The organism is Mesorhizobium sp. (assembly GCF_004962245.1).
Lineage (GTDB): Bacteria > Pseudomonadota > Alphaproteobacteria > Rhizobiales > Rhizobiaceae > Mesorhizobium.
In genome coordinates this window covers 259,298-315,983 of the sequence record NZ_SUHQ01000002.1, presented here as the reverse complement: position 1 = coordinate 315,983, position 56,686 = coordinate 259,298, and the positions used below count along the sequence as shown (strand labels likewise).

Here is a 56,686-nt window from a genome sequence, read left to right as displayed (position 1 = left end):
GCGGGCCGATCGCCGACCGCTTGCTGATCTCCTCGGCCGACGGCGGCAACTCGATCAACGACGCAGTGCGCATCGCCTATTACGTCGCCAATCTTGGGTTGGCGCTGGCTGGCGAACGTCCGCTCGACGCTCCCAAGGACGGTGCACAGTTCCACTTCTCGCTGCCCGGCAGTCAGCAGGGTTTCCGGCCGGTCGAAGGACACGGCTTTGCCAGGGACGTTCGCGTTGGCAATGTCGAATTCGAAGGCGGCCGTGCCCTCACGGTAAACTATGAGGCCCTGGGTCCCGGCCAGACAGCCGCCGTCACGACGCCGACCTTCTCGCCGCGCGAAGTGCTGTGCATGCGCACCTACGATTTGATGGCCACGCCACTTCTCTATCCAGGGCAGGTGCTCAAGGCGCGCGTCGTCGCCGATCGCCGGAACAAGGGCGCGGTCTCGATCAGGCTGCGCATTCGCGCTTATGGCGCCGACGATCGTCTTCAGGATTTCGACGGCGATGCGATCATCTTGAAGCCGGGCGAAGACCGCATCGTTTCATGGCGCCTGCCCGATCTCGACGGCCAACCGATTGCCGAAATCGGCATCGCCTTCACTTGCGAGGGCAGGCGTGCGGATGGAAGCGTGCTGCTCGATTATCTGCGCTGGGACGGGGCGCCGGAGCTGGTATTGCATCGCCCCGCCGGCGACGGCGACTTCTGGCGCATGGCCTGGGTCAATGGCGTGAGCTTTTTTTCCAAACGCTTTCCACCGAGCTTCCGCATTTCGCAAAGCCGCGACGAAGGCATCGTCATCCACGGCACGCGGCAGTGGACCGACTACAAGGTTACGAGTGACATCGTCATTCACCTTGGCAGTTACGGCGGCGTGTGCGCGCGCGTTCAGGGCCTGAGGCGCTACTACGCCGTGCGCGCCACGCGCGCGGGCAAGCTGCAGATCGTCCGGACCCGGGACGCCGACACAACCGTTCTGGCGGAGGAGGCGTTCGATCTTGTCTTTGAAAAGGCGATCCCGGTGACGCTGACCGTCAGGGGCAGCCGGATAAGCGCCCTTTTTGGTGGGGTGGCGCTTGAAGCGGAAGATACCAGCGCAGAGGCATTCACGAATGGCGGCATCGGATTGCTGATCGCCGAAGGCGCCATGTCCACCGATGAAGTGCGGGTGAGCGGGACCTGAACGTCTCGCGGGCACAATCACAGGAAAGACCTCGATGGCTTCAGTCGAAATCGCCAACGTCCTCAAATCCTACGCCGGGCACAAAGTGCTGCACGGCGTCTCGGTCAAGATTCCGGATGGCCAGTTTGTCGTGCTGGTCGGGCCGTCGGGCTGCGGCAAGTCCACGCTACTGCGCATGATTGCCGGACTGGAGGATATTTCGGGCGGAACGATCAGCATCGGCGACAGGGTCGTCAACGACTTGCCGCCAAAGAAACGCGATATTTCCATGGTGTTCCAGAACTACGCGCTTTACCCGCATATGACGGTCGCCGAGAACATGGCGTTCTCAATGACTCTTGCAAAGGCGCCCAAGGCCGAAAAAGCCGCGCGCGTCGCCAAGGCCGCGGAGATCCTCGGTTTGACGCCGCTTCTCGATCGCTATCCACGACAGCTGTCGGGTGGCCAGCGCCAGCGCGTCGCCATGGGGCGTTCGATCGTGCGCAATCCGCAGGTCTTCCTGTTTGACGAACCTTTGTCGAACCTCGACGCCAAGTTGCGCGTGGCGATGCGGGCCGAGATCAAGGCGCTGCATCAGCGTCTGCGCACCACCACCGTCTATGTCACGCACGACCAGATCGAAGCTATGACAATGGCCGATCAGATCGTCGTCCTGAATGAGGGGCGGGTGGAGCAGATCGGCAATCCACTCGAGCTTTACGACCATCCGGCCAATATGTTCGTCGCCACCTTTATCGGTTCGCCATCGATGAACATCATCCATGGCGTGGTCGTACGCAACAATGGTGTGCCTGTTGTGCGAACGAGCGATGGAACGCTTTTGCCGGTCGGCTCAGGGTTCGGCGCACCGGAGGGAAAGAAGATACACTATGGCTTCCGGCCCGAACATCTGGGTATCTGTGCCGGGGGAAGGGGGATTGCAGCATCGGTGGGGGTGGTCGAACCGATGGGATCGGAAACCCAGGTCCATCTTACGATCGGCGGTGAGCCGGCGGTCGCTGTGTTTCGCGACAGAATTGGCGCCCGTCCCGGGGAGACGCTTTATGTCGAGCCGGACGTTGCCAAGTTAAACCTGTTTGACGCCGAGACCGGCCAGGTTTTGCAGACATCTAGCGACTGTTCGGAATATAGAACGTCTGCCTGAAATAGGAACGAAACGCCTCCATGGCAGAGGTGAACTGGGCATTGCGCCGCCAGGCCAGGCCCACGTCCATTGCCGGGATCGGGTCGCTGGGAACCAGCGTTTCGATGCGCTTGCCTTCAAGTGACCATGGCCGCAGCACCATGTCCGAGAGAATTGCGACGCCTTGTCCGTTGGCAACCATCGAGCGCACCGCTTCGACGGACGATGTGCGCAGCGTGACGGACGGCTGATAGGGCGTCTTGCTCCAGTATTTGAGCGAGGTGTGCGCCGCCTCGTCGACGGTCAGCATGATGTAGGGTTCTTGCGAAATCTCCTTCAGGCCGACGGATTCCCTCTGCAGGAGATGATGTTTGGAAGCGACCCAAAGCCGGCGCCGTGAGCCCATCAGCGTCTCGGTCGAGAGGTCCGGATTGAGCACGTTCGAGGTGAGCAGGACGGCGATGTCATACCGGTTGGACAGAAGACCCTCCTCGATCGCCTCGCGGTTGAGCTCGAAAAGCTGGATGTCGAGCTTCGGAAAATTGCGCTTCAGCTTCTCCAGGTGGTTGGGCAGGAAATAGCCGATCACCGTGTAGGTCGCGGCGACGGTGAGGCTGCCCTCGAGGTTGTTGGCCGGCACGTTCAGGCTGGTCGCTTCCTGCACCTTGTTGAGGATGTCGTAGGCGTGGAAGAGGAACTGGCGTCCCGCCGCGGTGAGTTCCATACCCTGGGGAGAGCGGACGAACAGGTCGGCACCGATCACGCGCTCCAGCTCCTTGATCGCCGTCGTGATCGCCGACTGCGAAATGGCGAGGTCGACCGCCGCTTGCGAAATCTGGCCCTGCTCGGCGGTGGAGACGAAGTAGCGGATTTGACGCAGGCTGATCGACACCCGGTGAAGCCTTCTGTTTCTCTGAGGTTGCCCGCTCTTATTTTCTGAAAATACGATACACGCAACTTGTTTGTGCAGCCGCTGCTTTTTTTGATCGCACAGCATGCCCCCGCTTCTGGCGGTATTCGGCGCTTTCCCTTTCAGCGGCATCCAAAATAGGTATCTGAAAATCAGAATGTCAAATTCTGAGAATAGAATTTTTCAATGCCGCGCTCCCGCGTTAACGTTCAGAAAACAAGAAGACGGGAACCGCGCTGTCGATCAGCGCATGGAATGCAAAGGGAGCAACGTGCCGGTCACGATTGTCGACATCAATTGCGATATGGGTGAGGCGTTCGGCCAATGGCGGCTGAGCGAGACCGACGACGCCAGGCTGATGGAGCTGATCAGCTCTGCCAACATCGCCGCCGGTTTCCATGCCGGCGATCCCAATCTGATGGATGCCACGGTACGGCTTGCGACTCAGCACGGCGTCGGCATCGGTGTGCATCCGGGCTACCGGGACCTGCAAGGCTTCGGCCGCCGCAAGATCAACGGCAACGACGACGAGATCATCAACGACATCGTCTACCAGATCGGCGCGCTGCGCGAATTCGCACGCCGCCACGGCGCCAACCTGCAGCACGTCAAGCCGCACGGCGCGCTCTACATGGAACTCGCCGCCAACGAGGCGCTGTCGCGATCCTTCGTCAAGCTGATGCGCACCGTGGCGCCCAACGCCTTCGTCTTCTGCATGGGGATGTCGGAGACCTACCGGATCGCCACCGAGGCCGGCCAGCCGGTGATCAGGGAGTTCTACGCCGACCGGGATTATGACCGCTCCGGTTCGATCGTGTTCACGCGCCATGTCGGCAAGCTCGATCCGGCCGCAATCGCGGACAAGGTCGTGCGCGCCTGTCTCGAAGGCAAGGTCCGCACTGTCGACGGCGCCGATATCGACATCGACTTCGAGTCGATCTGCTTCCATTCCGATACGCCGGGCTGCCTGGAAATCGCCGGCGCCATGCGCTCCGCCCTGGTCGCGAACGGGATCCGGATCGCGCCGGTGTCGGAAGTGCCCACACAACAGGCCCAAGCCGCGAGGGGATCAAAATGAGCAAAGCCGAAATCAAGTCGCCGCTGCCAGGCATGTTCTACCGCAGGCCGTCGCCCGAGAGCGCGCCGTTCAAGAACGATGGCGACGCCGTATCCGCGGCCGACGTGATCGGCATCGTCGAGGTGATGAAGTCGTTTCATGAGGTGACGGCCGGCGTCGACGGCAAGGCGATCCGCTTTCTTGTCGACGACGCCGACGCGGTGATGGCCGGCCAGGCGCTTGCCGAGGTCGAGGCATGACCATCCATTCCGTCCTGGTAGCCAATCGGGGCGAGATCGCGGTGCGGATCATCCGCGCGGCGAAAGCCCTGGGGCTGCGGACCGTGCAGGTGCACAGCCAGGCCGATGCCGGCTCGCTGGCGGTGAAGCTCGCCGACGAGGCGATCGACATCGGGCCGGCCGCGGCGAAGAAATCCTATCTCAACATCGAGGCGGTGCTCGCGGCGGCAAAGGCGGCGAAGGTCGATGCCATCCATCCCGGTTACGGCTTCCTGTCGGAGAATGCCGACTTCGCCGAAGCGGTGGTTGCGGCGGGAATGAAGTTTGTCGGGCCCGATGCTGCGGCGATCCGGCTGCTCGGCGACAAGGTCGCGGCGCGCCAGGTCGCGGCCAGGGCCGGTGTGCCGACGGTGCCGGGCAGCGACGGGCGCGTGTCCGACCTTACCGAGGCGGCGGCGATCGTCTCGCGCATCGGCTTTCCCGTGATGATCAAGGCGGCGGCCGGCGGCGGCGGCAGGGGCATCCGCATCGCCCACAGCCTCGAGGAATTCGAGCGTCATTTCCCGCAGGCTTCGGCGGAGGCCGCGGCGGCTTTCGGCGATGGCGGCCTCTACATCGAGAAGGTGATCGAGAAGGCGCGTCATATCGAGGTGCAGATCCTCGGCGACGGCACGAATTTCGTTCATTGCTACGAGCGCGAATGCTCGCTGCAACGGCGCCGGCAGAAGGTCTGGGAGGAAGCGCCAGCGGCCGGATTGCCGGCCGATGTGCGCAAGCGCCTGTGCGACAGCGCCGTCGCCCTGGCACGCTCGGTCGGCTACAGCGGTGCGGGAACGGTCGAGTATCTCTACGACGACGCCAGCCGCGATTTCTATTTCATCGAGGTCAACACCCGCATCCAGGTCGAGCATCCGGTCACGGAGATGATCACCGGGCTCGATCTCGTGCAGGAGATGCTGCGTATCGCCGGCGGCCAGCCTCTGTCGGTCAGCCAGGACGATATCGTCATTGCCGGCCACGCCATCGAGTGCCGGATCAACGCCGAGGATCCGCACAGGGGTTTCATGCCCGGTCCGGGCCCGGTGGAGACGCTTGCCGTGCCGGAAGGCGAGGGCATCCGTTTCGACACCATGCTGTTTGCCGGCTACGCGGTGCCGCCCTTCTACGATTCGCTGCTGGGAAAGCTGATCGTGCATGGCGCCGATCGTGACGCCTGCCTGGCGAAGCTGCGCACAGCACTTGCCGGCCTCGGCATATCAGGCATTCCGACGACCGTGCCGCTGCATCAGGCGCTTGCCGCCGATGCCGACGTGGCGGCCGGGCGCTTCCACACGCGTTTTCTCGAACACTGGCTGGAAACGAAATTCGCCGCCCCGCCAAGCGGCACGAGAGAGGTGGCCTGATGCAAAACCGCTATTCATTCGGAGGCGACGAGCATCTCTTCGTCGAGTGCGACGAGAGCATGTCGCTGGAGGCGTTTTTCAAGAGCCTGTCGATGACCAACGCCGTGCGCGATAGCCAGATCAAGGGCGTCACCGAGATCTGCCCGGCAAACGCCTCGTTCCAGATCAAGTTCAATCCCGACATCATCCGGCCCGACGACATGCTGCGCGAAGTGCAGGCGATTGAAAGCGCGGCCAGCAAAACCGATCCGGTGATTGCGACGAGGATCATCGAAATCCCGGTGTTCTACCAGGACCCCTGGACGCACGAGACGCTGATGCGGTTTCGCGAGCGGCACCAGGATCCGAAGGCCACGGACCTCGAATACGCCGCCCGGATCAACAACTATTCGACGGTCGACGACTTCATCGCCGCCCATGCCGGGTCGCCTTGGTTCGTGTCGATGGTCGGCTTCGTCGCCGGGCTGCCTTTCATGTACCAGATGGTCGACCGGCCGCGGCAGATCCAGGTGCCGAAATACCTCCGGCCGCGCACCGACACGCCCAAGCTCACCGTCGGCTATGGCGGTTGCTTTTCCTGCATCTATTCGGTGCGCGGCGCCGGCGGCTATCAGATGTTCGGCATCACGCCGATGCCGATCTTCGATCCGGAACAGAAGACCAGCTACCTCCGCGACTTCATGGTGTTCTTCCGTCCCGGCGACATCGTCAAGTTCAAGCCGATCGGACGCGAAGAATACGACCATACGGTCGAGGACGTCGCCGCCGGCCGGTTCGCGCCGGCAATCAGCGACGTCACTTTCGACCTGCGCGAATTCCAGAAGGACATCGACGGCTACAACGCCAGGCTGGAGGGCATGATCAATGGCCGTTAAGGTACTCAATCCGGGGCTTTCGACCACGGTTCAGGATCTTGGCCGTCCGGGCTATTTTCATCTCGGCATCCCGATCGGCGGTGCCATGGACCGGCTGGCGCTGCGCGCCGCCAATCTGCTCGTCGGCAATGACGAGGGAGCGGCCGGCCTCGAGGCGGTGTTCATCGGACCGCATCTCGAATTCACCCGCGACGCGCTGATCGCGGTGACCGGCGCGGACATGCCGATCAAGCTCGACGGCGAGGAACAGCCGTCCTGGACGGCGCTGAAGGTCAGGGCAGGACAAGTGCTTAGCTTCGGTTTCCTGCAGACCGGCGCCCGCATCTACATCGCGATCGCCGGCGGCATCGATGTGCCGATCGCGCTTGGCAGCCGCTCGACCTATCCGATCGGCGCGCTGGGCGGCTTCAAGGGCCGCGCCATCGCCAAGGACGACGAGCTGCCCGTCGGCAGCGCTGCTGCCGGGACGGAAGGGCGCAGCATTCCGAAAGCGCTGCGCCGGCGGCCGGGAATGCCTGCCGAACTGCGCGTCTTGCCAGGCCTCTATTGGCACCGCGTTACCGAGGAATCGCACCGGAACTTCTTCGACGACCAGTGGAAGGTGGCGCCGGAGGCCGACCGCATGGGCTACCGCTTCCGCGGCGGCCGGCCGTTGCAATTCGTCGAGCGCGACCAGCCCTTCGGGGCCGGGTCGGATCCGTCGAACATCGTCGACAGTTGCTACCCCTACGGCTCGATCCAGGTGCCGGGCGGCACCGAGCCGATCATCCTGCACCGCGACGCGGTCTCGGGCGGCGGCTACTTCATGGTCGGCACGGTCGTTTCGGCCGACATGGACCTGATCGGCCAGTTGCAGCCGAACACGCCGACATCTTTCGTCAAGGTCGACATGGATGGCGCGCTGAAGGCCCGCGCCGACCGGGCAGCATTGCTCGACAGGATCAGGAGCGTTTTCGACTGAGGCTTGGGCAATTGGCATTTGGGTAAGTGCGGCCGAACCGTCCGGAAGACGGCGGCCGATAACAAGAAAGGGGAATGGCATGAGAAATCTCAGGAAAATGATGCTTGCAACGGCGGCAACCCTAGTTGCCGGCGCCACCTACGCCGCCGACTGGTATCCCTACGACGCCGCCAAGATCGAGCCGGCCTTTGCCGCCGATGGCAAATCGGTTGATGTCACCTACGAGCCGCTCGACAAGGCGACGAAGCCCTGGAACATCTGCGTCTCGTTTCCGCACATGAAGGACGCCTATTGGCTCGGCGTCGACTATGGCGTTGCGGAGGAGGCCAAGCGGCTCGGCGTCAAGATGAACCTGTCCGAGGCCGGCGGCTACACCGAGCTCGACAAGCAGATTTCGCAGATCGAGGATTGCGTCGCCAGCGGCGCCAATGCGGTCATCATCGGCGCGATTTCCGCCGACGGCCTCAACAATCTCGTCTCGGAAGTCCGCAAGAAGGACATTCCGGTGATCGACGTCATCAACGGCATCTCGTCGCCGGATATTTCGGCGAAGTCGCTGGTGTCGTTCTACACGATGGGTTCGGAAGCCGGCGCCTATCTCGCCAAGAAGCACCCGGCTGGCAGCGAAGAGGTGGTGGTGGGCTGGTTCCCCGGGCCGGCGGGCGCCGGCTGGGTGAGCGCGGCGAACGAAGGCTTCCTCGACGCCGTCAAGGGGTCCGCGGTCAAGGTGCTGGAGCCCAAGTTCGGCGACACCGGCAAGGAAGTGCAGCTCAAGCTCGTCGAGGACGCGCTGCAGGCCAATCCGAACATCCGCTACATCGCCGGCACGGCGGTGACGGCGGAGGCGGCGCAGGGCATCATTCGCGAGCGCGGCCTGCAAGGCCAGGTCGATCTGCTCTCGTTCTACATGACGCCCGGCGTCTATGAGGGCATCAAGCGCGGCTTCATCCTCGCCTCGCCGGCCGACTCGATGGTCATCCAGGGCCGCATCGCCGTGGACCAGGCCGTGCGCATCCTGGAAGGCAAGGACTACGTCAAGCATGTCGGCCCGAAGATCTTTGTCGTGGATCCGTCCAACATCAACGACGTTTCGCCGACGAATATCCTGCCGCCGGATGGCTACAAGCCGGTCTTCAACGTGAACTGATCGCGACGTCTCGGTCCGGTTCCGCCAGGCAAGGCGGGACCGGACCGACTGGACCCAGGCAAAATGGACGACACAAACCCACCGCTCGTGGAGATGACCCAGATCTCGAAGGAGTTTCCCGGCGTCAAGGCGCTCGACGGCGTCGATTTCATGCTTCAGCGCGGCGAGGTTCACGTGCTGTTCGGCGAGAACGGCGCCGGAAAGTCGACGCTGATCTCGGTCCTCTCCGGCCTCTACCGGCCGACATCCGGGTCTTTGCGCATCGATGGCGAAGAGGTCGACCTGCGCTCCGTGCACGACGCCGCCAAACATGGCATCGGCACGGTGTTCCAGGAATTCTCGCTGATCCCGACATTGCGCGTTTTCGAGAACGTCTATCTCGGCCGCGAGCTGAAGCGCGGGCCTTTGACCGACCGGCGCGCCATGGTCGAGGGGGCGCGCACGCTGTTTCGGGATCTGGGCTTCGAGATCGACATCCGCCGGCGCGTTTCCACTTTGTCGCGCGCCGAGCAGCAGATGGTGGAGATCGCCAAGGTGTTCCTGGCCAAGGCGCAGGTTCTGATCCTCGACGAGCCGACCGCCTCGCTCACCGAAAAGGAAACGCGCAAGCTTTTCGCCTTCATCGCCAAGGCGAAGGCCGACGGCGTCGGCATCATCTACATTTCGCATCGCATCCAGGAATTTCGCGAGATCGCCGACAATATCAGCGTGCTTCGCGACGGCCGGCTGATCGGCACGGTGTCGGCGCGCGACACGTCGGAGAAGGCGCTCGTCGAGCTGATGACCGGCCGCGCGATCGACCAGATCTACCCCGAGATCGGCCGCCAGAGCGATGGCCGGACGCTGATGACGCTGCGCCAGATGCATGGCGCCGGCTTCCACGGCGTCGATATCGACGTGCGCGCCGGCGAGGTCCTGGGCATTGCCGGACTGGTCGGGAGCGGCAAGTCGCGGATCTGGCGCAGCGTGCTTGGACTGCAGCCGATCCGGTCAGGCACGGTCACGCTGAACGGGCGCGACGTGACCCATGCGGCGACAAGGCATATGCTGCGTGGCGGCGTCTATTATCTGCCGCCGGACCGCAAGAGCGAGGGGCTGCAACTGGCGGCGACGGCGCGCGAAAACATCAAGCTCAGCCTGCTCGGCCGTGCCGGCATGGCGGGCCGCTTCGGCTTCGTTGCGCCGCGCCGCATCAAGGCTTTGGCCGACAAGATCGGCGAACGTGTCGGCATTGCCTCAGGCCACATGGGCCGGATCGTCTCGAAGCTTTCGGGCGGCAACCAGCAAAAGGTGCTGTTCGGCAAGGGATTTGGCGAGGAGCGGGATATCTACATCTTCGACGAGCCGACGGTCGGTGTCGACATGGGCACGCGCGCCGCGCTCTACCGGCTGATCAAGGAGATCGCGGAGGCCGGCAAGGCGGTGGTGGTGATCTCCTCTGACCTGCCGGAGGTGATGAACCTTGCGCACCGGCTGCTGGTTTTCTCGAAGGGCAGGGTGTCGGCCGAACTCACCGGCGCCGAGATCGCGGAGGAGAATGTCCTGAAACATTTCTTTGCGGAGACGGGGATCCAATCATGACCATCCAGAGCAGCCAAACCAGGGACACAGAGGCGCCGCGCGGCCCCGCCATCCTGCTGGCAGCCATAAGATCGGTGTTCCTGCGCGTCGGGGTACTGCCGTTCTTCCTCGTCGTTTCGTTGATCGTCTTCTCGCTGATCTCGAACCAGTTCCTGTCGATCCAGAATCTCACCAATGTCGCCAGGCAGTCGGTCTATCTGGTCCTCGTCTCGCTGGGCCAGATGCTGGTTCTCATCACCGGAGGCTTCGACCTTTCGGTCGGCACGGCAATCGCCATGACCTCGGTCGTGTCGGCGCTGGCGATGGTGGCGCTGGCGCCGCTCATGCCTGATATGATCTGGCTGGTCATCCTGCTTGGCGCCGGTGCCGGTCTGGGCGCCGCGCTGCTGATCGGCTGCCTGAACGGGCTCGGCATCGCCCAGTTCGATGTCTCACCGTTCATCATGACGCTTGGCGTGCAGTCGGTCGGCGCAGGGATCGCGCTGTTCCTGACCGGCGGCGTTCCGGTGGCCGGGCTGCCCTATGATTTCGGCAATTTCTTCGGCTTCGGGCGGGTGCTGGGCGTCCCCGTTCCGGTAATGATCGCCTTGCTGGCGATCGTTGCCATCTGGCTGGTGATGAACCGGACGAAACTCGGCTCTCACATCTACGCGGTTGGCGGCAATGTAAGGGCAGCCAACCTTTCGGGCGTCAACACAAAGCGGGTGCTGTTCCTGGCCTATGTGCTGTGCGCGCTGCTGGCCTCTCTCGCGGGCCTTCTGCTCACGGCGCGCGTCGAGTCCGGTGAAAGCAATCTCGGCGGCACGATCGCGCTGGAATCGATCGCAGCCTGCGTCATTGGCGGCGTTTCCTTGCGAGGCGGGCTCGGCCGTGTGGAGAATGTCGTTCTCGGCGCCTTCTTCATCGTGCTCCTGAAGAACGGCATGAACATCGCCCAGATCGGCTCGTACATGCAGATGGTCTTGCTTGGCTCGCTGCTGGTGCTCGCCGTCATCCTCGATCAGTTCCGCTATCGCATGCTGGTTGGCGAGAGCTGACCAGTCCAACCCGACAATCGAAAGGAAAGACCATGTTTTCCTCGACCTATCCCGTGCTTGCAGACCAGGCCTTCTCCGACCGGACCACCGCACTCAGGAATGTCGTCCTGGCCATTGCCGGGTCACTGGCGCTGTGGCTGTCGGCCAAGCTGCAGGTGCCATTCTATCCGGTGCCGATGACCATGCAGACCTTCGTCGTTCTGGTCATCGGAACGGCCTTCGGGTGGCGCCTGGGTGCAGCGACGGTGGCGCTTTACCTCGCCGAAGGCGCGCTCGGGCTTCCGGTCTTCGCGGGAACGCCGGAAAAAGGCATCGGCCTCGCCTATATGGCCGGCCCGACCGGAGGCTACCTCCTCGGCTATCTGCCCGCCGCGGCCCTTTGCGGTTTCCTTGCCAAGCGTGGCTGGGATCGCAGGATCGCCACCATGGCGCTTTCCATGCTTTTGGGGACCGTCGTCATCTATGCCTTCGGACTTTCCTGGCTCGGCACGGTCGTCGGATGGGACAAGCCGATCCTTGCCTGGGGCCTCACGCCGTTCATCCTCGGCGACCTGCGCAAGCTGGCGCTTGCCGCCGCGGTGCTGCCGCTGGCGTGGAAGTTTGTCGGCCATCTAGATCGCTGAAATCGACCTGCTGCAGGAAGGACTTCTCGCGTGCCCGGCCAAGATGGAGAGCGGCTCTACGTGGCGACGTCGCTGGCCGACGCGCTTGCCGCCCTTGCCGAGCGCGGGCGGACAGCAAGTGTGCTTGCTGGGGCGACCTGGACCATGCGGGCTCCGCTCCGACACGAGCCGCAAGATCTGTCCTATGTGGCGATTTCCAAGATCGACGAGTTGCGCCGCGTCGAAGTTCTCAATCACGAGATCAGCATCGGGGCCTGCGTCACCCACGCCGAGTTGGCGAACGCGCTAGCGTTCTTGCCCGAATGCAGCGCGCTGGTGCAGGCTGCCGGCAATTCCGCAAATCCGGCAATCCGAAACGTCGCCACGATTGGGGGAAACCTCTGCGCTTCGGCTTTCGCGGCGGCGGATCTCGTGCCTGCCCTGATTTGCCTCGACGCCGAACTGGAAATCGCGAGACCGGACGGGTCCGAACGGCTCACGGTCGAGCGCTTTCTGGAGATCAGGTCAGACATCGAGCCCGGCCGTCTCGTCCGCCGCGTGATTGTTCCACGCACGAAGCGACGCTCGGCGCATATAAGGCTGCCTCTGCGCAAGGCGGGCGATTATCCGGTGGCGTCAGTCAGTCTGGCCGCGACGCTGGGTCCGACCGGCATCGTCGAAAGCGCAAGGCTGGCGGTCGGCTCGGTCGAACCTGTCGCGCGCCGCTGGCCGCTGCTCGAAGCAGGCCTTGTCGGCCGTGCTCTCGACCCGCGCCATGCCGCCGAACAGGCCGAGCGCCTGTGCGGCGATTTTTCGGGCCGCGACGGCATCGAGGCGCCTGGCTGGTACCGGGTGAAAGTTCTGCCGAGCCTGGTGCGCCGCGCCGTGCTCGCCCTGCAAGAGCAGTCCTGAAATCGGGAAGGGATCAAGCCGATGTCCTTGCGTCTCAACGTCAATGGTGAAGATCGGTTTTCGGCCGCCGAGCCGCTGACGCCGCTTGTCGATGTGCTGAGGGATGAATTCCACCTGACCGGGGCAAAGATTGTCTGCCGCGAGGGCTTCTGCGGTGCCTGCACCGTGTTGCTGGACGGGCGTTCGGTGATGTCCTGCCTCGTGCCCGTGGGGTTGGCGGCGGATAGCGAGGTGCGCACGGTCGAGTCGCTGGCGACGGACGGCGTTCTGTCGCCATTGCAGCTGGCGATGGAACAGCACGACGCGGTGCAATGCGGAATGTGCTTTCCGGGAATGCTGATGAGCCTGACCAGCTTTCTCGAGCGCATGCCGAATCCAAGCCGCGACGACATAAAGGCAGCGCTTGCCGGAAACATCTGCCGCTGCACCGGATATGAGCGCATCGTCGACGCGGCCTTGTCCGTGGTCCGGGCCGCGTGAGTCGAGGGAGCAAGAAGCCGTGTCTGAGCCATCCACCGCGACCATGGACTTCCCGAGGCGCGATGCCCGCGACAAGCTGCAGGGCCGCACGCGCTACATTGTCGACCAGGGACGTCCCGGCATGCTTCACGCCGTGCAGCTGCGCGCCGAGGTGCCGTCGGCGCGGATCTTGCGCATCGACACGTCGGTGGCGCGCAAGATGCCTGGCGTGCGCGCCATCGTGACGGCCGAGGATTCGCCCGCCCGCCACGGCATAGGCATTGCCGACCACCCCTTGTTCGCGACCGGCTGTATCCGCTACGACGGCGAGCCGATCGCGGCTGTCGCAGCCGAGACCCTCGCGCAGGCCAAAGCGGCCGCCGCGGCGATCGTCGTCGAACTGGAGCCCTTGCCGGCGGTAATCACGATGGCCGACGCGCTGGCGCCGGATGCGCCGCTGGTCCATCCCGACTGGCGGGATTACGAGGTGCTGCTCGAAGGCGGCGCGCATGCCGGCAATGTAGCATGGGAAGCAACGGTGGTGCGCGGCGACACCGACGCGGTGTTTGCACGCGACGATGTCGAGATCGTCGACAGCCGCTTCCGGATAGGCCGGCAAAACCATTTGTCCTTCGAGCCGCGCGCGGTCGTCGCGTCCTACGAAGACGGACGGTTCCATATCGAGACGTCGACCCAGGTCCCCTGGACCGTCCGCAACGTCACCGCGCGCCTTGTCGGCGTGCCGGCGTCGCACGTTCGCGTCACCGTGCCGGCGGTTGGCGGCGGATTCGGACTTAAATTCGATTGCTCGCTCGAGCCCTTTGCCGCGCTTCTGGCGCGCGCGGCGGGCAGACCAGTCAAGCTCGTCAATTCGCGCGAGGAGGAGATGCTTACCTGCCTCTCGCGCGAGAATGCCGAGATTCGCATCCGCTCGGCCGTCACCAGAGAAGGCGAGATCGTCGGGCGCGAGGCCGTGGTGCTGATGGATTGCGGTGCCTATGGCGGCGAGCAGATATTCCTGACAACCATGACCGCGCACACGTTGGGCGGCAACTACCGGCTCGGCTCGGTGAAAATCTCGACCCGCGCCATCTACACCAACACCGCGCCGAACGGTGCGTTCCGGGCCTGCAACGGCGTCTACAACACGTTCGCGCTGGAGCGACATACGGACGAGATCTGCGCCGCCATCGGCATGGACCCCCTGGAGTTTCGCCGGCGCAATGTGCTGGGCGACAAGGACCTTGGCGCGACCGGGCAGGTGTTCGAAGGCGATGTTCTGAGGCCGATGCTCGATCGCATGGCCGAATTGCGCGAGGCCAAGACGTCGAAAAAACATTTGGCGGGGGAGAGGCTATATGGGCGGGCCACGACGGTCGGCACCTGGTTCATCTTCGTCGGTCCGTCGGCGGCAACCGTCAACCTCAACCCGGACGGCAGCGCGACGCTGGTGACCTCGGGCGTCGAGATCGGTTCTGGCTCGATGATGCAGTCGCTGCCGCAGATCGTCGCCAGCACGCTGGGCCTGCGGCCGCAGGATGTCGTCGTGCGCACCGCCGACACGGATGCCGGCGGTTTCGATGTGGGTGTCGGCGGCGGCAGGACGACCGTTTCGCTGGGCGCTGCCAGCCTTGCCGCCGCCGTCGAGGTCCGCAAGAAGCTGCTGCACGTCGCCTCGGACATGCTGGAGGCTTCCGCCGAGGATCTCGTTCTCGAAAACGGGCGCGTCGAGATCCTTGGCGTCAAGGGATCCGGAACGACGATCGAGAAGGTTGCCGAGCGCGCGCAGCGGGTGACAGGTCCGATCTCGGGAAGCGGCGCCTTCACCGGGCCTGGCGTGGCGGCGATGCCGGGCTGCGCGGCCGGCCACTTCATCGATGCCATCGATATCCCGGTCTTTGCGGTGCATGACTGCGAAGTGGCCGTCGACCCAGAGACCGGACATGTCGAGGTGCTGAGTTACACGGTCGTCCAGGATGTCGGACGGGCGCTTAATCCCCGCGCCATCTACGGACAGATACAGGGCGGCGTCGTGCAGGGCCTGGGCTACGCCTTGCACGAGGAGATCTCCATCGGCGCCAATGGCCGCATATGCCAGGCCGGCCTGGAGACCTACCGGGTGCCGCTCGCGCAGGATGTCGTGCCGGTCGAGATCAGCCTGTACGAAGGGGCGCCTTCGATCGGGCCGCTGGGCACGAAGGGGGCCGGCGAGGTTCCCATCCTCAACGTCGCCGCGGCAATCGCCTGCGCCGTTTCCAACGCCACTGGTCGACGCGTCCAGGAGATACCGTTGACGCCGCCGCGTGTCCTGGAATTGCTCCTCGGCAACAACCAGCCTCTGGATTTCCCTCACATCGCCGATGCATGGCGCGACAACGCAATTGCGGCAGGAGTTTGAACGCGCTCTTCAGCCAGCCCGATTACCTGGAACTGGCCCCCGTCCTGGCTGGGTGACGCTGGCGGGCATATGCCACGCAGGCGTCTACCGTGCTGACACAGAGCGCATCGCGGTGGTTAGGCAGATTGTTGTCGCCCGCATAGGCGACCTCGGCAACACGGCCATCGACCATGCGAATTTGCGTGTTGCAATAGCCGCCAGGATTGACATTGAGGGATCCTCCAACCGTCGGGATCGCACCCACGGCCAGGGTTGGAATCACGACGTTGAGATTGCCGCGTTGAACGGTCCGCTGATAGGTCCAGATCTGGGCTGATCCGCCCGCATCAGCGGTGGCTGTCGGAAAGCCGGCGCACATTCGAACGTCGGCCTCGCTGAGACCGACCATCTCCTTGCGGGCTGCCGCCGTTGTTGCGTCTTCCTTCGAGATGTCCGACGTGTCGTCAGGGGCGACGCAGGAGGAGGACAGGATCGAACTGCCGGCCAAGAGGACAAGAAGGACAAGCTTTCGCATGCTGGAAAACATCATACCGGCTGTTGTGATTTGCGCTGGCCCCGAGAACCCTAGTTAGGCAAGCAGACAACCGAGTCAACCTGCACAACTTCACGATGTCGTGCCGCTGAGCGCATCGGTGACTGAGACCGGAGACGAGCGTCGGCATGTCGTCTCGCGTGCGGTTCAGGCTGCTCCGATGCCGACGGACTTGAAGCGTTGCCGGTATCTTTGCGGCGTCACGCCGACTGTGCGCTTGAACAGCCGACGGAAGGAGTTCGGATCATCGTAGCCGACAGCCTGCGCGATATCGTCGATTGCCTGATTTGAGGTTTCCAGCATCTGCTTGGCCTCCTCCACGCGAAGCGTTTGCACGTAGCCGATCGGGGTGTACCCGGTCGCCGACTGGAATCGCCTTTTGAAGGTGCGGTCGGCAAGGCCAGAGCGCCTCGTCATCTCCGCAACCGGATTGGCGATGGCATAGTTTTGCGAAATCCAGCCCTGGCAATCGGCGATCGACGCGTCCTCATGCTGCTTCGGGCGAACCATCGCGGCAAAGGGAAGCTGGCCTTCGCTGCGGTCGCCAAACAGAAAGATCTTGGCGATCCGCCGTGCCTCGGCATCGCCGCAGAAACGGGCAATCAGATAAAGCGACAAATCGGTCCATGACGCGGAGCCCCCGCTTGTCACCACATCGTGCCCGGCGCCAGAGGGCACGATGACACGTTGAGGCTGGAGCCGGACGCCCGGATAGCACTCCCGGAAATGCCGGGTCGCGCTCCAGTGCGAGGTGGCTTCGCGGTGTTCGAGCAGCCCGGCTTCGGCCAACATCAGCGACCCGGTGCAGACCGAGCAGATGATCGCGCCCCGTGCGTGCTGGTCCAGCATCCAGTGTATGGCCTCATCCCATCTGCCACTCAGATCGGGTTCCGGTTCCAGATTGAGGTCGCCGATGATCACGACATCCGAGCGCAGGGTCTCGCCGAAGCTGTGCTCCGAAAAAATCGTGGCACCCAGGGTGGTGCGCACCGGCCCGACGCGGCTGCCGACGATCCGCGGCATCATATGGCGGCTTTGGGTCCGTTCGCCCGTCAGCGTCTCCCATGCTGTCCCGACGCATGTGAAGACCTCGTGCAGCCCGTAGGTCACGGCCGCCGAAACCTCGGGCACGACCACGAGGCTTACCGACAGCTTTCGCGCATCATGGGACAGCGGCATATGCGGTTACTGGCACATATGACCCGTTTCTGTCGAGTCTGCGTCTAACGCCGCTCCGATACGAGATGGCATGGGTTCACCTGGCAAGCGCCGATCTCCACCACCGCGCTCGCCGGAAACGGAGAACCGATGTTTGAGACAACACGCAGAAAGGTGCTCGGCGCGTCGATGATCGGCGCGGGCAGCATCCTGAACACATTCGGCTGCCGCGCGACCGCGGCCGGCCTCGCGCAGAAAGGAAATATCATGCTGGACAGAATCCAGAACTTGCCGCAGGGCATGGTCGAGGCAGCGCAGTTTCCGCTGATCGAGGCGATCCACGGGCGCCGCTCGCGCCGCTTCGCCCGCGGCGCCTCGATCCCGGACGGCCCGCTCAGCTACACATCGAAGCAGGCCCCGGCGCCGCTCGGCGAACTGGAACAGATGCTCTTGCTCACCACCGTCGCCGGCAACACCGGTTGGTCGAACCTGATCCCGCACAACCGGTTCTACAGCCCGAACATTCCGAACTATGCGGGCGCAGCCGGCGGCCGGAGCTTCCCGTCGTCGGCCGGGTTTCACACCTCGGAGATTTTCTTCACCGATGACAGCGGGGTCTACTTCCTCCCGACCCGCGACATGGGGGCCGTCGCCGCGCCGGACGGCGAGACGGATATGAACGCCTATCTCGATGCGCACCGCTCGCGCATCGTCAAGCTCGCCGATGGCCGCCTCAACATCCCGCGCGTGCCGCAGCATATGGAGATGCACAACGAATGGTGCGCAAACGTGCCCGGCAGCACGCTGATCATTCCGGTGGCCGACCTCGCCCAGCACATGCTGCTCGTGCTGTGCTATCTCGTGCAAAACGGCGCCTGCATCTATGACGATGTCAACGGTCGTCCGGTGCCGGGGATCGACCGGTTCAAGGCGCTGGTGGATACCGAAAACCCGTTTCCGCTGAGCTATGTCGAGCAGCTTGGCCTGACCGAGGTGACAGTCGAGACGTCGACGGCCTGCTATGCCGGCGCGCTGATGCTGCAGGCTCTCGGTCTTGGCGGGTGGATGTACGACGGGATCAACCCGTTCAGCGTGCTGGGTGCGAGCGACGATCCAGAGGTGCCCGGACTGGGGTTCCGCTTCGACATGCTGCAAGGTCGCCCGCTGCCGCATGTGACCGGACTCGAGGGTATATTCGAGGGGCATTGCCCGCCGCATTTCAAAACCATGCGCGCCGCCGTGGAGAGCGTCGTAGCCCGAAAATTCGGACCGGGCGGCCCGTTCAACGCGGGCACCGGCGGGCCGTACAAGAAGACCGAAACCATCCGGTCCAGCGCTGCCCCGATCGGTGAAGAATTCGTGGATTGTGTCACGACAATGGCGCAGTACATATTCGACACGTTCGGGCGTTTCCCGGCGACCGTGCCCGCGATCTTCAGCCTGATGTATCTGCAGGCGCATCAGTTGGACACCGGGTTCTACGATACGCACTTCGGGCCCGGCGCCTATCTGCGCAGCCATGCCGCACATCAGCAGAACTGGGGCTGATCGGCTGGCCGAGAGAAATTGCTAGGCCTGTTGCTTGCGCCAGGCCTGGTATTCTTCCTCCACCTCCTTCGTCAGCGGATAGTACTTCCTGAGGTCGCCGCCCTGGGACAGGCGGTAGCGGGCGAATTCCTCCCACTCGACATGCTCGCTCGCACTCTCGATGGGCGTGGACATCATCCCCGAGCGGGCCGAGCGCTGCCTCGCGGAGGACGATGCGGGCTTTTTCAGCTAGTGGTCAAGACCTGACGCTTGGTACCGAAACGGAATACCCGCTGCCGACCCCGTTCTTGACCTTCACCCGCATGGCGAAGAGCGTCCGTTAGTGCCACAGACCGCCTATGACTATCAGTTCGCCCGATGAGCGGAGATGATCCACGCGCGCGAGTCCAAAAACACGCCGTCCGCAGCCGAGTGTGCGTCCAGCAAAGCGCGCAACCGCTGCAGCGCTCCATGAGCAGCTGCCGCATCGACGCCGGCAAGTGCTTCCTTCGCAAATCCAAGGCCAATCACAGCGTCATACGCCGCATCGACGTCTGAACCATAGAAGACCGGTTCATGCACCTCGGCAAAGCCGACTGAAGCAAAGCCAGCCTTGGTCAGTATGCCCGTAGCGACCGCAGGATCGCTGAGTGAGAACGCGGCGGCGCCGCGCGCTGACGCGACGGTTTCCGGAGCTAGCGCCCGCGGAATAGCGGTGGCCCATTCGTTGCGCTCCTGGCTCTGCCACACCATCAACACGAGACGAGCCCCAGGCCGCATCGCCCGGCCAATGTTGGCGAAGGCAGCGGCCGGATCGGCAAAGAACATCACCCCAAATCGACTGATACACAGGTCGAAATGGGCAGCCGGAAACGGCTGGACCTGGGCGTCACCCTGCTCAAACTCGACGTTCCGCAATCCCTCCTCTGCGCTACGCCGGCGAGCAATCTCGAGCATCTCTGCTGACACATCGACGCCGACCACGCTTCCTTCCACCGCGACGCGGGCAGCTTCACGAGTGGTTTGCCCTGCACCACAGCCGATATCGAGCACGCGGTCCCGTATTCCAGCATTGATGGCAGCACGAAAGTGATCATTGTGCCGCCGTAACTCTGCGTCGTAGAAGTCAGCGCAATCCAACGCCATCGCCTACACTTATCTTGACCAATGGAAAGTCAACATAATTCAGGGCCAATGGCACGGCAATCTGGCCCTTGCGACGGTCGAAACAGCAGTCGCTCAGCGTCGCTGCTTGAACTTCCTCTTTCCACACCGAGCGGGCTGAACGCTATCTTGCACAGCATTTTCGGTTGATCATGATCCCGCAGGATTCGGGGCCTTGTTTATTTCGCCGAAATACTGGAGCAATCGATGATCGACGGGCGGACTGATTCGGAGCTCATTCATGCGCGGAGTGCAGGCAGCTTTGGCTGCAACGATGCTGATCGCTTCAATCACTCCCGGCCTCGCCGATAACAGTTCCCCCTTCATCTACTTCGCGACCGAAGATCCTTTCGCTGCCGGTCAACCGACGAAGAACGATATCTATGTTTTTAGCGGCGTCTTCGCGACTGGGTCCTTCGGAGACACGATCAACGTCTTCGGGACCGACTATACGGACAGCTACATGATCGGAGCCGCATACGGCCGCGACTTCGCCGATGTTGGCGCCGGTTTCGTCCTCGGTGGCGTGACCGGGGCCGCCATAAGGTTTGGCGAGGAGGACGACACGTCCGGAGAACTTTGGGCCGGCATGCGGCTTCGGCATCAGGGTCTTGTCATCGGTGATCTGGCGATTGCGCCCGCACTGACGGCTGGATTTAGTGCCGTTACAGGCCCTACCGAGATCGAGCGCAATCGCGAAATCCGTTACGACGGCGATGCATCATTCCTCGGTTTCATTGGTGCGGAGCTTTCGTTCAGAGTCAGGCAAGCCCCCAATGTCGAGCTTGTCTACCAACTCCACCATAGATCCGGCGCCGACGGCACATTTGGAGATATGAAAGAGGGTTCCAACGCGAACGTTCTTGGAATCCGGTATCGCTTCTGAAGGCACGCCGCCGTCGGATTACCTATCCGGCCCTGACGATGCGAAATCCTTCGAGTTCCGCAACGATCGGCTGACCCTTCCATCGCTCTATGTCGTGCAGGACGATCAGTTGCCCGAGATCGCCGCCGATCTCGGTGTTGATGCGGTCGATGGTCTTCAGCTGCTCCCAAACGCTGCCGACGGCATTGTTCAGCGGCGCGTAGACACCGTCGTGTCTATGCCCGGTGATCTGGCGCTTCGAATAGACACAGTCGCCGGAGATCACCAGCCTGCCCCGCGCGGACTGGACGATGACGAACTGCTGTCCGATGGTGTGGCCGCTTCCCAGCCGCACATGGATGCCCGGCAGCACATCGTCCTTGTCGCCATCGACCAGCGAGACACGGTGTTCGATCGATGCATCGAGGGCGGCGCGCAGCGTATCCGGATCGATGATGGCGGTGAGATAACCGAAGCGCGGCGGCAACGCGATCGCTTCATACCAGGAGAGCAACTCGCTCTTCTGGATGTGGAGATTTGCGTTCGGAAATTCGGCGATCGATCCCATGTGATCGAAATGCGCATGGGTCACAAAAATGTCCGTGATCGCGTCAGGTCCAATGCCAAGCTCGGCCAGCATGCGAACCGGCGAGATCCAGTTGGGAATGTCAAATTTCAGCGAGAAGGCCGTGTTCGATTCCTGGATGAATCCGGTGTCGACCAGCACGTTGCGGTCGCCACGCTTCAGCAGCACGAAGGAAAAGGGCAAATCGACCTTGCCGTCGTCATACATGCCGGCGACGAGATCCACCCAGGGCTGCTGCTTCGAGCGGGCGAATTCGATGACGTAAACCTCCCAATGCGTGTCTTCGCTTGTCATCGCTTCCTCCTTCAGCGTTCCGCCAGCGAGCGGCCCAGGCTCGCCATGCCCACCGCAATGATCAGGATGGCGCCCTGCAGCACATATTGCGAGAAGGTCGGGGCGCCGAAAATGTTGAGGCCATTGAAACCGAAGGCGATGATGAGGGCGCCGACCAGCGTGCCGAGCACATGGAATTCGCCGTCACGCAGCGTTGCCGAGCCAAGGAAGACCGCCGCGAATGCGGTGAGCAGGTAGGAGTCGGCGGCACTTGCCGTGCCGCTGCCGAGCCGCGAGGCAAGCAGTATCCCGGTGAGCGCGGCGCACATTCCCGAAATGACGAAGCCGAGGATTTTTATACGGTCGACATTCACCCCGGCAAGGCGGGCGGCCACGGCATTGCCGCCCACGGCCTGAATCTCTTGGCCGAGCGGCGTTCGCTCGACCAGGAGCCAAAGTCCGCCGAGCACGACAATCATGGCGATGATGTTGTTGGGGATGCCGAACAGCCAGCGTCCAAGGGAAAGCTGGAGAAATGCCTCCGGCACGCCCGCCACGATGGGGACGCCGGCGGAATAGGCGAAGGCCAGGCCCGTAAGGATCGTTCCGACGCCCAGCGTCGCGATAACGGAATTGACCTTGACCTTGGTGACGATGAAACCGTTGACGAGGCCGATCACCGCGCCCAATGCGATGACGATGACCACCGCAAGCGGGATTGGCAGCTTGTCGTGGACCACAAGGCCGGTGATCAGAATGCCGTGCAGGCTGGCGGCGAAGCCTATGGACAGATCGAGTTCGCCAACGACCACGGCAAGTGTCAGCCCGCCGGCAATGATCATGGCCAGCGAAGCCTGGTTCAGCACATTGGTGAAATTACCCAAGGTCGGAAAGGCTGCAGGCGACAGAATCGAAAATGTGACGACCATCGCCAGCAGTCCGATGATCGTGCCATAGCGGGCAAAGATACCGAGCGCCGCCTTGGCTCCGGGCGACAGACGCCGGGCGCTTATCGCAACATCGCTCATGCGGGATGATCCTCCATCAAGGCTTCCGGTTCGACATAACTTGCTTCGACGATCGCCTTTCGCGACACCGCCTGACCGGTCAGCTCGCGAACAATGCGGCCTTCCGCCATCACCAGAACGCGGTCGCACAGGTCAGGCAGCTCGTCCGGCTCCGACGAAATCACCAGAACCGCCATTCCGGATTCGGCTTGCTGGCGGATCAGCCGGTGGATCTCGGCGCGCGCTCCGATATCGACGCCGCGCGTCGGCTCGTCGAGGATCAGCACCTTCGGTGTGCGCTGGAGCCACCGGCCGATCGCAACCTTCTGCTGATTGCCGCCGCTGAGACGGCCAACGGGCGTGCTTGCACTTCGCGCCTTTATCGACAGGGAGCGGATCGTCTCGCCGGCCATCGACGTGCGGGCGCTGCGGTTCATCAGCGGCAGGTATCGGCCAAAAGCAATCTTGTCGAGATTGGCGATGCCTAGATTGAAGGCGATGCTCTTGGAGAGAAAAAGCGCTTCCGCCCGGCGCTCCTCCGGGACCAGCCCAAGCCCGGCCCGGACAGCCGCCGCGGGGGAGGCGGGCGCATAGGGCCGGCCCATCAGCGTCATCTCGCCGCTGTCCGGCCGATCCGCCCCGAAGAGCAGCCGGGCGAGTTCGGTTCGTCCGGCGCCGACAAGGCCGCCGATGCCCAAGACTTCGCCGGCGTGGAGCTGAAGGCTGACGCCGCGGACGTTCGGCGCCCGCGCCAGGGTTTTGGCTTCCATCACGACATCGCCGCGCTGCCGTGTCGCGCCTGTCCTTTGAGTATCCCGAATGGCGCCGCCGACGATTGCCTCGACCAGCGCGGGGCGGTTGAGCGCGTCTCCGGCAAGCTCGGCCACGGAGCGGCCGTCGCGAAAGACCGACACGCGCGTGCACAGGCTCAGGATCTCGTCCAGCCGGTGCGAGATGTAGAGCACCGCCACCCCTGATGCGGAAAGATCGCGCACGATCGCAAACAGCCGTTCCGCTTCGCTGGCGGCAAGCGATGCCGTCGGCTCATCCATGACAATCAGCCGCGCCTTGCGCACCAGGGCGCGGCAAATGTTGATCAGCCATATCTCGGCCGTCGAAAGGCCCTTCACGCCGGCGTTGAGCGGGGCCGATATGCCGACGCGCCTGGCGATCGGTGTAACGTCGCGCGCGATCGCACGCCAATCGGTCAGCCCGAAGCGGGTCTTCTTCGGGACGCCCAACATGATGTTCTGCAGCACGGTCATGCCCGGCACAAACGCAAGCTCCTGATGAATGAAGCTCATGCCGAGTTCGGTCGCCCGCTGCGGCGTGCCAATCTCCTGGCTGTGGCCGTCGAGCTCGAGACGACCGGCATCGGGGTGGTTCAGTCCGGCCAGGATACGGATGAAGGTCGACTTGCCCGCGCCGTTGGCGCCGACAAGACCATGGATTTCACCTGGCGCAATGTCGAGCGATACGCCCTTCAGCGCCTGCGTGCCGCCGAAGGCCTTTGCGACATCGCGCGCCACCAGGAACGGGGTTGCCATTTCATCAGCGTTGCCTGGCTGTGGCGCACCCCTTGTCAACGTCGCCTCCAAACCAAGTCCTACTTTATGGCTTCCGGATGGTCCTTGAGAAAGGCATCGGCAGTCTCCCTGGTCACCAGCACCGCCGGAACCTCGGCTGCCTTGGCTTGCCAGGCGCCGCCCGCATCCTTGATGTCCTTCAACATCTTGACCATGTTGTAGCCTTCAGTGAAGCTGTCCTGCCAGGCCGTCGCGGTCATGAAGCCGTTCTTGATGTTCTCCAGCGCCTGGGCATTGCCATTGATGCCGTAAACCAGAACGTCGTCGCGTCCCTGGGCGCGCAGCGAGCCGATGGCGCCAATCGCCGGGTCGTCCCAACATCCCCAGATGGCCAGGTTTTCCTTGCCGGCCGGATGCGAGGCCAGCCAGGCATTGGCGTATTGGGCGCCGTCCTCGAAGTAGCCGGGGATGCGCACCTCGTTCTTGGTGACGGTGATGTCAGGGTGTTTGGCGACGATCTCGTCCATCACGACTTCGCGGTTGCGGCAGACTTCGCCGGTCCGGTAGGTGAGGGCCAGTATCGAACCCTTGCCACCCATTTTCTCGACCATGAGATCGACGACCGGTATCGCCATCGGGCCGCCTGAGCCGTTCGTGGCGGCAACGGTCGAGCCAAGCCCGCCGCCCCAGGTCACCACAGGTATTCCAGCGTCGCCCGCGGCGGCCAGACCGGCGCCGATCGACGAATAGGGAAAGACCATGTCGATGATCGCATGCGCCTTGAGCTGCGCGAAATTCTGGATCGCCGCGTTCGCCTGGTCGGCACTGCCGGCGGCATCCACAACGTTGGTCTTCCAGCCAAGCTCATCGGCGGCCTTGGTGGCGCCCTGGATGTAGCGGACATTGTTGGCTTCGGTGGCGCTGATCGACACGATGCCAAGAAGCGGCTTGTCCTGCGCGGCAGCGCCGGCCGTCACGAGCGAGAGCGCTCCGGCGGCGATGATGCAAGCTAGATTTCTCATGGTTCTCCTCCCTTCACCTGATTTTGCCGTCAGAGCCTCTTGACAGCAAACCGTTTCGCTAACGTCACGCAAAATGCGACCCAATGCAAGCAGGAATCCGCTGGACACAGCCATAAATCTGAACCAGACTTCAGCGAAACGATTAGCTATCAGGGCAAAATGGCCACCATCAAAGACGTTGCCAGAAAGGCAGGGGTGTCGACCGCGACGGTCTCGGCCGTCATGAACGATACTGCCTTCGTCAGCCCCGAGCTGAGGGCTCGCGTCGTCACCGCCATTCGCGAGCTGCGCTATGAACCGTCGCTGGCCGCCCGCAACCTGCGTCGCAACCGCAGCCAGTTGATCGCCCTTGCGGTGGCCGATCTCTCGAACCCGTTCTACGCGCGCATCGTCTGGTCGGCGGAGGCGGCCGTCGCGGCGTGGGGCTATTCGCTCGTTCTCTTCAACAGCGATGAAAAGCCTGACACGGAACGGCGCATCCTGTCGCGAATTCGCACTCTTGGTTGCGACGGAATGGTTCTGGTTCCGGTGGGCGCGGCAAATCAATATCAGCCACACGAGTTCGATGGCATCGCGACCGTTCTTCTGGGGCGATCGATCGAAGGCAACAGCGCCGATACGGTGACCATCGACAATCGGGAGGCCGGCAGACAGGCCGCCGACTACCTGCTCGACCTCGGACATCGCCGCATAGGCTCGATCACCGGCCCGATGCAATTGTCGACCAGCAAAGGCAGGCTTGACGGCATGATCGATGCGATGGCCGCGCGTGGACTCGCGCCGCAGCCCGGTCATATCAGGTCCGGCGAATTTCGCGAAGAAGCCGCCTATTCGGTCGCTCGCGACATGATGGGTTCGCCCGACCGCCCGACGGCGATCTATGTCGCGAACGGCGTCATGGCGATCGGCGTGATGCGCGCCGTTGCCGATCTTGGCCTGCGCTGTCCGCAGGACATTTCAATCGCCTCGACGGACACGGTCGCAGGCGCCGGCGGCTTGAAGCCTCGACTGACGAGGACGGAGCACCCCATCGCCGACATGACCAACGAAGCGCTGCGCCTGCTCGTCGATCGCATCGAGGAAAGGGTATCGGAGCCCGTGCGCAGCATCGTTTTCCAACCGGCTCTGATCGTCGGGGAAAGCTGCATGCCGCTGCGCGAGAATGCCGGTTGACGGTCTCCCACCGCAGGCCGTGCGATGGCCCTAAAGCGCGTCGCATTGAGCGGATTCATGCGACGCGTTTTAAGTTCTTGTTTTTATGCAAGTCGTTATCGCAAACCGCTGCGCGCTTTTTGCGCGACATGCATTAAACGCTTTCGAGATAGGTCTCGAGTTCGAAGTCGCTGACATTGAGCGCGAACGTATTCAGCTCCTGGCGTTTGCAGGCGATGAAGGAGTCGCGCAGGATGGCCGGAAATATCTCCGCCACATGCGCCCCGCTCTCGAAACTGGCGATCGCGGAGGCCCAGTCCGGCGGCAGCTTGGCCGGCTGAAGTCCTTGCCCGTCTCTGCCCGCTGGATCGCCAGGCGACAATTGCCCTTCGATGCCGATGAGCGCGGCGCCCAGGATGGCCGCAAGCACGAGGTACGGGTTGGCGTCGGCGCCGGCGACGCGATGCTCGATCCGGCGCGCGCTCGTCGGGCCGCCTGGGATGCGGATCGCGACCATGCGGTTCTCATAGCCCCAGGCAACCGCTGTCGGCGCATAGGATCTGGGACGCAGCCTGCGGTAGGAATTGAAGTGCGGCGCGAACACCAGCGTGCTTTCGGCCATGGCGGCGAGCAGTCCGCCGACGGCATGGCGCATGATGTCCGAACCCTGGTCGCTGCCATCGTCGAAGACGTTGCGGCCTTCGGCGTCGGTCAGGCTGAAATGGACGTGAAAGCCGTTGCCGGCACGGTCGCCATAGGGCTTCGCCATGAAGCAGGCGGCAAAGCCGTGCTTGCGGGCGATGCCCTTGACGGTGCGCTTGAACAGGACGGCGTCGTCGGCGGCACGCAAGGCGTCCGCGACATGGTTCAGATTGATCTCGAACTGGCCGACGCCGTTCTCGGCGATCGCGGTGTCGACGGGAATACCTTGCATGCGGCAGGCGTCGTAGACATCGTGGATGAAGGCTTCGAAGTCGTCGATCTCGTCGATCGACAGGGCTGCATCGGAATCGAGACGACGCCCTGTTACCGGCGAGACAGGCCCGATCGGCCGCTGCGATTGCGGGTCGACCAGATAGAACTCCAGTTCCGTAGCCGTGACAGGGGTAAGGCCCAGAGCCTTGTAGCGATCGAGGATACGAGCCAGCGCCCGCCGCGGGTCACCCAGGAACGACGCGCCGGTTTCATCGGCCAGCCAGAGCGGGACAAGTGCTGTTGGGTGCGCCGTCCAGCTCACCGGCAGGATGCCGCGTCCCGTCCACTGGCAAAGGCCGTCGGCGTCGCCGGTGCCGAAAACCAGCGTATTGCCCTCGATATCCTCGCCCCAGATGTCGAGCCCGACCAGCGAATAGGGCATGCGCAGCTTGCCTTCCAGCGCCTTGCGTGCCTGCTCGACCGGGATGCGCTTACCGCGCATGATGCCGTTGAGGTCGCACACCGCAGCCCGCAGGCTTTGGATGTCGTCCCTGCTTTCAAGCCACTTCAATACATCCGTGATTGCATCGCCCAATTTCAACCCCTGGTTTTTCCTAGGTGCCGTAGCCCTGGCCGGTTACGATATCTCTATAGCTTGTGAGTTTCTGAAAACCGCTCCGGCTCTCACCAGAGGATTTCCTTTATTTTTTCAATTCACTAGCCGGGATATCGGGAGGCATTTCAAGACCAATTGCGCGATTTGCGATCGCACTATAGCGGTAGGGTCGGGTAAAGCCAAGCCGCATTTGAGCCGCCGTCAGTGCCGCGTCTCCGGGAATTTGACGTGTTGCAAAAGATGCGTCGCGCCGTCGTTTATGTCGCGCACGATGGCGGCGCGGGCGCGCACCCCGTCCTGGGCTTCGATCGCGGCGACGGCTTCCTCGTGGTAATCGATGTCGAGAATGGCGGCGAGATTGTCCTCGAAACCCATGGCCAGGTTCCTGAGAAACGGGCCGACCTGCATCCACACCGTCTCGATCAGGAAGATCATCTGCTCATTGCCGCAGTGGCGATAGATCGAGAACTTGAAGTTGTAGTTTTTCCGCAGATAGTCGTCGATGTCGCCCTTGCGGGCTGCCAGGGTCAGCTCGGTGCAATGGCGGCGGATCGCCCGCAGATTGTTGCCATTGATCAGCGCCGCGGCAAGCTCGGTCGCGGAGCCTTCGAGGATCGTACGCACGGCGGTCAATTGCGAGAATCTGTCGGCCGAGATGATCGGCACCTCCATGCTGCCGTTCGGCATCGGACTCAGCGCGCGCAGCGCCTGCAGCCGCATGAAGGCGCTGCGCACCGGCATGTCGCTGGTACCCAGTTCCTTGGCGAGCTTGCGCGAGGTCAGCTTCTGGCCGGGCGCAAACTGGCCCGACATCAATGCCCTGACGAGTTCCAGATAGACTTTCTCATGCAGGGGCACAGTGTCGACGGCGGTCAACCCGAAATGCGTTTTATCGGCCATTGGCGGTGCGCTACTTCATTGGTTCTGAAATCTACGCAGCTGGCTACATCTGCCGCTGGAAATGTTGGCTGGCCGAACGCGGCGGGGGCCGAAGTCAGCGATTTTTCAAGCACATGATAGACGCTTCGAGCGCAGCGCCGCAAGCCGCGTCGTCGTAGCCGTCGCGGTGGCGCCCAGCGGGCTGGCGTTTCGCCGTTACGCTCGTCGGCGAGGACGTCTACCGGGGAGCTATGAGTTCCGGATGGCCCGTCGAATGCGCGGCGCTGCAGTCGCCCATGTTCAATACGGATTCCCCAGCAGCCGGCGCCGGTCCGGCTTCCTGAACACGCCTGACAGAGAGGACATCGGGAGGCAAGCTCACTCGGCCGAGTTCCCGGCGGCCAGCGTACGGATGTCCGTCAGCACGAGGCTTCCCCATGAACCTGCGTGGCGCGTCCTTTTCGACACGATGATGCGATTCATTGAGTCGACCGGCAGCCGGACATGAGCATCATTCCGCGCTGCTGAGCGTCACGCGCTCGATGGCCGCGACTGTCAAAACAACCCGCAGCACCGAGACGGCGGCAACCGAACGCGCGTGCTGGCCGCTCGGCCACGCAATGCGCCGACACCATCCGCATCAATGAGGAGCTGGGAACGAGCACTTCCCCTCGGTCGTAATCCGATCCGTCAGATGCCGGGATTGGACGCTTTAGGGCCGATTTTCAGGGGCGCGTCGTTTTCATCCGGGTTGGGGACAGGAGCCTCGTCGGGAAGTCTGTCCGGGTCCGGCTCACGCACCGGCTTCGGTTCAGGAAAGGGCGGTGGCGTGGGCACGGGAGTCGGCGTTGGTTCGGGAGTGGGGAGAATGGCCATGGTGTGATTTCCTTCCGCGCGCTGCACTGTGCCTTGGCGGTCATCGACGTCGGGCGGGATTTGACGCCCCCCTTTTCGACCGGTTTCGCTCTACGGGTGATGCCCGCAGAACGACCACGCGTGCCTATGGTTCCGATGGGGCCTTCAGTGATCCCGCAGGCATCAGGCGTGGCAGGACGGCGCCATCAGAAAAGTGATCGAATAGTCCGCATATAAGGGCCTTGTCGGCCTCGTGGGGCGCCATAATTTTTATTTCAGGTGGGGCGAACTCACCTGCTGAAAGGGTGGAGCGAACTCACCTGCTGAATAGGAGGCGGCCGTGAAACACCAAACACTTGACCAACTGCATGCCGTTGCCGACGTTCACGCTGAAGCAACAGACCTCGTGGCGACTCGAAGCCAGCGTCTCGAACGTTGGGCGAAGCTGCTGGAGCAAAATCCCGATCGGCGTCTCGAAGCGCTGACGGGCACCGAATACAAGTCTCCCGAGATACGCGAAAAAATGCGTGACAACGACTCACCTCTCACTGTTGCCTTCGAGGATCCGATTTTTCGCGCGCAAGGCTTGAGGGATGACACCTACGGCGAAGCCAGACGCTTCTTCGAACTGACGGACTGGCAGCTGCACGAAATCGTTTGTCATTGCCATGTCGGCGCCACGATACGAGCGCGGTGGGCTGCCTCTCGCGTCCGTGCCGCAAAGTCCGAGAGGTTCGGTTTCTTCGCCTGGCTGCGTGGAACATTCATGCATTGACGTAGTGGGGCATTGACGTAGTGGGCATTGACGTAGCAGGCATTGACGCTACGGGCCGGCAGTTCGGAAGATGGAGGCGGTGGGCGAGATGATTTCCGCGCCTCGCATCAATGGGCGTTGATGACGGATATGCCGTTCGGCGGCGATCCGCCATCAGCGAAGCTCGATACCATCGGCATGGGCGGATTCAGTCGGCGGGCGCGGTGTAGCGGCGATGGACCGCTTCCGCGATCGCGGCGCGGCTTTTATGCGGGTCGAGACTATCGTCTTCCTCGATAACAGCCGCTTCCTCCGCAAGTCCCTTGTCCTTGACCTGGTTGCGGAACCAGGCCGAATAATCACCCGCGCGCAAGTGATGCTCCCAGGTGCGGTCGTCGATTCCCTCGGCGATTTGGAGGAACATCATGAGATTTTGCGCTTTCAGGTTAAGCGCGCCGTCAGCGCCGCGGAAATGAAAACTGTTGTCGCCAAGATCACCCTCGGCATATTTGCGCGAATGACGCTTGCGTTCCTGCCGGGGACGCTCGACCGAGATCGGCCTTGCGGGTTCGCCCGTCGACCGGTTCCAATACAGGACCTTGTTCTCCGGTGGCGGCACGACCTCCTCCGGCACATCGTCGCCCACTGCGGCACAGAAGCTCTCGACAACCTTGTCGGCTTCCGGGCCAAGAGCCAGCACCGTGTCGACGCCTGCCAGCACATCCCGCGAAACCAGATCGGGATGAACTGTGATCAGAATGGTCGCCGAAAGGTTTTTTGGCAGCGCAAAGGATGTGCCATCGCGCGCGTGCGGCAGCAGGTGGTGCGCCTCGTCGATGATCAGCCAGTGCGGGCGTCCGGTGCGGGCGCGAAGCGCGGCAAGCTCCGGCAGCAGCTTGGCGAAGGCGTTTGGCCGCTCTCCGGTCTTGATCCCGAGCATGTTGACGGCGACATTGTTGGACGGCTTGGACAAAAGGTCGAAGATTTCGCGCGAGCTCGGCGGGCTTTTAGCGTCGCCAACCACCAGCACGTCCTCCAGCTCCTCGTAGTCGCCCTCCGGGTCGAGCACGCAAAACTGGAAACCTTGCTCGACGAAGCGTTCGGTCAGAGCGGTGGCGAGTGTGGATTTTCCGATCCCCGAAGTGCCGGCCAGCAGGACACTGCCACCGCGCGGTGAAAGATGCATCGCTGCGCCCGATCCGTCGTCCGCACTGATTTCGATGCGTTGCCGCGCGGTGTCCAGCAAGGCCGCGTCCTGCGAGATGAGGGCCTCGATCAACTCCCTTACCCCTGCGCCGCGGGCACCATTCGTCACGTGGTCCGCCGTCTCCCTTACCTTTGGCAATGCATTGGCAACGGCAACTCCGACGCCTACGGCGCGCAGAAAGGCATGGTCGTTCTCCGCATCGCCGATGCCGACGACATTGTGGGCGGACAGTTCCAGATCCTCCAGGGCAGCCGCCAGACCGGTCGCCTTGTTGACCCCGCTTGGCAGCACCATGACGGCACCCTTGTTGAAGATGATCTCCAGTTCCAGGCCAAGGTCCTTGATCACTTCCAGCACGATGGTCTCGTTGGGCTCCCTGGTGGCGACGACGGAACGTCCCATCGACAGGGGCGCGACCTTGCGCATCATCAGCCTGTCGACGAATTCCGCCGGAGGGGCAGGCGCCAGGATCCGCACCTTCTTCGAAGCCGGCGTGTAGACGAGCGCGCCGTTTTCGGCGACGACCTTGTCGAAAATGCCAAGCTCCGGAAAAACGGATTCGAGGTCGGCAAGCTCGCGACCGGTCACCATTATCAACTTGCGGCCGGTTTCCTTCAACCGCTCGAGCGCGGCACGGGTCGCATCGGAAACGATCCCGTTTTCCGCGAGTGTGCCATCGTAGTCAGTGGCTAGAGCAAGAGCATACATCGAACCGTTATCGGCAGTCCAAAGCCGACCTGAGATGCTTGGTCGCCGAACTGAGCGAAAAGCCGTCTGCTCCGGTGACTTCCATTGGCCGAATCCCATCATCGTTTGTCATGGCTGATTTGGTCCCAACGGCGCTGGCTGCCGATTTGTTCCCCGGGGCGGAAGGCAAGAGTCGCGGAGGCCTGGCTTTTGGTTGAGCATCGGTTTTCCCAAAGCCGGTACCCACTTCCTAGCCGATGATCCTGAATCCGTTCGGCTCCTGGCCGGGATCGACATCTTGGGATGTCACGCCGGAGACCGACGCCCCGTTCGGCCCTTTCCAGAACCGGTCCATCATCGTCGAAACTGCGCCTTCAGCACCGACGATCAGTGCCGTTACGGATCCGTCATCCTCGTTGCGGACCCATCCGGACAGACCGAGCTTCTCGGCCTGGGTCCGTGTCCACACGCGAAAAGAGACGCCTTGCACCCTTCCACTGAGCCTGACGCGTACCGCCTTGCGCTCGTTCTCCATGGTCACCTCCGTGCCGGTGGTTTTTCATACCTTCAACTCGCCGGCGGCAAAAAAGGCTCCATCCCCGCCTTTTTTGACGGTTTCAGCTGCCTGGCAGTGCGATGGAGACGTTCGTTTGCATGACGCCGGCAACGGAACCATGCGGCGGCGGCCTTGTTTAAGGACGGACAGTTGCAGGTTGCTGGGTCTCGGAGCCACGGTTTCATGACCAATTATTCTACACCGGAAAGCGCCATCCCGGCATCCGTTCCGACGATCGATGCAAAAGCGGAGCCGACGCTTCAGCACGCCGAGGCCGAAATCTTCTACACCGAGGCGATCCGCGAACTCGCCGCGACGGACATCCCCTTTCTTGTCGCCGGCACCTACGCGGTGAGCGCCTATACGGGCGTCACGCGCCGGACGAAGGATCTCGACATTTTCTGCAAGGCCGGCGACTACGCCCGCATTCTCGCGCATTTCAAGCAGGCCGGTTATGCGGTCGAGATCTTGGATGACCGGTGGCTCGGCAAGGTCTTCAAGGGCACGCATTTCTTTGACGTCATATTCGCATCGGCGAACGGAACCATGCCTGTCAGCGACCAGTGGCTGGAGCACGCACGGCAAATCGATTTGCTGGGCAGCCGGGTGCGGATCGTCGGCCCGACGGAGCTTAACGTCGCCATGCACGTGGCGAAGCCGACCGGCCGTCCCTACGCCTTGCTCGAAATCTGAAACACCTTGCGCGTCGTTAGAGCGGGGACGCGTTCAAGCTGAACTGGGCATCCCGCTCTATCTATTTGTTTTAGCCGCATTTCTGCGATGCCAAGTGATTCCACTTGGCTGCAGAATGCTCTAGCGGTCGATCTCGCCGAACACGATATCGAGCGATCCGATGATCGCGGCGACATCGGCGATCATGTGCCCTCTCGACAGAAAATCCATCGCCTGCAGATGGGCAAAGGACGGCGCGCGGATCTTGCATCGATACGGAGTGTTGCTGCCATTTGAAACCAGATAGACGCCGAATTCGCCCTTCGGTGCCTCAACGGCAGCGTAGACCTCTCCGGCGGGCACGCGAATACCCTCCGTGTACAGTTTGAAATGGTGGATGGTCGCTTCCATCGAGCGTTTCATCGTCGCCCGCGGTGGCGGGGTGATCTTCTGGTTCGGAATAGCGACCGGCCCCCGGCCTTCCGGCGACCGCAATTTCTCCAGGCATTGCTTCATGATCCGGACCGACTGGCGCATTTCCTCCATGCGCAGGAGATAGCGGTCATAGCAGTCGCCGTTCTTGCCGACGGGAATGTCGAAATCCATCTCGGGGTAGCATTCATAGGGCTGCGCCTTGCGCAGGTCCCACGCCGCTCCCGATCCGCGCACCATCACACCGGAGAAGCCCCAGGCCCAGGCGTCGTCCAGCCCGATCGCGCCGATGTCGACATTGCGCTGCTTGAAGATGCGATTTTCGGTGAGCAGGTCCTCGAGGTTGTCGCAGACCTTGAGGAACGGATCGCAGAAAGCCCAGATGTCGTCCAGGAGCTTTGGAGGCAGATCCTGGTGCACGCCGCCGACCCTGAAGTAATTCGCATGCATGCGGGCGCCGGAGGCGCGCTCGTAGAAGACCATCAGCTTCTCGCGCTCGGCGAAACCCCAGAGCGGCGGGGTCAGCGCGCCGATATCCATGGCCTGTGTCGTGACGTTGAGGAGATGCGACAAGAGCCGGCCGATTTCGCAAAAGAGGACACGGATGAGCTGTCCGCGCCTGGGGATCGAGATTTCGAGCAGCTTCTCGGCGGCGAGGCAGAACGCATGCTCCTGGTTCATCGGCGCGACATAGTCGAGCCGGTCGAAATAGGGCAGCGCCTGCAGATAGTTCTTGTACTCGATGAGTTTTTCCGTGCCGCGGTGGAGCAGGCCGATATGGGGATCGGCGCGGTCGACGACCTCGCCATCCAGTTCCAGCACCAGCCGCAGGACGCCGTGAGCAGACGGATGCTGCGGACCGAAGTTGAGGGTGAAGTTGCGAACTGCGGCTTCGACCATGACGGTGCTCCGCTGTACTGCGTTTTTTCACGGCCGAAGCGAGTACTCCGGTCCGCCACGCCGGGACTGCCGATCAGGTCGTTGTCTGGATGATCAGCGTCAGCGTGCCGTCGCCGTCGACGTTGGCAGCGACAACCTGCGAGGAATCAAGCCCGTTCGCCGCCAGCGCCGACGCCGCCTGCGGCGACGCATCGATCGAGCTCTGCAGGGTAAGCAGATCTTCAACGCTGGTCTGGGTGATCACGGCCTCGGCCTGCGTTTTGAGTTCCGGGGGCAAGTCCTCGAGGGCGATGATCGCAATGCCGGTGAAGTTCTGGTCGGTAAAACCTTGATCCGGCATGGCTTGGTCAGGCTGCGGCAGGTCGGGCAGGCTTGGATCGGGCAGGGCTTCCGGGGCTTGGGGTGCGATTTGGGGCGGCTGCGGGTCGGTGGGCTGCGCGTGGATCGGCTGCGCGAGGGCCAATCCCGAAAGGGCGGCAATTGTCATCAGCATGCGCATGATCTTTCCTTCCGTTTGCTCGAGGAGGACCACTCGGTGACCACTCAACCATTGTGCCGGATTATGGTTCCCGGTCCGTCACGTCACATCGCCCGGTCCATCACACTGGTGGAGGCTCTGTCCGGACCCGTCGCGCGCGGTGGAAAGATGGAACGATTCCGACAGGCGTTCATTCTTCCTTGATCACACCTTGATCACAGGATCGGCGGGGCGCTGCACCTCGAGGAGAAAATCATGAGAATCAGCGAGTGCATGACACAGAATGTTCAGGTCGCCAGTCCGGACCAATCCTTGCAGGATGCCGCACGAGCCATGGCCGATCTTGATGCCGGTGTTCTGCCCGTCGGTGAGAATGACCGGCTGGTCGGAATGATCACGGACCGCGACATTGCCGTCCGTGGGATCGCGGAGGGCAAAGGCCCCGACGCCAAGATCAGGGACGTGATGAGCGCCGAGGTACGATGCTGCTTTGACGACCAGGAAGTCGACGATGTCCTTCAGCACATGGGCAATCTCAAACTGCGGCGGCTGCCGGTGATCAGCCGCGACCGGCGGTTGGTTGGCATTGTCTCGCTCGGCGATCTCGCCACGAATGGCGAGGCAGCCTGGGCCGGCGAAGCGCTGGGCGGCATTTCGCGGCCGGGCGGCGACCATTCGCAGACGGCGCATTGATGCGTCATATGTGAGCTTGAAGTTCCTGCTCCATTGACGGCATCGGCGTTCTCAGGGACTTCGAATCCAAAACCGCACCGGATTCACGCCTTTGCGCGCGCGTGTCCTTTTGGACGCGCAAAGGCATCGCAAGGCAGAGCAGTTTGGCGATCATCCTCGCAAGCCAACGTCGCGGTCCGAAACGCGCCATTCGGCGCCGTCGCGGCGGAGGCTGCGGCTGTCATTGAGGACGTCGGCGATCCGCGCCGCCGACTTCGCCGAGGCGAAGGTTAGCAACCGACCGTGACGGACGACGGGCTCGCCGCTCTCATTGTCCCAGATCTCGAACCGGCAGCTCGGGTTCGGTATGGCTTCGAAACGGTCCTTCATATCGATGATCCCCGTCGTTTGGTTGCCCCGGGCGGTCTAGAATGCCAGGGCTGGGCTTTCTGGTGTGCCTCTCGCGATGTCTCCATCGACGAAAGCGTGCCGCCGGCTCGATGTTCGTGGCTTCGGTGCGAAGTACCTGAGTAGCCATCTGGACCCCGTCATGGAGCCGACGGTTCCGGGGAACTCGAAGCCTCCGGTGGTCGGCTGTGATCGACGGGCTGAGGTTCCGCGACCCCGGCTTACGGATGGCTTACGGGCGGTTTGGCTACGCTCTTAGCGGCGGGCGCGCTCGCTGGGTGTCGCCTCGACTAAAGCGCGTCGCGTCTGAAGGGATTCATGCGACGCGCTTTAAGTTCTTGTTTTTCTGCATGTCGTTATCCCAAAACCGCTGCGCACTTTTGGGCGACATGCATTAGCTCGCCTTCGGCGCGAGGCGCTGCACAACGTGGTCGGCGATCGCCAGGCTTGACGTCAGGCCGGGGCTCTCGATGCCGAACAGATTGACCAGGCCCTGCACGCCGTGCACCGCCGCGTCCTGGATGACGAAGTCGGCATTGGCTTCGCCGGGACCGGAGAGTTTTGGCCGGATGCCGCTATAGGCCGGCTGCAGGCTGCCATCGGCCAGGTCCGGCCAGTATTTGCGGATCTCGTTGTAGAAGCGTTCGCCGCGAGCCGGATCGACGCGATAGTCGAGTTGATCCGTCCATTCGACATCCGGCCCGAAGCGGGCGACGCCATCGAGGTCGAGCGTCAGATGCACGCCGAGCCCGCCGGGTTCGGGCACGGGATAGACCAGCCGCGAGAAGGGCGCCCGGCCGGCGACCGAAAAATAATTGCCCTTGGCGTAGCGAAGTCTTGGCACGAATTGCGGGTCGAGCCCGTCAAGCGAGCCGGCAAGTGCCGTGGCGTCAAGCCCGGCGGCGTTGACGAAGCGCGTGGTGGCGATTTCAAATCGCTCGCCGCTGGTGCCGTCGATCGTGTCGAGCACGATGCTGCTCCCCTCGACTTGCCCGCCCTCGATGCGGCCGGCGACGATGCGGGTGTTGAGGCTGAGCGCCGCCCCGTGCTCCTCAGCGTCGCCCAGCAGCGCAAGCATCAGGGCGTGGCTGTCGATGATGCCGGTGGCGGGAGACAGCAGGGCCGCCGTGCACCGCAGCCTGGGCTCCAGCCTGCGCGCCTCTACCGCGGTCAAGGGCGTCAGGTCGCCCGCGCCGCAAGCAGATGCACTGGCTCGGATGGAAGCGAGCACCGGCTCCTGTTCGGCATCCGTGGCGACGATGAGCTTGCCGCAGCGCGCATGCGGGACCGCCCGCTCCTCGCAGTAACGGTAGAGCTTCTCCCGGCCTGCCAGACAGAACCGGGCCTTCAGTGATCCGGCCGGATAGTAGATGCCGGCATGGATGACCTCGGAATTGCGCGAACTGGTCCCGGTGCCGATGGCGTTCTCTGCCTCGAGGATCAGGGTATCCATGCCGCGGCGCGCCATGCCTCGTGCGATCGCGAGGCCAATGACGCCGGCGCCGGCGACGATGCAGTCGACATGGTCCATGATCAGGCCACCTCAGCCTTGTTGTTGTGCCTGCTGGTAAGCCGTTCGAGGATCATGTCCCGGCGAAGCGCAGACAACTTCGCGCAGGTTCTCGCGCTCCAGGGCCTCGAAGCCGAAATTCTGCATACGTCTGCGTCCATCCGCCAGCCTTCCGAAATGGCTTGACACCGTTACAGGAAACAGATGCATCAAACAGCATCAATGCAAGAGGGAACCTGCCGATGCGCGCCGAACGGCGGCAGGATCCACGTCCCGGCATACAGGACAGGAACCAGCATGGACGCCCGACCGAATTCTCCCGAAGCCCGCGACATCAGCTACCACATGCATGGCTACACCAATGCCCGCAAGCATCAGGAGGCGGGTCCGCTCGTCATCGAGAAGGGCGACGGCATCTATGTCGAGGATCTGGCCGGCAACCGCTACATCGAGGCGATGGCCGGCCTTTGGAGCGTCGCAGTCGGCTTCTCGGAGAAGCGCCTGGTCGACGCGGCGGTACGCCAGATGTCGAAGCTGCCCTACTATCACGACTTCGGTTCCAAATCGCATTCGCCGCTGATCGATCTTGCCGAGAGACTGGTGCAGATGGCGCCGGTGCCGATGAGCAAGGCGTATTTCACCAATTCCGGCTCCGAGGCCAACGATTCAGCCATGAAGATGATCTGGTACCGGTCGAATGCGCTCGGTCAGCCGGCACGCAAGAAGATCATCAGCCGCAATCGCGGCTATCACGGCGTCACCATCGCCTCGGCGAGCCTGACCGGACTGCCCAACAACCACATTTCCTTCGACCTGCCGATCGCCAATGTGCTGCACACGTCGACGCCGCATCACTGGCGCGAGGCGCTGCCAAATGAGAGCGAAGAGCAGTTTTCGAGCCGGCTCGCCGACGACTTGGAAAAGCTGATCCTTGCCGAGGGCCCGGAAACCATCGCCGCCTTTTTCGGCGAACCGATCATGGGCGCCGGTGGTGTCATCGTTCCGCCGGCCGGCTACTGGGAGAAGATCCAGGCGGTCCTGTCGAAATACGACATCCTGCTCGTCGCCGACGAGGTCATCTGCGGCTTTGGCCGAACCGGCGAGATGTTCGGCTCGCAGACCTTCGGCATCAGGCCTGATATCATGGTGCTGTCGAAGCAGATTTCTTCGTCCTACCTGCCGATCTCGGCCCTGCTGATCAACGAAAAGGTTTTCGAGCCGATTGCCGACGAAAGCAACCGGATCGGTACCTTCGGTCACGGCTTCACCGGCGGTGGCCATCCCGTTGCGGCGGCGGTCGCGTTCGAAAACCTCAAGCTGATCGAGGAGCGCGACCTTGTCGGCAATGCGCGCACAGTCGGCGCGCATATGCAGAAGCGGCTGCGCACGCTCGCTTCGCACCCGCTTGTCGGCGAGGTACGCGGCGTCGGCCTGATCGCGGCGGTCGAACTGGTCGGCGACAAGGCGAACAAGGCACCGTGGGAGACGGCCGGCGCGCTGGGCGGGCTTGTCAACGGCTTCATGCAGCAGAACGGCGTCATCTCGCGCAACATGGGCGACGCGCTGGCCTTCTGCCCGCCGCTGATCATCACCGAGCCGCAGGTCGATCAGATAGTCGACGCGTTTGAAAGATCGCTAGAAACCGCCAGCAGACAGGTCGGATCACAGAGCTGAATGGGTCATCGGAACGAGCAGTCGCGGCGCCGCAAGGTCGCGCTCGACCTTGCCGTATCGGCGAACAGGCCAAGCCCTCGAATAGTCTTGACTGTCAATGGGTTGCAGCGAGATCTGAAACGGCATCCGGAACGACCACCAGCTTGCCGACAAAATCCTTGGCGATGAAATCCACCTGGGCGCGGTGGAAATCGGACAGCCTGTAGACGCCGCCGACCAGCGGCCGGATCTTCTTGTCCTCGATGTAGCGGACGATGCGGCGGAAATCCTTCCGCGTGCCCTGGCTCGAGCCATGCAGTTGAAGTTGTTTGAGGTACATGGTCCTGAGATCGAGCTGCACGACCGGGCCAGCAATCGCTCCTGCGGTGGTGTAGCGGCCCTCGGGCCTGAGGATGCGCAGAAGATCATTGAATATGGCACCGCCTACCAGGTCGGCAACCACGTCGATCGGCTGGCCCTCGGTCGCCTCGTTAACGGCGGCGAGCAGATCGGCAGTGTCACGGGTGATCACCGCCTCGGCGCCGATGTCGAGCACGGCCTGTTCCTTGCCCTTGCCGACAATCGCATAGGGAATGGCGCCGCGTGCCCGCGCCAGCTGCACGATGCCGGAGCCGACCCCGCCCGACGCACCGGTGACCAGCACGCGCTCGCCTGCCTTCAGTGCGGCGCGTTCCAGCATCTGTTCGCCGGTGAGATAGGCGCAGCAGAAGGTGGCGAGTTCGACATCGGTCAAGTCGGTATCGACGACATGCGCGTTCTCGGCCGGCACGGTCTGGTATTCGGCATAGCCGCCGTCGCGGCCGTGGCCCATATAGTCGATGTCGGCAAGCGAATCGTCGTCGCGGTTGTAGATCGAGAAATCGACCATCACCCGCTCGCCGATACGGTCCGGCGAAACGCCGTCACCGACGGCAACGATGTTGCCGACCGTGTCGGTGCCCTGGATGCGCGGGAAAGTCAGCGTGTTGCCTTGCCGCCGCCAGGTGGACACGGCGGCATCATCTTCTTCCGTGCCATAGGCGCCTTGTCGCACCCAGACATCGGTGTTGTTCATGCCGCAAGCGGTGACCTTGACCAGCACTTCATCAGGCGCGGGCAAGGGCACTTTCACGTCGGTGCGGTAGACGAGCTTTTCCGGTCCGCCGTGACCGGTGAGTTGCACGGCGGCCATGGTGGTGGGGAGGGTTTTGGTCATGGCATTCATGTCGGTTTTCAGATGTTGGCAAACACGCTCTTCACCGCATCGGCCGTCTTCGACACGACGATGTCGGCCTCTTCGCGCGTCAGGCACAGCGGCGGCGCGAAGCCGAGGATGTCGCCTTGAGGCATGGCGCGACCGATGACGCCGCGCTCGGCAAGAGCGGTCGCGATCTGCGGCCCGATCTTTTGCGAGGGGTCGAAGAAGACGCGGTCATCCCGGTCGGCGACGAACTCGACCGCCGCCAGCATGCCGTCGCCGCGCACCTCGCCGACGTTTTTGTGGCCGCCGACGGCTTTCGCCAGCTCGGCGCGGAAATAGGCGCCGATCTCGCCGGCGTTGGTCACCAGGTCCATCTCGTCGATCAGTTCGAGGTTGGCGACACCGGCGGCGACGCAGATCGGATGCGCCGAATAGGTCCAGCCATGGCCTATGCTGCCGAGCTTGTCGGAACCCTGCACCAGCACCTGCCAGACCTTGTCCGAGACGATGACGCCCGACAGCGGCGCATAGGCAGAGGTCAGGCCCTTGGCGATGGTGATCAGATCCGGCTTGATGCCGTAGTGGTCGGAGCCGAACATGGTGCCCAGCCGGCCGAAACCGGTGACCACTTCGTCGGCGACCAGCAGCACATCGTATTTCTTCAGGACCGCCTGGATCTTCTCCCAATAGCCGGCCGGCGGCGGCACGATTCCGCCAGTGCCGAGGATCGGCTCGCCGATGAAGGCGGCGACCGTGTCCGGACCCTCAGCCAGGATCATCTCCTCCAGCTTGTCGGCGCAGTGTTGCGAGAACTGCTCCTCGCTCATCGAGCGGTCGGCGCGGCGGAAGTAGTAGGGTGCCTCGGTGTGCAGGATCGGCGCGCGCGGCAGGTCGAAGGCGTTATGGAACAGGTCGAGCCCGGTCAGCGAGCCGGTCATGACGCCGGAGCCGTGATAGCCGCGCCAGCGCGAGATGATCTTCTTCTTCTCGGGCCGTCCGAGCACGTTGTTGTAGTACCAAATCAGCTTGATGTTGGTTTCGTTGGCGTCGGAACCGGAAAGGCCGAAATAGACCCTCGACATGCCTTGCGGGGCGCGGTCGATGATCATCTTGGCAAGCGTGATCGAGGCCTCGGTGCCGTGGCCGACATAGGCGTGGTAGTAGGCGAGGTTCCTGGCTTGCGCGGCGATGGCGTCGGCGATCTTCTGGCGGCCATAGCCGACATTGACGCAATAGAGGCCGGCGAAGGCATCGATGCTCTTGCGCCCATTATTGTCCCAGACGGTGACGCCTTCGCCGCCGACCATCACGCGGGTCGGCGATTCACCCCGTGCATGCGTGCCCATATGGGTCGAGGGATGGAAGAAGTGGTCGCGGTCCCAGGCGGCGAGTTCGTTGGACTGGTCGAGCATCTTTTTACTCCTAAGGAAACGTGTCGGGCGCAGTTCTAGGCCACGTCGAGGCAGAGATATTTGAGATCGGTAAAGGCTTCGAGCCCATGGCGCGAGCCCTCGCGGCCGATGCCGGACTGTTTGACGCCGCCGAAGGGGATCGGCGCGCCGGTGATCTTCACGCGGTTGACGGCGACCATACCGTAGTCGAGCGCGCGGCCCATGCGCAATTGGCGGCCGCCGTTTTCGGTCACGACATAGGCGACGAGGCCGTATTCGGTGGCGTTGGCGCGGGCGATAACCTCGTCTTCGCTGTCGAAGGGCGTCACCGCGGCGACCGGGCCAAAAGTTTCCTCGCGCATGATCAGCGCGTCATCGGCAACATCGGCGAGCAGGGTCGGCTGATAGAACAGCGGCCCGGCCGGATGCCGCTTGCCGCCGGTGAGGCAGCGTGCGCCGCCAGCCAGTGCATCGGCGACCTGCTCCTCGACCTTCTTGACGCCGCGCTCGTGCATCAACGGCCCGATATCGGTGTCATCAGCCAACCCATTGCCGGTCCGCAACGTCTCGATGCGCCTGGCGAAGGCAGCGCAAAAACGATCGTAAAGCGGCCGCTGGACATAGATGCGATTGGCGGCGAGGCAATCCTGGCCGGACGTGGCGAATTTGGCATCGACGGCTATGGTCACAGCCTTGTCGAGGTCGGCATCGGCGAAGACGATCAACGGCGCATGGCCGCCAAGCTCCATCACCAGCCGCTTCATCGTCGGCGCACTTTGCGCCGCGATCAGCCTGCCGATCTCGGTCGAGCCGGTGAAGCTCATTGCCCGGACCCGAGCGTCTTCGCACATCCGCCCGACGACGGTCGAAGCCTTGCCGGTGACGATGTTGAAGACGCCCGCTGGCAGGCCGGCGCGTTCGCCGAGTTCGGCCAGCGCCAGTGCCGATAGCGGCGTTTCCGAGGAGGGATGCGCGACGATGGTGCAGCCGGCGGCGAGGGCGGCGGCCGCCTTGCGGGTCAGCATGGCCGCGGGAAAATTCCACGGCGTGACGACGCCGACGACGCCGAGCGGTTCGCGCCGCACCATCATCTCGGCGTTTGGCAGATGGCTGGTGACGCTTTCGGCATTGAGGCGTTTGGCTTCCTCGGCGAACCACTCGACGAAGGAGGCGGCGTAGTCGATCTCGCCCCGCGCCTCCCTGAGCGGCTTGCCCTGTTCGAGCGTCATCAAGAGCGCCAGATCATCCTTGGCGGCGATGATCAGGTCGAACCATTTTCGCAGGATTCTTGTGCGTTCCTGTGGAAGAGCCACGCGCCAGGCCGGAAAGGCGCGGGATGCCGCGTCGATCGCCCTGCTCGTTTGCGGGGCATCGAGCGCGGCAACCCAGGCGACGGTGGCGCCTGTCGCAGGATCGGTCACCTCGAAGCTTTCGGCGGCCTCGCTCGCCGTCCAGTGGCCGTCGACATAGGCGAGTTCGCGCAACAGCCGACGGTCGACAAGGCGGTCAAGCGCTTCATGGCGGTGCGGGCGGGCAAAATGCGCGGACATGTTCGAAACCTCCCGGTTCGGAGTGATACGGGGAGATTATCCGCGCGCGGCAGACAGAGAGACTGTTTGGGTGCTTGCGCGTAGAGAGATGGTCTCTATCGGGTCGCCTGCGCAGCCAATCTCTCTGCTAAGACGCTACCGGCAACAGATCCGTTAACGGCAAGGCGACCTCCTCCTTCACCGTCTTGGTGACGATGTAGGTGAAATAACGGTCGATGCCGATCTCGCGTTCGAGCAGGGCGTCGACGAGCCGCTGGTAGGCGTCGATGTCGCGCGCCATCACCTTCAGCAGATAATCGACGCCGCCACCCACCGACCAGCAGGCGACGATCTCGGGAACGTCGCGGATGACGCGCTCGAAACGGTCGAAATCGGCCTGGCGGTGGCTGGCCAGCGTCACCTCCATCAACACGGTCGCGACCGGCGCGACAGCGCGCATCGCGACCTTGGCGTGATAGCCGGAGACGATACCGGCCTTTTCCAGTTTTCGCAGCCGCATCCAGCACGGCGTCGGCGACAGGCCGACCTTCTCCGCCAGCGCCAGCTTGGTGATGCGCCCGTCGCGCTGGATGGCGTCGAGGATCTTCAGGTCGATCTGATCGAATTTCGGTGCGGCCATGAGCGTCCACTTTTTCGTCACCGACACCATGACGGCGCATTATTTCGATTGTCAATTGCACTGATTTCGATCTCTAATAAGTCATGACATTGTGGCGTCCAGATCCCGCGCTCATCCGGCGGCCGGCCTATCAGTCGCTCGCCGACCAGTTCGCGCGCGCCATCCATGACGGGCGGCTGGCCAACGGCACGCGGCTGCCGACGCACCGCCGGTTGGCCGACGACCTGAAGCTCTCGGTGCAGACGGTCAGTCGCGCCTATGAGGAACTGATCCGCCGGGGCCTAGTCTCCGGCGAGATCGGCCGCGGCAGCTTCGTGCAGACGCAGCGCCGCGAGCCCGAGCCGCCCTATCTGCCGGAGCGCCTTGGCGAGGTCATCGACCTTTCCATCCTGAAGCCGGTCTGCGAGCCGATGCATCTGGAGCGGCTGAAGCAGGCGCTGGGCTGGCTTGCCGAGACCCTGCCGTCGAGCTCGGCTTTGTCGTTCCGCCCGAACATGGTGTTCCCGCGCCACCGTGCGGTGGCGGTCGAATGGCTGCGGCTGTGCGGTCTCGATGTGTCCGCGCAGAATGTCAGCCTGACCAACGGCGCCACGGCCGGGATGACCGTGGCGCTGATGAGCGTGGCGCCGCCCGGTTCGACCGTCGCCACCGAGGCGATCGGCCACCACACGCTGATCCCGCTGGCGCGCTATCTCGGCTTCCACCTCGAGGGCCTGCCGATCGACGACAACGGCCTGATCCCGGAGGCGCTCGACGAGGCGTGCCAGCTTTCCGACATCCGCGCCGTGTTCGTGCAGCCCTCGGTGATCAACCCGACCGCAACGCTGATGGACGCCGCGCGGCGCGAGCAGATCGCCGCGGTTGCGCGCAAGCACGACATCGCCATCATTGAGAACGATGTGCTCGGTCCGCTGGTCGAGGACCGGCCGGCGCCGGTTGCCGCCTTTGCGCCGGAGCGCACGCTTTACGTCACCTCCTTCACCAAGATCACCGTGCCCGGCTTGCGCATCGGCTATCTCGCCGCGCCCGACCGCTATGTCGCCGCCGTCGCCAACCGCCACCTCGTCTCGAACTGGATGGCGACGCCGCTGGTGGCCGAGATCGCCACCAAATGGGTGACCGACGGCACGGCGATGGAACTCGTGCGCTGGCAGCGTGCAGCGCTGCGGCGGCGGCAGGAGATCGCCGCGGAGGTGCTTGCGGGGATCGACTACCGCGTTCATCGCGACGGGCTGCATCTGTGGCTGCAACTGCCCGGCGATCGCGCCGAGGAAGGTTTCGTCTCGCAGGCCCGCCTGCAGGGGGTGGCGATCGCACCGGGCACATCCTTCCGCATCTCGCAGGCGCCATGGCAGCCGGCGGTTCGTATCTCGCTCGGCTCGACCACCGAGGGGGAATTGCGCGCCGGCCTCAGCGTCGTCACCAAGCTTCTGCTCGGCGATCCGGAGCATCTCCTGCTGGCGATCTAGGCAGACATTGCCGCGAAATTGTGCGGAGTCACAAACATTGTCATGAGTTTATTTTCCTGATTGACATGATTTGGCGCGTTCCGCATCGTTAGGGCACAGGTCCTTCTCCAGAACGGGGAAATTCATTGTCCGCGCCCATCATCAAGATCGACGCCATTTCGAAGAGCTTCGGCACCTTCAAGGTGCTGGACGGCCTGTCGATGCAGGTCATGCCGCGCGAGAAGCTGGCGCTGATCGGCCCATCCGGCTCGGGCAAGACGACGATCCTGCGCATCCTGATGACGCTGGAACGGATCGATAGCGGCCACATCCAGATCGACGGCGAGCAGCTTTACCACATGGAGCGCAACGGCCAGTTGGTGGCCGCCGACGAACGGCACCTGGCAAGAATGCGCCAGAAGATCGGCATGGTCTTCCAGCTGTTCAACCTGTTTCCGCACAAGAGCGTCATAAACAACGTTACGCTGGCGCCGATGCTGACCAAGGGTATGCCGCGCGCCGCCGCCGAAAAGCGGGCGATGGAACTGCTCGACATGGTCGGCATGGCCGACAAGGCCAAAGCGATGCCGGCGCAGCTTTCCGGCGGGCAGAAGCAGCGTGTGGCGATCGCCCGGGCGCTGGCGCTGCAGCCCAGGATCATGCTGTTCGACGAGGTGACATCGGCGCTCGATCCGGAACTGGTCGAGGAGGTGCTCAATGTCTTGTGGCGGCTCTGCGCCGAGACCGACATGACCATGCTGCTGGTCACCCACGAGATGGGTTTTGCCCATGATTTCGCCGACCGGGTGCTGTTCTTCGATCGCGGCAAGATTGTTGAAGAAGGCAAGCCCGACGAGATTTTCCGCAATCCCAAGCAGGAGCGCACGCAAGGCTTCCTGAAGAAGATCATCGCGGCCGGACATCGCGTCTGACCGCCATGCAAGAGGCGGCGACGCCGTCCTCTAGGGGCGGCAAAGCCGTCCCGAACCAAGCAAACCAAGAAGAGAAGCAAGGAGTTGGGAACAATGAAGAAACTTGGCATTCTGGCCGGCGTGGCCGGTGTTGCACTGACGGCGATTCTGGCCGCCTCGACCGCGGGATCGGCTGACGAAGGCAAGCTCGAAGAGCTCAAGGCACAGGGCTTCGCCCGCGTCGCCATCGCCAACGAGCCGCCCTATACGGCGGTTGCGGCAGACGGCAAGGTTTCGGGCGCCGCGCCCGATGTGGCGCGCGAAATCTTCAAGCGTCTCGGCGTCAACGACATCGTCGCCTCGATCTCGGAATACGGCGCCATGATCCCCGGCCTGCAGGCCGGCCGTTTCGACGTCGTCACCGCCGGCCTGTTCATGAAGCCGGAGCGTTGCGCGGCGGTCGTCTATTCGGAGCCGGTGCTGTGCGACGCCGAAGCGATGCTGGTCAAGAAGGGTAACCCGAAGGGCTTCAAGAGCTACGAGGATGTTGCCAAGGATGCCACCGCAACAATCGGGGCGCCGGGCGGCGGCACCGAGGAGAAGCTGGCGCTCACTGCCGGCGTGCCGCGTGACCGCGTCATCGTCGTGCCGGACGGCCAGAGCGGCCTGAAGATGCTGCAGGACGGCCGCATCGACGCCTATTCGCTGCCGGTGCTGTCGATCAACGATCTGGTCAAGAAGGCCAACGATCCGAACCTCGAAGTCGTCGCCCCGGTCGTCGGCGCGCCGGTCTATTGCGACGGCGCGGCCTTCAAGAAGGGCGACGAAGCACTGCGCGACGCCTATGACGTCGAGCTGGCCAAGCTGAAGGAGTCCGGTGAGTTCGCCAAGATCATCGAGCCTTACGGCTTCTCGGCGGCCGCGGCGATGTCGACGAGCCGTGAAAAGCTCTGCTCAGCGAAGTAGGCCTTTCTTCCTTCTCCCCGTTCACGGGGAGAAGGTGGTCCGAAGGGCCGGATGAGGGGCGGCGCAAGGTTCTGCCCACCTTGGCTCTGCCCCTCATCTGCCTGCCGGCATCTTCTCCCCGTGAACGGGGAGAAGGGGCCAAGGCCACCCGCCTCGCATAACCGCTAACGTTGGAAACTCTTGACTTCATGACCCAATGGTCCGGCTATCTCGGCCTGATATTACAGGGAGCGCTGATCACCATCGAGCTGACGCTGATGGGGTCGGTGCTTGCTCTGATCACGGCCTTTCTCGCCGGGCTGGGGCGGCTGTCGCGCTTCTTCGTCCTTCGGGCGCTGGCCACCGCCTATATCGAATTCTTCCGCGGCACCTCGATCTTCGTGCAGCTGTTCTGGGCCTATTTCGTGCTGCCCTTCATCGGCATTTCGCTGACGCCGCTGCAGGCCGGCGTGCTGGCGCTCGGCCTCAATGTCGGCGCCTATGCGGCGGAGGTGGTGCGCGGCGCCATCCAGTCGATCGGCCGCGAACAGTACGAGGCCTGCACCGCGCTCAATCTCGGCCGCTGGCAAGCCATGCGCCATGTCATCCTGCCGCAGGCGCTGCTGGTCATGCTGCCGACCTTCGGCAACAATGCCATCGAATTGCTCAAGGCCACCGCCGTGGTTTCGCTGATCTCGCTCACCGACCTGACCTTCCAGGCGCAAGTGGTGCGCTCGCAGACCGGCAATACGCTGGTGCCGTTTGCCACCATCCTCATCATCTATTTCGTCCTGGCGCTGATCATCTCGTGGGGTGTGCGTTCGCTGGAACGCCGCATGGCGCGCGGCCTCGACGGGGTGCGCGTCTGATGGATTGGGCTTCATAATGGAATGGGATTGGAATTTCGTCCGGGAGATCATGCCGACGCTGATCCAGGGCGTGAAGATCACTATCCTGGCGACGCTGCTCGGCTCGGTCCTGGCCGCGATCGTCGGGCTGGCCATCGCGCTGGCGCGGCGCTCGCCGAACAGGGGCTTGTCGCGCACCGTCGGCTTCCTCGCCGAGTTCATCCGCGGCACGCCGCTCTTGGTGCAGCTCTATTTCATTTTCTACGTCCTGCCGGACATCGGTGTCCTGCTGCCGCCGCTGGTGGCGGGCGTTATCGGCCTGGGCCTGCATTACGGCACCTACACGGCCGAGGTCTATCGCGCCGGCATCGACAATGTGCCGCGCGGCCAGTGGGAAGCCGCCAAGGCCTGCAATCTCAACGCCAGGCAGACCTGGACCCACATCATCATGCCGCAGGCGATTCCGCCGATGATCCCGGCGCTTGCCAACTACTTCATCGCGATGTTCAAGGAGACGCCGCTGCTGTCGGCGATCACCGTGCTGGAACTGATGAACCAGGCCAAGAGCGTCGCCAACACCTATTACCGCTATGTCGAGCCGATGACCTTGGTCGGCGCCTTCTTCCTCGTGATCAGCCTATTCTCGGTCGTGCTGCTGCGCTGGCTGGAACGCCGCTACGGCAAGATCGAGAGGTAGTCTTTCATGAAATACCTGCCCGAAATCAGACTGACGCCGACACGGCCGGCGCTCGACAAGCGTCCGCTCGACAAGCGCGTCGGCTTAATCATCCTTGCCACCGACCATACCACCGAGCCGGATTTTCGCCGCATGGTGGCAAACGACCGCATCGGCGTCTATGTTGCGCGCATCCCCTACGCCAATCCGACGACGCCGGAGAATTTGCGCAAGATGCAGCCGTCACTGACGGCGGGTGCTGCGCTCATCCTGCCCGACGAGCCGCTCGACGCGATCTGCTATTCCTGCACCTCGGCCTCCGTGGTCATCGGCGATGCCGAGATCGAGGCGGCGGTGCAGGCGGCCAAGCCCGGCGTGCCCGTGGTCACGCCACCGATGGCAGGAGTGCGTGGCTTGAAGGCGCTGGGCGCCAGGACGATCAGCATCCTCACCCCCTACACGGTCGAGACCAGCCGGCCGATGGCGACCTATTTCGCGGCGCACGGGTTCGACATCGCCAGCTTCACCTGCCTCGGCTTCGAGGACGACCGCGAGATGGCGCGTATTGCGCCGGCATCGCTGGTCGATCTGGCAGTCAAGGCGACGGATGCGCAAGCGGACGCGCTGTTCGTCTCCTGCACGGCGCTGCGGGCAGCGCTTGCTGTGGTCGGCATGGAAGAGGCCATCGGCCGTCCGGTCGTTACCAGCAACCAGGCAACGGCCTGGAACTGCCTGCGGCTTTGCGGCGACGAGGAGCCGCGCGCCGAATTCGGCCGTCTGATGACGCTGCCTTTGAATTGATCGCAGAGCAAAGGTCATGACCGCGAACGATGTCACCCTCTCCGATATCCGCGCCGCGCGCGAGCGCGTCTCCGGCAAGGTCGAGCGCACCCCTGCCGTGCCTTCCCCGAGTCTTTCCGGGCACTTGGGCGTGGCTGTTTATCTCAAGCTCGAACATCGGCAAACCACCGGCAGCTTCAAGCTGCGCGGCGCCTCGAACGCCATCGCTGCGCTGAACGCCGAGGAGAAGGCGCGTGGCGTGGTCGCTGCCTCGACCGGCAATCACGGCCGGGCGCTGGCTCATGCGGCGAAGCTCGAAGGCATGCGTGCGACGATCTGCATGTCGCGGCTGGTGCCGCAGAATAAGCTCGACGAAATCCGCCAGCTCGGCGCCGAAATCCGCATCGTCGGCAACAGCCAGGACGACGCGCAGCAGGAGGTCGACCGGCTGGTCGCGGAAGAGGGACTGGTTATGCTGCCGCCCTTTGACCATCCTGATATCATCGCCGGGCAAGGGACGCTCGGGCTGGAGATCATCGAACAAATTGCGGATGCCGCCCTGGTGCTGGTGCCGCTTTCCGGCGGCGGGCTGGCGGCGGGTGTCGCCGCGGCGGTGAAGGGCGTCAGTCCAAGCACGAAAATCATTGGCGTTTCGATGGCGCGGGGTGCGGCGATGAAGGCGAGCCTCGACGCCGGCCGGCCGGTGCAGGTCGAGGAACTGCCGACGCTGGCGGATTCGCTCGGCGGCGGCATCGGCCTCGACAACCGGCTGACCTTCTCGATGTGCCGCGACCTGCTCGACGACGTGATCCTGCTCAGCGAGGACGAGATCGCCGCGGGCATCCGCCATGCCTATGAACAGGAGCGCGAGATCGTCGAAGGCGCTGGTGCGGTCGGCATCGCCGCCGTGCTTGCCGGCAAGGTCCGGGCGAGCGGCCCCACGGTGCTCATTGTGTCGGGCCGCAACATCGACATGACGCTGCACAGAAAGATCGTCTGCGGCGGAGCAATCACGGAGAGCGCCGCATGAAAGTACTCTCACGCCGAGATTCTTCCCACCCCCCTCTGTCCTGCCGGCCATCTCCCCCGCAAGGGGGGAGATCGGCTGTTTCGATGCCGTCGCCTTTCTTTCAGCGTTGGAGATTGGCGAAGGTGGAGGTGCAGTCCAATCTCCCCCCTTGCGGGGGAGATGGCCGGCAGGCCAGAGGGGGGTGCGCCGGATCGCTGTCATTCGTGGAGCGTGCCGCATGAGCCGGATGACAATCCTCACCGAAGCCGAATTGCGTACCATCGTGAAACTCGATCTCGACGCCGTCGCCTGCGTTGAAAATGCATTCCGCGCGCTTGCCACCTTGCCGGTGGCGATGCCGCCGATCATGAGGCTCGACATCCCCGAGCATCGCGGCGAGGTCGACGTCAAGACCGCCTATGTGCCTGGAATCGATGGTTTCGCGATCAAGATCAGCCCCGGCTTTTTCGACAATCCGAAGCTCGGCCTGCCCAGCGTCAACGGCATGATGGTGCTGCTGTCTTCAAAAACCGGGCTGGTCGAGGCGCTGCTGCTCGACAATGGCTATTTGACCGATATCCGCACGGCCGCCGCCGGGGCTGTCGCGGCGAAACATCTTTCACGAGCCGACTCCTCGATCGCGGCGATCTTCGGCGCCGGCGTTCAGGCTGGACTGCAGCTCGAGGCGCTGAGGCTGGTGCGACCGATCGCCGAGGCCCGCATCTGGGCCAGGGAAGCAGCCAAGGCCGAGGCTGCGGCAGATGCATTGCGCGAAAAGCTGGGCATCGACGTACGGGCCGAGCCCGATGCGGCAAAGGCGGCAGCCGGCGCCGACATCATCGTCACCACGACGCCGTCGACCGAACCGCTGATCAAGGCCGGCTTTGTCTCCGCCGGCCAGCACATCACCGCGATGGGCTCGGACGCCGAGCACAAGAACGAGATCGCGCCGGCGATCCTGCGGATGGCCGATCTCTACGTTGCCGACAGTGCGAAACAGACGCGGCTGCTGGGCGAACTGCATCATGCCATCGCGTCGGGCGTGATGGCGGCCGATGCCGAGATTACCGAGCTCGGCCAGATCATCGCCGGCGAAAGACACGGCCGGCGCTCGGCCAGCGACATCACCATCGCCGACCTCACGGGCACCGGCGTGCAGGATACGGCGATCGCCACGCTCGCCCGCGACCGTGCGCGGGTGGGGAATGCCGGGACTATTTTCGAAAGCTGATGCCGGCCGCAAGGCCCAACAAACGAGGACCAAGAACAATGCAGCCCAATCTCAAATTCTCGCGTGGCGAATATGCGGAGCGCCTCGCCAAGACACGCAAGGCCATGGAAGCCAAGGGCGTTGATCTCCTTGTTGTCAGCGACCCGTCCAACATGGCCTGGCTGACCGGCTATGACGGCTGGTCGTTCTATGTGCACCAGGCCGTCATCGTGCCGCCGTCGGGCGAACCGGTGTGGTACGGGCGCGGCCAGGACGCCAACGGTGCCAAGCGCACCGCCTATCTCGCGCATGACAACATCGTCGGCTATGCCGACCACTATGTGCAGTCGACCGAACGCCACCCGATGGATTTTCTCTCGCAGGTGCTCAGCGATCGCGGCTGGGGCAAGCTCAGCATCGGCGTCGAGATGGACAATTACTGGTTCTCTGCCGCAGCTTTCGCGTCGCTGCAGAAACACCTGCCCAATGCCCGCTTCGTCGACGCCACGGCACTCGTCAACTGGCAGCGCGCGGTGAAGAGCCCGACCGAAATCGACTATATGCGCAAGGCCGCCCGCATCGTCGAAGCGATGCACCAGCGCATCGTCGAAAAGATTGAGGTCGGCATGCGCAAATGCGACCTGGTTGCCGAGATCTATGATGCCGGCACCCGCGGCGTGGACGGGATCGGCGGCGACTATCCGGCGATCGTGCCGCTGCTGCCGTCGGGCACCGACGCGTCGGCACCGCATCTGACCTGGGACGACAGGCCGATGAAGTCGGGCGAGGGCACCTTCTTCGAGATCGCTGGCTGCTACAACCGCTACCATTGCCCGCTCTCGCGCACGGTGTTCCTCGGCAAGCCGACGCAGGAATTCCTCGATGCCGAAAAGGCGACATTGGAAGGCATGGAGGCCGGACTTGCCGCGGCAAAACCCGGCAGTACGTGCGAGGACATCGCCAATGCCTTCTTCGCGGTGCTGAAGAAATACGGCATCGTCAAGGACAACCGCACCGGCTATCCGATCGGTCTCAGCTATCCGCCGGACTGGGGCGAACGCACCATGAGCCTGCGTCCCGGCGACCGCACCGAGCTGAAGCCCGGCATGACCTTCCATTTCATGACCGGCCTGTGGCTGGAGACGATGGGGCTGGAGATCACCGAGTCCATCCTGATCACCGAGACCGGCGTCGAGTGCCTGGCCAATGTGCCGCGCAAGCTGGTGGTGAAGAATTGAGCCCGATGTCCAGCCTTCGCCCATCACCGATTACGCCGACCGTCGATTTCGAGCGCAACGGCGTGCAGCACGGTTTCCTGCGGCTGCCCTACAGCCGTGACGATTCGGCCTGGGGATCGGTAATGATCCCGATTTGCGTGATCCGCAACGGCAGCGGGCCGAGCGCATTGCTTACCGGTGGCAATCATGGCGACGAGTATGAGGGGCCGCTGGCGCTTTATGATCTTGCCCGTACGCTCGATCCGAAGGACGTCACCGGCACGGTCATCATCGTGCCGGCGATGAACTATCCGGCGTTCCGCGCCGGCACCCGCACCTCGCCGATCGACAAAGGCAATCTCAACCGCAGCTTTCCGGGCCGGCCTGACGGCACGGTGACCGAGAAGATCGCCGATTATTTCCAGCGCGAACTTCTGCCGCGCACCGACATCGCGCTTGACTTCCATTCCGGCGGCAAGACGCTGGACTTCGTGCCGTTCTGCGCCGCCCATATCCGCCCAGACAAGGCGCTGGAGGCGAAGGGGTTCGCGGCGGTCGAGGCGTTCTCGGCGCCCTGGTCGATGAAGATGCTTGAGATCGACGCGGTCGGCATGTTCGATACCGCCGCTGAAGAGATGGGGAAGTTGTTTATCACTACCGAGCTTGGCGGCGGTGGGACGTCTCGCGCGGAGACCGTGCGGATCGCCCGTCGAGGCGTGCTCAATGTGCTGCGCCATGCCGGCATCGTCGCCGGTGCGGTCGAGATGCAGCCGACCCGCTGGCTGGACATGCCGTCCGGCGATTGCTTCTCGTTCGCCGAGGACGACGGTATGATCGAGACGATGATCGATCTCGGCGAGCCCGTCGAAGAGGGCCAGGTCGTGGCGCGCATTCACGCCATCGGCCGCACCGGTGCCGCACCGCAGGAGATCAGGGCAAGAATGTCCGGCCTTCTCGCCGCGCGGCATTTCCCCGGACTGGTCAAGGCAGGCGACTGCGCTGCGGTGGTCGCAGTGCTCGTTGACTGAAGCCGGAGCCAGCCGGACTCAGGTTTGGTCGTTCTGCCGCGCGGTGTCGCCCTCGAAGCCGCAACGCCAATAGGCGACCACGAGGTGCGCGTCGCGCTTCAGCTTCCGGTCCTGCCTGAGGTAGGATCGGATGGCGCGGAAGCTCTTGTGCTCGCAGCCGACCCAGGCGAAGACGCTGCGCCCGTCTTCGGGCCAAGGCACGTCCCGGACCGCGTTCTGGAGCAGGGTGGATTTGCCCGGCGCCACGCCATTCCTGTGCAGCCATTTTATGTCCAGCCTGGCCTGCGAAACCAGTTTCTGCTCCTCGTCGCCATTGGCGACTTCGATGCGGATGACGGCCTGCACGCCGGCCGGCAGCGCCTCCACTATGCGGCCGATCGCGGGCAGGGCGGTCTCGTCGCCGGCAAGCAGGCACCAGTCGGCCGAGGGGACGTCGCCGCCGCCCGGTCCGGTCATCCCGACGATGTCGCCGATGCGTGCGTTGGCGGCAAAGCGTGCGCCGGGCATGCCGTCGCCATCATGCAAGACGAAGTCGATATCGACCTCTCCCTTTTCGACGTCGATGCGGCGGATCGTGTAGACGCGCACGTCCGGCCGCCGTTCCGCTTCGGGCCAGGCCGGGCGGCCGTCTTCGCCGGTTACAGGCCAGGCGGGTACGGCGCCGTCCCTGGGAAGCAGCAGACGGACGTGAAGTCCGCCGGTCGCGAAGCGGCCAAGGTCGTTTCCGGCCAGGGTCAGACGCCGCATGTGCGGTGTCACGCTGACGGTCCGCACAACGCGCATCTCGCGGAAATAGGGCAGCGGCTGCCCCGCCGCGCCATCGCCCTGCCAGACGATGGCGGGGTTCTCCGCCGCTGCGAAATGCAACAGGTGCTCGGCGATGGAGAGCTTCACATAGGCCAACGATGTCTCGTCCTTGCCTTCGGCAAAGACCTTCAGGCAACGTTGGCAGGCTTCCATGCTGGCCGAACCGAAAGCCGTGTCGATGCGGCTGCAGGCGCCGTCGACGGCGACATCGCCATGATCGGCAAAATGCGCGCAAAGCCGTGTCATGATGTCTTGCGGACAAGACAGCACGATCTCGGCGGATGCCTTGAGATTCCTCGGCATATCAACCATTACGCGGCACTCCTTTTGCAAGCAGATGGACGAGATAAGGTCCGCCAAGCAGCGAGGCGAACAGGCCGGCGGGCAACTCATATGGAAACGCCACCATGCGCGACAGCCAGTCCGACACGATCATCAGCAGCGCGCCGACAAGGACCGCGCCGGCAAGATGAAACCGGGAGCGGGTAAAGCCGATCAGCCGCGCAAGGTGCGGTGCAATGAGACCGACGAAGCTCAGCGGGCCGACGAACATTGCGGCAAGCGCAGTCAGGATCGCGGCGAGCACGATCAGCGCCAGCCGACCGCTCGCGACCGGCAGGCCGAGCCCGCGTGCGGTGTTCTCGCCGAGCGGCAGGATATCGAGCCAGCGGGCGGCGAGAAACAGCGGCAAGGTCAGCAACATCAGGCACGCCAAGGCGAGCCAGGCATCGAAGTCGGTCGCCTGGCTGGTCGAGCCGCTGAGCCAACGCAGCAGGACATAGGACTGCGTATTTCCCATGGCAATCGTCGCGGTGATGACGGCGCTGCACAGCGCGCTCATGGCGATGCCGGCAAGCAGCAATCGCTCCGCGCCGAATTTTGCCCGTGCGGCAATGGCCAGCATGGCGATCAGCACCGCCAGCGAGCCGAAAACGGAGCCGGCGAGTTGCCAGCCAGGCCCGGCAGTTGCGCTGACCATCAAGACCGCGGTCAGGCCGGCACCAGCGCCGGTGCCGACACCCAGCACCTCGGGGCTTGCCAACGGATTGCCGGTGATCCGCTGGATGACGACGCCGGCCGCCGCAAGCATGGCGCCGGCGGTTGCCGCCACGCCGATCCGCGGCGCGCGCCAGGCGGCGAGGTCGGCCAGCGGCGACATGC

54 protein-coding genes and 1 pseudogene (1 of these 55 only partly in view) are annotated in these 56,686 nt (G+C 63.5%); 31 read left to right on the top strand and 24 right to left on the bottom strand.

The window, feature by feature from the left end:
* Nucleotides 1-1,175, top strand: partial view of an ADP-ribosylglycohydrolase family protein gene (locus E5X88_RS03470; RefSeq protein ID WP_292158270.1) — the 3' portion only. The gene continues 934 nt to the left of window position 1, outside the view; the window shows 1,175 of its 2,109 coding nt (coding positions 935-2,109); its start codon lies off the left edge, out of view; the stop codon is at nt 1,173-1,175.
* A gap of 34 nt (nt 1,176-1,209) precedes the next feature.
* Nucleotides 1,210-2,319 carry a sn-glycerol-3-phosphate ABC transporter ATP-binding protein UgpC gene (ugpC, locus tag E5X88_RS03465; protein ID WP_292158268.1) on the top strand — a complete coding sequence of 370 codons (1,110 nt, stop codon included), beginning with the start codon at nt 1,210-1,212 and terminating at the stop codon, nt 2,317-2,319.
* On the opposite strand, the gene E5X88_RS03460 is transcribed toward ugpC, so the two are convergent.
* Nucleotides 2,285-3,190, bottom strand: a complete 906-nt coding sequence (locus E5X88_RS03460; protein WP_292158266.1) for a LysR family transcriptional regulator — start codon at nt 3,188-3,190, stop codon at nt 2,285-2,287. The genes ugpC and E5X88_RS03460 overlap by 35 nt on opposite strands.
* 289 nt (nt 3,191-3,479) lie before the next feature.
* Between E5X88_RS03460 and E5X88_RS03455 the strand changes: the two genes are divergently transcribed.
* The 12 genes from E5X88_RS03455 to E5X88_RS03400 all read left to right on the top strand — a co-directional run bounded on the left by E5X88_RS03455 (nt 3,480) and on the right by E5X88_RS03400 (nt 15,879).
* Nucleotides 3,480-4,286 carry a 5-oxoprolinase subunit PxpA gene (locus tag E5X88_RS03455; RefSeq protein WP_292158263.1) on the top strand — a complete coding sequence of 269 codons (807 nt, stop codon included), beginning with the start codon at nt 3,480-3,482 and terminating at the stop codon, nt 4,284-4,286.
* Nucleotides 4,283-4,525: an acetyl-CoA carboxylase gene (locus E5X88_RS03450; protein WP_292158261.1), complete on the top strand. Its 243-nt coding sequence runs from the start codon at nt 4,283-4,285 to the stop codon at nt 4,523-4,525. The genes E5X88_RS03455 and E5X88_RS03450 overlap by 4 nt, the downstream gene beginning before the upstream one ends.
* The gene (locus E5X88_RS03445) at nt 4,522-5,907 is read left to right on the top strand and encodes an acetyl-CoA carboxylase biotin carboxylase subunit (RefSeq protein WP_292158259.1); all 1,386 of its coding nucleotides are present in this window, start codon (nt 4,522-4,524) and stop codon (nt 5,905-5,907) included. The genes E5X88_RS03450 and E5X88_RS03445 overlap by 4 nt, the downstream gene beginning before the upstream one ends.
* Complete coding sequence (locus tag E5X88_RS03440) at nt 5,907-6,782, top strand: allophanate hydrolase subunit 1 (RefSeq protein ID WP_292158257.1); 876 nt, start codon at nt 5,907-5,909, stop codon at nt 6,780-6,782. The genes E5X88_RS03445 and E5X88_RS03440 overlap by 1 nt, the downstream gene beginning before the upstream one ends.
* Nucleotides 6,772-7,743, top strand: a complete 972-nt coding sequence (locus E5X88_RS03435; RefSeq protein WP_292158255.1) for a biotin-dependent carboxyltransferase family protein — start codon at nt 6,772-6,774, stop codon at nt 7,741-7,743. The genes E5X88_RS03440 and E5X88_RS03435 overlap by 11 nt, the downstream gene beginning before the upstream one ends.
* A 79-nt stretch (nt 7,744-7,822) precedes the next feature.
* Complete coding sequence (gene torT / locus E5X88_RS03430; RefSeq protein WP_292158253.1) at nt 7,823-8,890, top strand: TMAO reductase system periplasmic protein TorT; 1,068 nt, start codon at nt 7,823-7,825, stop codon at nt 8,888-8,890.
* Nucleotides 8,891-8,953: 63 nt separating this feature from the next.
* Nucleotides 8,954-10,471 (top strand): sugar ABC transporter ATP-binding protein, encoded by a 1,518-nt coding sequence (locus E5X88_RS03425; RefSeq protein WP_292158251.1) that lies wholly within the window; start codon nt 8,954-8,956, stop codon nt 10,469-10,471.
* Nucleotides 10,468-11,508 carry an ABC transporter permease gene (locus E5X88_RS03420; protein ID WP_292158249.1) on the top strand — a complete coding sequence of 347 codons (1,041 nt, stop codon included), beginning with the start codon at nt 10,468-10,470 and terminating at the stop codon, nt 11,506-11,508. The genes E5X88_RS03425 and E5X88_RS03420 overlap by 4 nt, the downstream gene beginning before the upstream one ends.
* Before the next feature lie 32 nt (nt 11,509-11,540).
* Entirely contained in the window at nt 11,541-12,131 is a 591-nt protein-coding gene (locus E5X88_RS03415; RefSeq protein WP_292158247.1) for a biotin transporter BioY, read from the top strand.
* A gap of 30 nt (nt 12,132-12,161) precedes the next feature.
* Nucleotides 12,162-13,022, top strand: coding sequence for an FAD binding domain-containing protein (locus E5X88_RS03410; protein WP_292158245.1), 861 nt, complete (start codon nt 12,162-12,164; stop codon nt 13,020-13,022).
* 21 nt (nt 13,023-13,043) lie between these two features.
* Nucleotides 13,044-13,502, top strand: coding sequence for a (2Fe-2S)-binding protein (locus E5X88_RS03405; protein WP_292158243.1), 459 nt, complete (start codon nt 13,044-13,046; stop codon nt 13,500-13,502).
* A gap of 19 nt (nt 13,503-13,521) precedes the next feature.
* Nucleotides 13,522-15,879 (top strand): xanthine dehydrogenase family protein molybdopterin-binding subunit, encoded by a 2,358-nt coding sequence (locus tag E5X88_RS03400; protein ID WP_292158241.1) that lies wholly within the window; start codon nt 13,522-13,524, stop codon nt 15,877-15,879.
* 22 nt (nt 15,880-15,901) lie between these two features.
* Here E5X88_RS03400 and E5X88_RS03395 read toward each other — a convergent pair whose 3' ends face one another.
* A complete protein-coding gene (locus E5X88_RS03395; RefSeq protein WP_292158239.1) occupies nt 15,902-16,393 on the bottom strand; it encodes a hypothetical protein in 492 nt (163 codons plus the stop codon).
* 165 nt (nt 16,394-16,558) lie between these two features.
* Complete coding sequence (locus tag E5X88_RS03390; protein ID WP_292158237.1) at nt 16,559-17,590, bottom strand: helix-turn-helix domain-containing protein; 1,032 nt, start codon at nt 17,588-17,590, stop codon at nt 16,559-16,561.
* A 153-nt stretch (nt 17,591-17,743) separates the two neighbouring features.
* On the opposite strand from E5X88_RS03390, the gene E5X88_RS03385 reads away from it, so the two are divergent.
* Nucleotides 17,744-19,117, top strand: a complete 1,374-nt coding sequence (locus E5X88_RS03385; protein ID WP_292158235.1) for a hypothetical protein — start codon at nt 17,744-17,746, stop codon at nt 19,115-19,117.
* Between the two features lie 21 nt (nt 19,118-19,138).
* Here the strand turns inward: E5X88_RS03385 and E5X88_RS03380 are convergent, their stop codons facing one another.
* Both E5X88_RS03380 and E5X88_RS03375 read right to left on the bottom strand, forming a co-directional pair.
* On the bottom strand, nt 19,139-19,294 hold the full coding sequence (locus E5X88_RS03380; RefSeq protein WP_292158233.1) for a hypothetical protein: 156 nt from the start codon (nt 19,292-19,294) through the stop codon (nt 19,139-19,141).
* A gap of 168 nt (nt 19,295-19,462) precedes the next feature.
* Nucleotides 19,463-20,242, bottom strand: a complete 780-nt coding sequence (locus tag E5X88_RS03375; protein ID WP_292158231.1) for a class I SAM-dependent methyltransferase — start codon at nt 20,240-20,242, stop codon at nt 19,463-19,465.
* Between the two features lie 259 nt (nt 20,243-20,501).
* Here E5X88_RS03375 and E5X88_RS03370 point away from each other — a divergent pair, with 259 nt between their 5' ends.
* Nucleotides 20,502-21,146 carry a hypothetical protein gene (locus E5X88_RS03370; protein WP_292158229.1) on the top strand — a complete coding sequence of 215 codons (645 nt, stop codon included), beginning with the start codon at nt 20,502-20,504 and terminating at the stop codon, nt 21,144-21,146.
* A gap of 22 nt (nt 21,147-21,168) precedes the next feature.
* Here E5X88_RS03370 and E5X88_RS03365 read toward each other — a convergent pair whose 3' ends face one another.
* From E5X88_RS03365 to E5X88_RS03350, 4 genes are read right to left on the bottom strand one after another with little or no spacing between them, the layout of a single operon-like run.
* A complete protein-coding gene (locus E5X88_RS03365; RefSeq protein ID WP_292158227.1) occupies nt 21,169-22,005 on the bottom strand; it encodes an N-acyl homoserine lactonase family protein in 837 nt (278 codons plus the stop codon).
* A gap of 11 nt (nt 22,006-22,016) precedes the next feature.
* Nucleotides 22,017-23,012, bottom strand: a complete 996-nt coding sequence (locus tag E5X88_RS03360; protein WP_292158226.1) for an ABC transporter permease — start codon at nt 23,010-23,012, stop codon at nt 22,017-22,019.
* Nucleotides 23,009-24,538: a sugar ABC transporter ATP-binding protein gene (locus E5X88_RS03355; RefSeq protein ID WP_292158222.1), complete on the bottom strand. Its 1,530-nt coding sequence runs from the start codon at nt 24,536-24,538 to the stop codon at nt 23,009-23,011. The genes E5X88_RS03360 and E5X88_RS03355 overlap by 4 nt, the downstream gene beginning before the upstream one ends.
* Before the next feature lie 59 nt (nt 24,539-24,597).
* Entirely contained in the window at nt 24,598-25,539 is a 942-nt protein-coding gene (locus E5X88_RS03350; protein WP_292158220.1) for a sugar ABC transporter substrate-binding protein, read from the bottom strand.
* Between the two features lie 159 nt (nt 25,540-25,698).
* Here E5X88_RS03350 and E5X88_RS03345 point away from each other — a divergent pair, with 159 nt between their 5' ends.
* Nucleotides 25,699-26,712: a LacI family DNA-binding transcriptional regulator gene (locus E5X88_RS03345; protein WP_292158218.1), complete on the top strand. Its 1,014-nt coding sequence runs from the start codon at nt 25,699-25,701 to the stop codon at nt 26,710-26,712.
* Nucleotides 26,713-26,845: 133 nt separating this feature from the next.
* Here E5X88_RS03345 and E5X88_RS03340 read toward each other — a convergent pair whose 3' ends face one another.
* From E5X88_RS03340 to E5X88_RS03330, 3 genes are all read right to left on the bottom strand, one after another.
* Nucleotides 26,846-28,201: a glutamine synthetase family protein gene (locus E5X88_RS03340; RefSeq protein ID WP_292158216.1), complete on the bottom strand. Its 1,356-nt coding sequence runs from the start codon at nt 28,199-28,201 to the stop codon at nt 26,846-26,848.
* A 222-nt stretch (nt 28,202-28,423) separates the two neighbouring features.
* Complete coding sequence (locus tag E5X88_RS03335; RefSeq protein ID WP_292158215.1) at nt 28,424-29,122, bottom strand: GntR family transcriptional regulator; 699 nt, start codon at nt 29,120-29,122, stop codon at nt 28,424-28,426.
* Nucleotides 29,123-29,791: 669 nt separating this feature from the next.
* Nucleotides 29,792-29,977 carry a hypothetical protein gene (locus E5X88_RS03330; RefSeq protein ID WP_292158213.1) on the bottom strand — a complete coding sequence of 62 codons (186 nt, stop codon included), beginning with the start codon at nt 29,975-29,977 and terminating at the stop codon, nt 29,792-29,794.
* A gap of 319 nt (nt 29,978-30,296) precedes the next feature.
* Between E5X88_RS03330 and E5X88_RS03325 the strand changes: the two genes are divergently transcribed.
* Complete coding sequence (locus E5X88_RS03325) at nt 30,297-30,731, top strand: hypothetical protein (RefSeq protein WP_126043328.1); 435 nt, start codon at nt 30,297-30,299, stop codon at nt 30,729-30,731.
* Nucleotides 30,732-30,918: 187 nt separating this feature from the next.
* Here E5X88_RS03325 and E5X88_RS03320 read toward each other — a convergent pair whose 3' ends face one another.
* Together E5X88_RS03320 and E5X88_RS03315 are read right to left on the bottom strand one after the other, a co-directional pair.
* Complete coding sequence (locus E5X88_RS03320) at nt 30,919-32,625, bottom strand: HAD-IIB family hydrolase (protein ID WP_292158210.1); 1,707 nt, start codon at nt 32,623-32,625, stop codon at nt 30,919-30,921.
* Nucleotides 32,626-32,854: 229 nt separating this feature from the next.
* Entirely contained in the window at nt 32,855-33,139 is a 285-nt protein-coding gene (locus E5X88_RS03315; RefSeq protein ID WP_292158208.1) for an acylphosphatase, read from the bottom strand.
* 204 nt (nt 33,140-33,343) lie between these two features.
* On the opposite strand from E5X88_RS03315, the pseudogene E5X88_RS03310 reads away from it, so the two are divergent.
* Nucleotides 33,344-33,793 (top strand): annotated as a pseudogene (locus E5X88_RS03310) (hypothetical protein); the annotation flags it as partial.
* A gap of 180 nt (nt 33,794-33,973) precedes the next feature.
* Here E5X88_RS03310 and E5X88_RS03305 read toward each other — a convergent pair.
* Together E5X88_RS03305 and E5X88_RS03300 are read right to left on the bottom strand one after the other, a co-directional pair.
* Nucleotides 33,974-35,164, bottom strand: coding sequence for an NADH-quinone oxidoreductase subunit D (locus tag E5X88_RS03305; RefSeq protein ID WP_292158206.1), 1,191 nt, complete (start codon nt 35,162-35,164; stop codon nt 33,974-33,976).
* Nucleotides 35,165-35,237: 73 nt separating this feature from the next.
* Nucleotides 35,238-35,663, bottom strand: coding sequence for a hypothetical protein (locus E5X88_RS03300; protein WP_292158204.1), 426 nt, complete (start codon nt 35,661-35,663; stop codon nt 35,238-35,240).
* 234 nt (nt 35,664-35,897) lie between these two features.
* Between E5X88_RS03300 and E5X88_RS03295 the strand changes: the two genes are divergently transcribed.
* Nucleotides 35,898-36,335: a CBS domain-containing protein gene (locus E5X88_RS03295; protein ID WP_292158202.1), complete on the top strand. Its 438-nt coding sequence runs from the start codon at nt 35,898-35,900 to the stop codon at nt 36,333-36,335.
* 150 nt (nt 36,336-36,485) lie between these two features.
* Here the strand turns inward: E5X88_RS03295 and E5X88_RS03290 are convergent, their stop codons facing one another.
* Nucleotides 36,486-36,704, bottom strand: a complete 219-nt coding sequence (locus tag E5X88_RS03290) for a hypothetical protein (RefSeq protein ID WP_292158200.1) — start codon at nt 36,702-36,704, stop codon at nt 36,486-36,488.
* Nucleotides 36,705-37,116: 412 nt separating this feature from the next.
* Nucleotides 37,117-38,253 (bottom strand): NAD(P)/FAD-dependent oxidoreductase, encoded by a 1,137-nt coding sequence (locus E5X88_RS03285; RefSeq protein ID WP_292158198.1) that lies wholly within the window; start codon nt 38,251-38,253, stop codon nt 37,117-37,119.
* 276 nt (nt 38,254-38,529) lie between these two features.
* Here E5X88_RS03285 and E5X88_RS03280 point away from each other — a divergent pair, with 276 nt between their 5' ends.
* A complete protein-coding gene (locus E5X88_RS03280) occupies nt 38,530-39,906 on the top strand; it encodes an aspartate aminotransferase family protein (RefSeq protein WP_292158195.1) in 1,377 nt (458 codons plus the stop codon).
* Nucleotides 39,907-40,000: 94 nt separating this feature from the next.
* Here the strand turns inward: E5X88_RS03280 and E5X88_RS03275 are convergent, their stop codons facing one another.
* The 4 genes from E5X88_RS03275 to E5X88_RS03260 form a co-directional block, all read right to left on the bottom strand.
* Nucleotides 40,001-41,110: an alcohol dehydrogenase family protein gene (locus E5X88_RS03275; protein ID WP_292158193.1), complete on the bottom strand. Its 1,110-nt coding sequence runs from the start codon at nt 41,108-41,110 to the stop codon at nt 40,001-40,003.
* An 8-nt stretch (nt 41,111-41,118) separates the two neighbouring features.
* A complete protein-coding gene (locus tag E5X88_RS03270; protein ID WP_292158191.1) occupies nt 41,119-42,498 on the bottom strand; it encodes an aspartate aminotransferase family protein in 1,380 nt (459 codons plus the stop codon).
* A 35-nt stretch (nt 42,499-42,533) separates the two neighbouring features.
* Entirely contained in the window at nt 42,534-44,027 is a 1,494-nt protein-coding gene (locus E5X88_RS03265; protein WP_292158189.1) for an NAD-dependent succinate-semialdehyde dehydrogenase, read from the bottom strand.
* Between the two features lie 127 nt (nt 44,028-44,154).
* Nucleotides 44,155-44,646, bottom strand: a complete 492-nt coding sequence (locus E5X88_RS03260) for an Lrp/AsnC family transcriptional regulator (RefSeq protein WP_292158187.1) — start codon at nt 44,644-44,646, stop codon at nt 44,155-44,157.
* A gap of 83 nt (nt 44,647-44,729) precedes the next feature.
* Between E5X88_RS03260 and E5X88_RS03255 the strand changes: the two genes are divergently transcribed.
* From E5X88_RS03255 to doeB, 10 genes are all read left to right on the top strand, one after another.
* Nucleotides 44,730-46,115: a PLP-dependent aminotransferase family protein gene (locus E5X88_RS03255; RefSeq protein ID WP_292158185.1), complete on the top strand. Its 1,386-nt coding sequence runs from the start codon at nt 44,730-44,732 to the stop codon at nt 46,113-46,115.
* A 125-nt stretch (nt 46,116-46,240) separates the two neighbouring features.
* Nucleotides 46,241-47,026 carry an ectoine/hydroxyectoine ABC transporter ATP-binding protein EhuA gene (gene ehuA, locus E5X88_RS03250; RefSeq protein ID WP_292158183.1) on the top strand — a complete coding sequence of 262 codons (786 nt, stop codon included), beginning with the start codon at nt 46,241-46,243 and terminating at the stop codon, nt 47,024-47,026.
* Nucleotides 47,027-47,119: 93 nt separating this feature from the next.
* Entirely contained in the window at nt 47,120-47,971 is an 852-nt protein-coding gene (ehuB, locus tag E5X88_RS03245; RefSeq protein ID WP_292158181.1) for an ectoine/hydroxyectoine ABC transporter substrate-binding protein EhuB, read from the top strand.
* A gap of 188 nt (nt 47,972-48,159) precedes the next feature.
* A complete protein-coding gene (ehuC, locus tag E5X88_RS03240) occupies nt 48,160-48,819 on the top strand; it encodes an ectoine/hydroxyectoine ABC transporter permease subunit EhuC (RefSeq protein ID WP_292158179.1) in 660 nt (219 codons plus the stop codon).
* A 16-nt stretch (nt 48,820-48,835) separates the two neighbouring features.
* Entirely contained in the window at nt 48,836-49,495 is a 660-nt protein-coding gene (ehuD, locus tag E5X88_RS03235; protein ID WP_292158177.1) for an ectoine/hydroxyectoine ABC transporter permease subunit EhuD, read from the top strand.
* Between the two features lie 6 nt (nt 49,496-49,501).
* Nucleotides 49,502-50,275, top strand: a complete 774-nt coding sequence (gene eutA / locus E5X88_RS03230) for an ectoine utilization protein EutA (protein WP_292158175.1) — start codon at nt 49,502-49,504, stop codon at nt 50,273-50,275.
* Between the two features lie 16 nt (nt 50,276-50,291).
* Nucleotides 50,292-51,284, top strand: coding sequence for a hydroxyectoine utilization dehydratase EutB (eutB, locus tag E5X88_RS03225; RefSeq protein ID WP_292158173.1), 993 nt, complete (start codon nt 50,292-50,294; stop codon nt 51,282-51,284).
* 217 nt (nt 51,285-51,501) lie between these two features.
* On the top strand, nt 51,502-52,494 hold the full coding sequence (eutC, locus tag E5X88_RS03220; RefSeq protein ID WP_292158171.1) for an ectoine utilization protein EutC: 993 nt from the start codon (nt 51,502-51,504) through the stop codon (nt 52,492-52,494).
* 38 nt (nt 52,495-52,532) lie between these two features.
* Nucleotides 52,533-53,711 carry an ectoine hydrolase DoeA gene (gene doeA / locus E5X88_RS03215; protein WP_292158169.1) on the top strand — a complete coding sequence of 393 codons (1,179 nt, stop codon included), beginning with the start codon at nt 52,533-52,535 and terminating at the stop codon, nt 53,709-53,711.
* A gap of 5 nt (nt 53,712-53,716) precedes the next feature.
* Entirely contained in the window at nt 53,717-54,718 is a 1,002-nt protein-coding gene (doeB, locus tag E5X88_RS03210; protein WP_292158167.1) for a N(2)-acetyl-L-2,4-diaminobutanoate deacetylase DoeB, read from the top strand.
* 18 nt (nt 54,719-54,736) lie between these two features.
* On the opposite strand, the gene E5X88_RS03205 is transcribed toward doeB, so the two are convergent.
* Together E5X88_RS03205 and E5X88_RS03200 are read right to left on the bottom strand one after the other, a co-directional pair.
* Nucleotides 54,737-55,837 (bottom strand): siderophore-interacting protein, encoded by a 1,101-nt coding sequence (locus E5X88_RS03205; protein WP_292158165.1) that lies wholly within the window; start codon nt 55,835-55,837, stop codon nt 54,737-54,739.
* On the bottom strand, nt 55,830-56,686 hold an 857-nt coding region (locus tag E5X88_RS03200), incomplete at its 5' end, for an iron chelate uptake ABC transporter family permease subunit (protein WP_292158163.1). The genes E5X88_RS03200 and E5X88_RS03205, both read right to left, overlap by 8 nt.

Bases quoted from the DNA above. Each gene is read 5' to 3' on its own strand.
- E5X88_RS03335 (WP_292158215.1), bottom strand. From the start codon at position 29,122: ATGGCCGATAAAACGCATTTCGGGTTGACCGCCGTCGACACTGTGCCC.
- E5X88_RS03315 (WP_292158208.1), bottom strand. From the start codon at position 33,139: ATGGAGAACGAGCGCAAGGCGGTACGCGTCAGGCTCAGTGGAAGGGTG.
- eutC (WP_292158171.1), top strand. From the start codon at position 51,502: ATGAGCCGGATGACAATCCTCACCGAAGCCGAATTGCGTACCATCGTG.
- ehuD (WP_292158177.1), top strand. From the start codon at position 48,836: ATGGAATGGGATTGGAATTTCGTCCGGGAGATCATGCCGACGCTGATC.
- E5X88_RS03205 (WP_292158165.1), bottom strand. From the start codon at position 55,837: ATGGTTGATATGCCGAGGAATCTCAAGGCATCCGCCGAGATCGTGCTG.
- E5X88_RS03355 (WP_292158222.1), bottom strand. From the start codon at position 24,538: ATGGCAACCCCGTTCCTGGTGGCGCGCGATGTCGCAAAGGCCTTCGGC.
- doeA (WP_292158169.1), top strand. From the start codon at position 52,533: ATGCAGCCCAATCTCAAATTCTCGCGTGGCGAATATGCGGAGCGCCTC.
- E5X88_RS03450 (WP_292158261.1), top strand. From the start codon at position 4,283: ATGAGCAAAGCCGAAATCAAGTCGCCGCTGCCAGGCATGTTCTACCGC.
- E5X88_RS03280 (WP_292158195.1), top strand. From the start codon at position 38,530: ATGGACGCCCGACCGAATTCTCCCGAAGCCCGCGACATCAGCTACCAC.
- E5X88_RS03390 (WP_292158237.1), bottom strand. From the start codon at position 17,590: ATGCCGCTGTCCCATGATGCGCGAAAGCTGTCGGTAAGCCTCGTGGTC.
- E5X88_RS03300 (WP_292158204.1), bottom strand. From the start codon at position 35,663: ATGCGCATGCTGATGACAATTGCCGCCCTTTCGGGATTGGCCCTCGCG.
- E5X88_RS03440 (WP_292158257.1), top strand. From the start codon at position 5,907: ATGCAAAACCGCTATTCATTCGGAGGCGACGAGCATCTCTTCGTCGAG.
- E5X88_RS03255 (WP_292158185.1), top strand. From the start codon at position 44,730: ATGACATTGTGGCGTCCAGATCCCGCGCTCATCCGGCGGCCGGCCTAT.
- ugpC (WP_292158268.1), top strand. From the start codon at position 1,210: ATGGCTTCAGTCGAAATCGCCAACGTCCTCAAATCCTACGCCGGGCAC.
- E5X88_RS03365 (WP_292158227.1), bottom strand. From the start codon at position 22,005: ATGACAAGCGAAGACACGCATTGGGAGGTTTACGTCATCGAATTCGCC.
- E5X88_RS03260 (WP_292158187.1), bottom strand. From the start codon at position 44,646: ATGGCCGCACCGAAATTCGATCAGATCGACCTGAAGATCCTCGACGCC.
- E5X88_RS03395 (WP_292158239.1), bottom strand. From the start codon at position 16,393: ATGCGAAAGCTTGTCCTTCTTGTCCTCTTGGCCGGCAGTTCGATCCTG.
- eutB (WP_292158173.1), top strand. From the start codon at position 50,292: ATGACCGCGAACGATGTCACCCTCTCCGATATCCGCGCCGCGCGCGAG.
- E5X88_RS03305 (WP_292158206.1), bottom strand. From the start codon at position 35,164: ATGGTCGAAGCCGCAGTTCGCAACTTCACCCTCAACTTCGGTCCGCAG.
- doeB (WP_292158167.1), top strand. From the start codon at position 53,717: ATGTCCAGCCTTCGCCCATCACCGATTACGCCGACCGTCGATTTCGAG.
- E5X88_RS03370 (WP_292158229.1), top strand. From the start codon at position 20,502: ATGCGCGGAGTGCAGGCAGCTTTGGCTGCAACGATGCTGATCGCTTCA.
- E5X88_RS03360 (WP_292158226.1), bottom strand. From the start codon at position 23,012: ATGAGCGATGTTGCGATAAGCGCCCGGCGTCTGTCGCCCGGAGCCAAG.
- E5X88_RS03285 (WP_292158198.1), bottom strand. From the start codon at position 38,253: ATGGACCATGTCGACTGCATCGTCGCCGGCGCCGGCGTCATTGGCCTC.
- eutA (WP_292158175.1), top strand. From the start codon at position 49,502: ATGAAATACCTGCCCGAAATCAGACTGACGCCGACACGGCCGGCGCTC.
- E5X88_RS03405 (WP_292158243.1), top strand. From the start codon at position 13,044: ATGTCCTTGCGTCTCAACGTCAATGGTGAAGATCGGTTTTCGGCCGCC.
- E5X88_RS03345 (WP_292158218.1), top strand. From the start codon at position 25,699: ATGGCCACCATCAAAGACGTTGCCAGAAAGGCAGGGGTGTCGACCGCG.
- E5X88_RS03350 (WP_292158220.1), bottom strand. From the start codon at position 25,539: ATGAGAAATCTAGCTTGCATCATCGCCGCCGGAGCGCTCTCGCTCGTG.
- E5X88_RS03380 (WP_292158233.1), bottom strand. From the start codon at position 19,294: ATGATGTCCACGCCCATCGAGAGTGCGAGCGAGCATGTCGAGTGGGAG.
- E5X88_RS03420 (WP_292158249.1), top strand. From the start codon at position 10,468: ATGACCATCCAGAGCAGCCAAACCAGGGACACAGAGGCGCCGCGCGGC.
- E5X88_RS03445 (WP_292158259.1), top strand. From the start codon at position 4,522: ATGACCATCCATTCCGTCCTGGTAGCCAATCGGGGCGAGATCGCGGTG.
- E5X88_RS03415 (WP_292158247.1), top strand. From the start codon at position 11,541: ATGTTTTCCTCGACCTATCCCGTGCTTGCAGACCAGGCCTTCTCCGAC.
- E5X88_RS03275 (WP_292158193.1), bottom strand. From the start codon at position 41,110: ATGAATGCCATGACCAAAACCCTCCCCACCACCATGGCCGCCGTGCAA.
- E5X88_RS03320 (WP_292158210.1), bottom strand. From the start codon at position 32,625: ATGTATGCTCTTGCTCTAGCCACTGACTACGATGGCACACTCGCGGAA.
- E5X88_RS03375 (WP_292158231.1), bottom strand. From the start codon at position 20,242: ATGGCGTTGGATTGCGCTGACTTCTACGACGCAGAGTTACGGCGGCAC.
- E5X88_RS03295 (WP_292158202.1), top strand. From the start codon at position 35,898: ATGAGAATCAGCGAGTGCATGACACAGAATGTTCAGGTCGCCAGTCCG.
- E5X88_RS03270 (WP_292158191.1), bottom strand. From the start codon at position 42,498: ATGCTCGACCAGTCCAACGAACTCGCCGCCTGGGACCGCGACCACTTC.
- E5X88_RS03290 (WP_292158200.1), bottom strand. From the start codon at position 36,704: ATGAAGGACCGTTTCGAAGCCATACCGAACCCGAGCTGCCGGTTCGAG.
- E5X88_RS03330 (WP_292158213.1), bottom strand. From the start codon at position 29,977: ATGGCCATTCTCCCCACTCCCGAACCAACGCCGACTCCCGTGCCCACG.
- E5X88_RS03435 (WP_292158255.1), top strand. From the start codon at position 6,772: ATGGCCGTTAAGGTACTCAATCCGGGGCTTTCGACCACGGTTCAGGAT.
- E5X88_RS03425 (WP_292158251.1), top strand. From the start codon at position 8,954: ATGGACGACACAAACCCACCGCTCGTGGAGATGACCCAGATCTCGAAG.
- ehuB (WP_292158181.1), top strand. From the start codon at position 47,120: ATGAAGAAACTTGGCATTCTGGCCGGCGTGGCCGGTGTTGCACTGACG.
- E5X88_RS03265 (WP_292158189.1), bottom strand. From the start codon at position 44,027: ATGTCCGCGCATTTTGCCCGCCCGCACCGCCATGAAGCGCTTGACCGC.
- ehuC (WP_292158179.1), top strand. From the start codon at position 48,160: ATGACCCAATGGTCCGGCTATCTCGGCCTGATATTACAGGGAGCGCTG.
- torT (WP_292158253.1), top strand. From the start codon at position 7,823: ATGAGAAATCTCAGGAAAATGATGCTTGCAACGGCGGCAACCCTAGTT.